Raw genomic sequence first — 53597 nt, forward strand, 5'->3', positions numbered from 1 at the left:
ATGTCGAACTGGGTGACGGGCATGTCCGAGCGCGGATCGCGGTAGAGCGGCACCAGCTGGGCGAGCGGCCGGTCGCCGATCACCACGCCCGCGGCGTGCGTCGAGCTGTGGCGCGGCAGGCCTTCCAGCCGCATCGACAGGTCGATCAGGTTCTTCACATCCTCATTGCCATTATATTCGGCAACGAATTCGCTGACGCCGTTGAGCGTGCGCTCCAGCGTCCACGGGTCGGTCGGGTGGTTGGGGATCAGCTTGGCGAGACGATCGACCTGACCATAGCTCATCTGCAGCACGCGGCCGACGTCCTTGATCACGGCGCGCGCCTTCATCGTACCGAAGGTGATGATCTGCGCTACATGATCGCGGCCGTATTTCTCCTGCACATAGCGGATCACTTCGCCGCGCCGGGTTTCGCAGAAGTCGATGTCGAAGTCGGGCATCGACACGCGTTCCGGGTTGAGGAAGCGTTCGAACAGCAGCCCCAGCTTGAGCGGATCGAGATCGGTGATGGTCAGCGCCCAGGCGACCGCCGAACCCGCCCCCGAACCACGCCCCGGGCCCACCGGAATGTCGTGCGACTTCGCCCACTGGATGAAGTCCGCAACGATCAGGAAGTAGCCCGGGAACCCCATCTGAATGATGATGTCGAGTTCGAACTGGAGGCGCTGGTTATAGACCTCCACCTCGGCCGGATCGGTGATGCCGGCGAAATCGAGCCGGTCCTTCAGCCCGGCCCAGCTCCGTTCGCGCAGCATCGCCGCCTCGCCCTCGCGGTCGCCGGCGAGGCTGGGCAGGATCGGCTTGCGCTTCGGTGCGGCATAGGCGCAGCGCTGGGCGACGACGAGTGTGTTGGCGATCGCCTCGGGCAGGTCGGCGAAGTCGCGCTGCATCGTCTCGGCCGGCTTCAGCCATGCCTCGGGCGAGGAGCGCGGACGCTCGTCACTGGCGATGTAGGACGAATTGGCGATGCACAGCATCGCGTCATGCGCCTCATGGAAACCGGAATCGGCAAAGCAGGCCGGGTTGGTGCCGACCAGCGGCAGGTTGCGCGCATAGGCAAGGTCGATCAGCTTTTCCTCGGCGCGCGCCTCGACATCGTCGCCCCGCCGCGAAAGCTCGATATAGAGCCGGTTCGGAAACAGCCCTTCAAGCGCCGTCGCATAGGCCTCTGCCGCCCGGTCCTGGCCCTCGGCATAAAGCCGCGCCAGCGCGCCCTCGCCGCCGGCGGTCAGGCAGAGCAGCCCATCGGTCCGCCCTTCCAGCGCCGCGAAGGGGACATGCGCATCCTCCTCGATCGGCCGGTCGAGATGCGCCTGCGAGACGAGATGGCAGAGATTGGCATAGCCGGTCTCGTCCTGGGCATAGAGCGCCAGCCAGTCGATCGGCACATTGGCACCTTCGGCCAGGTTCGATCGCTTGACCGCGAGCAGCGTGCCGATGATCGGCTGGACGCCTGCCTTTTTGCACGCATCCGAAAAGCTCATCGCGGCATAAAGGCCGTTGCGGTCCGCCACCGCGATCGCAGGAAAGCCGTGGCTTTTCGCGTGCTTGGCGATCGCCTTGGGGTCGATCGCGCCTTCCAGCATGGTGAAGGACGAAAAGACCCTGAGGGGGACGAAACCGGAATGCGCCATGCCGGAACCTTGGGGTCCAGCGGACGATTTGCCAACCCGCAAGCGCCTGCTGTCCACAGAATTTCCCGATCGTTACGGGGTTGCCCTTAACGCGCGGTATCGGATGGGAACCCTCCGAACTGGCGACTCACCGGTCTCGGCGCCAGTGTTTGGTTAACGGCCGGAAAGCATTCCCTCCCTTGGCTTTCCGGCCGTCCCCGTCCGGACTGGTGCATGCAGGCACTTACTTCGGCGGGTAGTACAAACGTTTGTGCCGTTCTCCGGGGCGGCGCGGGTAAAGCGAGTTCGAGCCGATGAACGCCCTCTATCATGGCAGCGCGATCTGCGAAGTCGATGCGGAAGGCAAGGTGCCGGTTCCCGACTTCGTCGCCGATGCCCTCCACGAGGAAGCGGGCGATCTCGTCGTTGCCAAGCATGAATCCGACCGTTGCCTCGTCGCCTACAGCCGCGGTCAGTTGAAGCGCTTGCGGGCACGCGCCGAACGGCGGCGGCGGTTGGAAGAAAGCCGTGGCGACGATGCGCGCAATCACTATGGCCGGATGCGCCGCACCTTCGGCCTTTCCGACCGGCTGGCCTGCGATGCCGAAACGCTGCAGATTTCCCCGGCCATGCGCCATCTCGGCCGCATCGACGGGCTGGCGCTGTTCGTCGGCACGGGCGACGGCTTCGAAATCTGGAACCCCGACATCGCGCTGCAGAGCGAGGACGAGCAGTTCCGGAGCATCGCCGAATTCCGCCTGCGCACCCGCAAGCCCACCCAATCGTCTCAAGGAGTATCGTAAGATGACGCTGCTGTGCACCATCACCGGGCATGTCGCGGCGAGCGAGCATCGTCGGAACCAGGGCCTGGAGTTCAGCCAGTGCCATCATTGCGGGTGCGACCTGATCCGCACCGAGCATGGCGACTGGACGCAGGTGCCGCGTGGCATGCGGGTGGTGTGGCGCGAAGCCTCGCGGTTCGGGGATTCGGCAGCGGTGGCTGATCGCATGAATCGCCTTTCGCGGCCTCCGCGGCGGCGCGTGCCCCGCAACGGCCCTGCGACCAGCTATCGCGATCCGCGCGGCGGCTCGTTCGACGGCGCCACGGCGATGCTGTCGATGCTCGCCCATCTCGGCCGGCTGGTCAGCGGCGACGAGCGCGACGATGCCGCGCCGCCAGCACAGCAGCGCCCGATCCAGCTACCCGGCACACTGCACTGAACGAAGGGGTTAGCGGCTGAACTTCGCCGCCAGTTCGATATGGGTCGACCAGCGGAACTGCCCCACCGGCTGCACCCAATCCAGCCGATACCCGGCCTTGCACAATGTCTCCGCATCGCGGGCGAAGGTACTGGGATTGCACGACACATAGACAATGTGCGGCACGGCGGACGCGGCCAGCGCCTCCACCTGCTCGCGCGCACCCGCCCGAGGCGGATCGAGCACTACCGCGTCGAAATTGCCCAGCTCGGCCGATGTCACCGGGCGGCGAAAAAGGTCGCGATGGTCGGCGAAGACCGTACGGCCCGCGCGTGCACCTGCAGCCGTCAGCGACAGGATCGCGTCGCGCGCCGCCTCGCCTGCATAGACGCGCGCGCCTTCCAGCGCGAAGGTGAAGGTGCCCAGTCCGGCAAACAAATCCGCCACATTGCGGGCGCCCCCGACGACCTCGCGCACGCACGCCACCAGCGCCGCCTCGCCTTCGGGCGTCGCCTGCAGGAAGCTGCCGCTCGGCATCGGTACCGGCACGCCCCCCAGCGTGATCGTAACCGGCTCCGGTTCCCAGCGGGCGGTGGGGCCGAAGCCCTCGTCGATCGCGAACCGCGCCAGCCGCTCTGCCTGGGCGAAGGCGGTGATCGCTTCCGCAGCGGCGAGGCCATCGGGATCGATGCCTTCGACCAGCACGTCACGGCCCTGATCGGTCTGGGCGAGGTGGACATTCACACGCCGCGCGTCAGGCAGTAGCGTCATGAACAGCCGCCGCAGCGGGGCGAGCAGCGCGAACAGGTCCGGCGCCAGAATATGGCATTCAGTCAGGTCGATCAGCTTGTGGCTGCCCGCCTCGGTAAAGCCGATTCGCACCTGTTTGCCGCGCCGTTCGGCATGGAGCGTGGCCCGCCGGCGCGTGCGCGAGGCGGAGAGCAAAGGCGTACGAATCTCCGCCGACAAGCCCTGCGCCGCCAGCGCCGAGCCGACCCGATCGGTGATGAAGCGGCTCCAGGCCGCATCGTCGAGATGCTGGAGCTGACAGCCACCGCATTGCGGGAAGTAGCGACAGGGCGGCTGCTGGTGGTGCGGGCCGGGCAGAACTTCGCCCGCCGCCGTCACGCGGTCGCCCGGCGCCGTCAGCGGGAAATGCCGGCCGTCCGCCGTCACGCCATCGCCACGCGCGGCGACGCGCACCACTTCCACTTCGCTCACAGACATTCGGCAATCGCTTCCGGCAGTTGAGCGACGAGCTGATCGGCGAAAAATGCCGGCCCCGCAAGCTGCGCCGCGCGGCCATGCAGCCAGGCCGCCGTCGCCGCTGCGACAACCCCGCCCGCGCCGCCCGCCACCTGCGCGCCGAGCAGGCCCGCCAGCACATCGCCGGTGCCCGCCGTGGACAGCCAGGAGGACGCGCCCGACAGCACGCGCACCGTGCCGTCCGGGCTGGCGATCACCGTGTCGGCCCCCTTGTGGACGACAGTGGCATTGGCGCGCCGGGTCGCCTCCAGCGTGCGATCGATCTTGCTGCCGTCGCCGGTGAACATCCGGTCGAACTCGCCGGCATGCGGGGTGATCCAAGTCGGTCCGGCGCGCCGCGCCAGCCAGTCGGGCGCGGTCGTGCCGAGCAGGCTCAGCGCGTCACCATCCAGCACCAGCGGCTTGTCCACCGCCATCGCCGCGCGCAGGAAGGTTTCCGCGCGCCGATCGCGGCCCAGTCCCGGCCCCAGCACCACGGCGTCGATCCGGTCCCAGGCCAGAAATTCGGTAAGATCCTCGACCGTGACGATGCCGCGCCGCACCAGCGCATCCGGCCCTGGCCCCCGCACGTCCGGCCCTGCGAGCACGACATAGCCTGCTCCGCCCGCCATCGCCGCCCGCACCGCCAGCCGCGCCGCTCCCGGCATCGCGCCTTCGACCACCGCGACAAGGCCGCGGCTATATTTGTGGCTTTGCGGCCCCGGCGCCGACAGCTTCGGCCGTGCGACGCTCTGCCACCGGCCGGTGACAGGGATACCGATGTCCGCGAGCAGCACATGGCCGCACCGTGCCAGCCCCTCGTCGAGCAGGTGCGCGGGCTTGAGCGCGCCCAGCGCCACCGTCACGTCGATGCCGGAGGGACAGCCGAGATCGGCGCCGGTGTCGGTATCGAGCCCCGAGGGAATATCGATCGCCACGCGGAACGCAGCCGCCCCGCACAGCTCGCGGAAGATGGCACCCAGGCTGCGCTCCAGCGGACGGGCAAGCCCGGTGCCGAACAGCCCGTCGACCAGTACCGGCCGCGCCTTGGCGGCATAGAGCGAGGTCGTCTCGCCGCCCCAGCGCGCGTGCATTTCCGCCGCAGCGCCGGCCTTGGGTGCGCCCGATGCAGCTACCAGCACGTCCAACCCGGCTGCCTTCAGGTGTCGCGCGGCGACATAGGCATCGCCGCCATTATTGCCGGGCCCTGCAAGCACCAGCACCGGGCGCCCGGTGGCAAAGCGCACCACTTCGCGCGCCACCGCCGCGCCGGCCCGCTCCATCAATTCGGCCTGCGGCACCCCGCGCGCGAACACCGCCTCCTCGGCGGCGCGCATTGCGGCGGCGGTCAGGATGGGGGCGCCCGCGGGGATCACCGGCTCGCCACCGTGCGGATCGTCGCGGGCAGGCGATAGCGCATGTCGCCGATCGCCACTTCGATCTCATGGGGACCTACGGGCGTGACCTGCGCCGGTTCGGCGCCGTCGGCCGCGACCACGCCGCGCCCGTCCTGCGTCACCAGCAGCCGGCGGAACCCGCCATCGGGGTGGCGCAGCGTCAGGAACAGCCCGTCCTGGGAATAGACCCGGTCGATGGCGCAGACGAAAGCGAATTGCGTGGCACCGGCGGCGGCGCAGGCGATCTTGCCCTCCGCCCGCGCCATCGCCTCGGCATTGGCCCGCTTGCGGGCCTCGGCGACCTTGTCGGTCACCTGGGCGCCGCAACCGGCCAGCAACAGGAGCAAGCCTGCGCTAGATGTCTGCGTAAACATGGGTTTCGGCGCTGGCTCCGGGGTGCGTCACCGCGCCCTTATACGCCGGGCCGACATTCTGGGAATAGCGCCACAGCGCCCCCGCCTGATAGTCGTTGGTCCGCGGCTGCCACCGCGCACGCCGTTCGGCGAGCACTGCCGCCGGCACGTCGAGGTCGATGGTACCGGCCTCGGCGTCGATGCGGATCGTGTCGCCGTTTTCGACCAGCGCGATCGGGCCGCCCTCGGCCGCCTCCGGCCCGACATGGCCGATGCAGAAGCCGCGCGTCGCGCCCGAGAAGCGCCCATCGGTGATCAGCGCCACCTTCTCGCCCATGCCCAGGCCATAGAGCGCGGCGGTGGTCGACAGCATCTCGCGCATGCCCGGGCCGCCCTTCGGCCCTTCATAGCGGATGATGATGACTTCGCCTTCATTGATCTGGCGGTGCTCGACCGCCTGGAACGCATCCTCCTCGCAATCGAACACGCGGGCCGGCCCTTCGAACTGGAGCCGCTTCATTCCCGCTACCTTCACGATCGCACCCTCGGGCGCCAGCGTGCCGCGCAAGCCCACCACGCCGCCGGTCGGCGACAGCGGCGTCTTCACGTCGTAGATCACCTTCTGGTCGGGGTTCCAGGTGACCTGGTCGATATTCTCGCCCAGCGTCTTGCCGGTCACGGTCATGCAGCTGCCGTCGAGCAGGCCGTTCGCCAGCATCGTCTTCATCAGCATATAGACGCCGCCGGCCTCGTGCATGTCCTTGGCGACATAGCGGCCGCCCGGCTTGAGGTCGGCGATGTACGGGGTCGATTTGAACGCCTCGGCCACGTCGTGCAGGTCGAATTCGATCCCCGCCTCATTGGCCATCGCCGGCAGGTGCAGCGCCGCGTTGGTCGAGCCGCCGGTCGCCGCCACCACGCGCGCGGCGTTGATGAAGGCGGCGCGCGTCGCGATGTCGCGCGGGCGAATGTTCCTTTCAAGCAGGTCCATCACCTGCACGCCCGCCGCGATCGCGATTTCCTCGCGGCTCTTGTACGGCGCGGGGACCATGTTGCTGTTGGGCAGCGACAGGCCCATCGCTTCGCCGACGCACGCCATCGTGTTGGCAGTGAACTGGCCGCCGCACGCGCCATGCCCTGGGCAGGCAACCTTTTCAAGCGCGGTAAGGTCCTTGAGCGGGCAGTTGCCGGCCGCGAACTTGCCCACCGCCTCGAACACGTCGACCACGGTGACATCGCGGTCCTCATAGCGGCCCGGCAGGATCGAACCGCCATAGACGAAGATCGACGGGATATTCAGGCGCAGCATCGCCATCATCATGCCCGGCAGCGACTTGTCACAGCCGGCAAAGGCGACCAGCGCGTCATAGCAATGGCCGCGCACGCTGAGCTCGACGGAATCGGCAATCACTTCGCGGCTGACCAGCGAGGACTTCATGCCCTGATGGCCCATGGCGATGCCGTCGGTAACGGTGATGGTGTTGAACCGGCGCGGCATGCCGCCGCCCGCGATCACGCCCTGGCGGGCGGCATCGGCCTGGAAATCGAGGGTGGTGTTGCACGGCGCGCTGTCGTTGCCGGCGCTGGCCAGCGCGACGAACGGCTTGGCGATATCCTCCTCGGAAATCCCCATGGCATAATAATAGCTGCGGTGCGGCGCGCGCTCGGGCCCCACGGAAACGTGGCGGCTGGGGAGCTTGGACTTGTCGAATCGGTTGGTCATGGCGCGCAAGCCTATGTCGCGGGAACACCCTTTCGCGCAAGACTATTGCGCAAGAAATTTGCGAGGTCGGCGAGAATCTCGCTCCACCGCGCAACGCCATCGGCATCGCGGATCAGGTCGTTGCGGATCTCGATGGCGATCGAGGGGATGCCCTGCCCCTCGGCATGGCGGTTGAGCGTCGCATTCAGCAGCCGGCCCGAATAGGGCTCGTTATCGCCGGTCACTAGGCCCCGCCCCCGCAGCCAGTCGATCGCCGGGAGTGCCGCGCGGGTATCCCGGTTATAGAGCACGCCCACCTCCCATGGCCGCGGCGTCCCGCCATGTTCGAGGCAGGGCGTGAAGCTGTGGATCGACAGGATCAGCGCTGGCCGCTGGCGCCGCACCTGATCGCGGAGCAGCCGGTGATAAGGCGCGTGGAAGCGGGCGATGCGGCCGGCGCGATCCACCGGCGCATTGCCGGGAATCAGGTGCCCGTCGCTGCGGTGGGGGATCAGGCCGCTATGGTCCGGCTCGCGGTGCAGGTCGATCACCAGCCGCGACACGGTGGCGAGAATCGCCGGCGCGTCGAGCCGTGCCGCCAGCGCCCGGGTGACATCGGCCGCGCCGATGTCGACGGCGATGTGCAGGTCGAGCAGCGCCTGATCGATACCCAGATCAATGTCTTCGGGCACCGCGTTCGACGCGTGATCGCACAGCAACAGCAGATCCTGCGCGCCGCCACCCAGTTGTTCGGCGACGCTCATGCGAAACTCGCCGGCCGCCGGGCGCGGAAGGCGGCGAGGCCCGCGACCAGTTCGTCGCCACCAAAGGCCGCTTCGAATTCGCCATCGAGCGCGGCGGTCGGCGCATGGATCGCCCGCTTGAGCTGCCGGATCGCCTGCGGGGCGTTGGCGGCGATGCTCTGCGCCTGCGCGCGTGCCGCCGCCATCCCGTCCGCGGCGCGATGTTCGACGAGACCGATCCGTTCGGCACGATCGGCGTCGATCCGCTCGCCGCTGAACAGCAAGGCTGCGGCATGGCCCGCACCGACGCGAGCGACCAGCCGGGCGACATCGCCGCGCGGATAGCCAAGCCCCAGCTTTGCAGGCGTGACCGCGAACTCGGCGCCGTCGCCCGCGATCCGCAGGTCCGCCGCCAGCACCAGCGCCACGGCCGCGCCGAAGCAGCCACCGTCGATGGCAGCGATCACCGGCATCGGCAGCGCAGCGATCGCCTCGATCCCGGCCTGCATCGCCAGGCGAAAGCGCGTCCGCATCGCCGGCTCCGCCTGCAACCGGGCGAACTCACCGATATCGGCGCCCGCAGAGAAAATGCCGGGAACGGCAGAGGCGATCAGCACCACCCGTGCCGCGGCAACCTGTCCGGCAGCCGCGGCAAGTTGGTCCCAGCCGGCAATCGATATGGCATTGCGGGCATCGGCGCGTGCGAACGCGATCGTGGCGACCGGCCCATCCCATTGGACATCAATCATGCCGAAGCTCTGCCCGATCGCGGACGCCGAGTCACGGCATGGCGCGCGGGCGAGCCGTTTCCGACGCGCCCGCGAGCCACCGGCGAACGATGCTGGCCGGGCATGATCCGCTAGGGTCGGACATAGCGGCCCGCGGTCAAGGATCGCTTAGCAGAGAGGGTAAAGCTCAGCGCAACTGCGTAGCCGCTACCCACCAGCCGGGCCGGGCGACGGCTGCCGCAGCGGCACCGCGCGCGGCGGCATTCTCGAACAGCGCAAAGCAGGTGGCACCCGAACCCGACATGCGCGCCAGCACCACCCCGGGCTGGGCCGCGAGCGCGGACAGAACATCGTCGATCGCCGGCGCAAGCGCGCGCGCCGGCGGCTCCAGGTCATTGCGGCCAGAGAGCGCCACCGCCAGCAGATCGCCCGACCCGATCGGTCCGCGATCCACCCCGTCCCATGCGCGGAAAACCTGCGCCGTGGAAACCGCAACGCCGGGGTTCACGAGCAGCACGGGCGTACCCGAAAGCCCTTCCACGGCCTGCAATGCCTCGCCCCGTCCCGATCCGAACGCCGTGCGCCCCAGCAGACATGCCGGCACATCCGACCCGAGCCCATCGGCAATGGCGAAAAGGCGCGGATCGTCGCCCGGCACGCCGTGCAACCGGGCCAGCGCCCTGAGCGTGGCCGCCGCATCTGCCGATCCGCCGCCAATGCCAGAGGCGACCGGCAGATGCTTTTCGAGTTCGATCGCGTGGGCGCCGCCGCCAAATACATCGCGGAACCGCAGCGCAGCGCGCGTGACCAGATTGTCGCCCTCCCCCGCCAACGCCGACGCGAAGGGGCCGGTCAGCGCGAAGCTGTCTTCTGCCGCCGGCGTCAGCCGCACCCGGTCGCCATGGTCGACAAAGGCGAACAGCGTCTCCAGCGCGTGATAGCCGTCGGCCCGACGATGGCGCACGTGCAGCGCCAGGTTGAGCTTGGCGGGTGCGAATTCGGCAATGATCATGCCACCGCCCCTAGCGCGTTCAGGAGGTGCCCGTCAGCCCCTCTGCCAGCTTGCGTGCAATCCGGCCGGCCGCATCGGGGTCCGCATAGATTGCCGCCGCGCGCCAGGCATAGCGCGCCTCGTACCGGCGGCCGACCTGCCAATAGGCGTCGCCCAGATGCTCGTTCGCCACCGATCCGCCGGGGTCGCCCTGCACGGCCTTTTCGAGCAGCGGCACCGCCCGCATCACCTCACCCTGCTGGAAATAGGCCCAGCCCAAAGCGTCGGCGACGGCGGCATCGTCGGGCTTCAGCAGGCGGGCGCGTTCGAGGAGGCGGATCGCCTCGGCCTTGTCGGCCGCGTGATCGAACAGCGCGACACCCAGATAGCGCAGCGGCTCCACCTGATCCGGCGCGAGCTGGATCGCGCGATCCAGTTCGGTTCGTGCCGCCTGCCACTGGCCGGCACGGTCCAGCGCCATGCCGCGCTGGAAATGGAGTTGCCAATCTTCCGCACCGCCATCCGCAATGGCGCTGGCATAGAGTTTGGCGGCGGCCTCGAACTGGCGGGTCTGGAGGAGCAGGTCGCCGTAATTCTGCAGGTCGCCGCGCGTCGCCCCCGGCCCTTCGGCCAGCGCGCGCGCTGCGGCAATCGCCGCGTCGATCCGGCCGGCATCGGTAAGCACGCCCAGCCGCGCGGCGGCCGCACGGCGGCCATAGGGACTGTCCGGCGCAATCGCATCCAGCGTGGCGAGCGACAGGCTGGTCGCGCCTTCGCGATCGAGCGCACGCGCCAGGTACAGCCGCGCCCGGTTCTCCTGCGGATCGAGCAGCAGCACCGCACGCGACAGCGAGATCGACAGGTCGGGAAGCTGGTCGTTCGCGAGGTCCGCCGCCAGCATCAGCAACAGCCGCGACACGCCATAGCGGGCATCGGCGCGGCGCGGCGCGCCCAGCGAATGCCCGATCGCCACCAGTTCCGGCGATCCGCGCCGCAACAGCGCCTGACCGCGCGCCCCGCCCAGCAGCCCGGCAATGTCGATGCGTGCGTCTTCGTTGGAGGAATCGGCCAGCGCCTCCGGAAGCAGCGCCAGAATCGCGTCGTCGCTGCGGCCGGCGGCGATGGCGAGCAGCACGCGCTGCCGGGCGATATAGTGGCGTGACAGCGCGCTGCCCTTTTCACCGTCGAGCAGCGCCAGTCCGTTCTCGCCGCGATCCTGTGCCAGCCATGCCGCGAGCACCGGCGTGATGAAGTCGAACGGCCCCTTGTGCAGCCGCGCAAGGGCCACCTGCGCGCCGGCTGCGTCGCCCGCCTGCAGCGCGGCGGTAAAGGCGATCAGCGCGGCGTCGGGCGGTGCCGTGCCCGATTTCTCCAGCACGGCGGCGGCGCGACCGGCAAGGCCGTAGTCGCCGGCAACCAGCGCCTCGCGATACGCCCTGAGCGCGACCACCTCGTCGCCCGGCGCCGCCGCCAGCGCGCGGGCATAGCCCTGAACCGCCTGGGCCGAGGCGCCCTCCGCATCGGCGGCACGAGCGCGGACATAATCGCCCAGATCGGCCTGCGCCGCTGCCGGGGCTGCCAGCAGCAGCGCGGCGGCGAGACTACATGTTCGGATAATTGGGACCACCGCCGCCTTCCGGTACCACCCAGTTGATGTTCTGGGTTGGATCCTTGATGTCGCAGGTCTTGCAATGCACGCAATTCTGCGCGTTGATCTGGAACCGCAGATCATCGCCTTCCCCTACGACCTCATACACACCGGCCGGACAGTAACGCTGCGCAGGCTCCGCGTACATCGGCAGATTATAGTCGATCGGAATATCCGGGTCCTTCAGTGTCAGATGGACCGGCTGGTCCTCCTCGTGATTGGTGTTCGAGACGAACACGGAGGAGAGGCGATCGAAGGTAAGCACGCCGTCGGGCTTGGGATAGTCGATCCTGGGTGCCTGATCGGCCCGCAGCAGCTGCTCGTTGTCGCGGTGCAGCTTCAGCGTGAAGGGCCAGCGGATGCCGAGATGCTCGCTCCACATCGCTGCGCCCGCGAGCAGCGTGCCCCAGGTGTCGCCGAACTTCTTCACCAGCGGCACCACGTTCCGCACGCCGCGCAGTTCCTTGTACACCCAGCTCGCTTCATAAGCTTCCGGATAGGCGCCGAGTTCGTCATGCGCGCGACCCGACTGGATCGCCGCGAACGCCGCCTCGGCCGCCATCATCCCGCTCTTCATCGCGGTGTGGGTGCCCTTGATGCGCGGCACGTTGAGGAAACCGGCCGAATCGCCGATCAGCGCCAGACCCGGCGCGACCAGCTTCGGCACTGCCTGCCAGCCGCCGTCGGAAATGGCGCGGGCGCCATAGGATACGCGCTTGCCGCCCTCCAGGATCGCCGCGATCTCCGGATGCGTCTTCCAGCGCTGCATTTCCTGGAACGGCGACAGCCACGGATTGCGATAGCCCAGCCAGACGACGAAGCCGAGCGCGACCTGCCCGTCTGCCTGATGATAGAGGAAGCCGCCGCCGTTCGCGCCGTCGGTCAGCGGCCAGCCCTGGGTATGGATCACCCGCCCCGGCACATGCTTGGCGGGGTCGATGTCCCACAATTCCTTGATGCCGATGCCATATACCTGCGGCTGGCTGTCGCGATCAAGCTCGAACTGGCGGATCATCTGCTTCGACAGATGGCCGCGGCAGCCTTCGGAAAGGAAGGTGTATTTGGCGTGGATTTCCAGCCCCGGCTGGTAATCGGGCTTGTGCGTGCCGTCCTTCGCCACGCCCATGTCGCCGGTGGCGACGCCCTTCACGCTGCCGTCTTCGTTGAACAGTACTTCGGCGGCGGCAAAGCCCGGGAAAATCTCGACGCCCAGCTCGCCAGCCTTTTCGGCCATCCAGCGGCACAGATTGCCGAGGCTGCCGGTATAGGTGCCCTTGTTGTGCAGATAGGGCGGCGTGAGGAACTCGGGATAGGCCGACTTGCCCTTCTCGCTCAGCACCCAGTGGTGGTTTTCCGTCACCGGCGTGCGCGCCAGCGGGCAGCCGTCGTCGCGCCAGTTCGGCAGCAACTCGTCGAGCGACTTCGGATCGATCACCGCGCCGGACAGGATATGCGCGCCGACCTCGGAACCCTTTTCCAGCACGCAAACCGACAGTTCGGCGCCCGCCTCGTTCGCCAGCTGCTTCAGCCGGATCGCCGCGGAAAGGCCGGCAGGCCCCGCGCCGACGATCACGACGTCATAGGGCATCGACTCCCGTTCGCTCATTCTCAGTCCCCTAAGTCTCTCTGCACCCTCGCAGCCGCCTGTCGTCGCGCGAAGGAAACGTTCTGTCTTTCCCGCGATGAAGCCAGATTGACCCCGCCGTCAACCGGGATTCAAAGGGTGGGTATGGGGGTCGAACCAGACAATAGCTGGCATCGGGCGCTCGCCGGTGCGTTGCAATGGTGGGACGAAGCCGGCGTGGACATGCTGGTGGAAGACAGCGTGCGCGACTGGCTGGCGCGCCCTGCGCCACTTCGCCAGCCGGCGCCGGCCCAGCCTGCCGTAGCGCCCCCGACGCCCGATGCCTTGCCGCAAACGCTGGAGGCGCTGTTCGACTGGCGCACCGGCGAGACTGCTCCCGAGGCCACCTGGATGGCACCAAGGATCACGCCTGTGATCGTGTCCGGCGCCAAATGGGTGGTGATGACTGACATGCCCGAAGCCGAGGATCGCGACACGCTGCTCGGCGGCGTGGCCGGCCGGCTGCTCGACCGGCTGCTCGCGGCGATCGGCGTAGGGCGCGAGTCGGTCCAGTTGCTGCCGCTCGCCTTTGCCCGCCCCGTCACCGGTCGCATCGCCCCGGAACAGGAAGCGCCGCTCGCCGATCTGGCACGCCACGCCCTGACGCTGGTGGCGCCCGAACGCCTGCTATTGCTCGGCCAAGCGGCCAGTCGTGCGGTTCTTGGGGCAGAAAGCTGGCCGCCGGCAAATAGTTTACACGTCGTTAACGATTTCGCGGCCAAAACAGCCGTGGTGACGACATACCATCCGCGCTGGTTGCTGGAGCGACCAGCTGCGAAGAGCGAAACCTGGAAACATCTGTTGTTGCTGAGCCGGGGAACGAACCTGTGACGTTGCGTATCCTGCTTGCCGCCTCGCTGGTGGCGCTTCCGATTGCGGCCCATGCCGATAATCACGCGCCCGCAACCGGCGCCGCGAGCGACGACGATGCCGGCGCCGCCGGCCGCCGCGAGGATGACGGCATTCCGCCGCAGCTCGATGCCGGGCAGAAGGCCGATTACCAGTTCGTCTTCGCCGCAATCCGCGCCGGCCGCTGGTCGGATGCGCAGATCAAGCTCGATTCGATGAAGCCCGGCCCGCTCCACGCAATCGCCCGCGCCGAGCTATACACCGCCAAGGGCTCGCCCCGCGTCGAGGCCGGGCAGCTCGTCGCGCTGCTCAACGAAGCCCCCGAACTGCCGCAGGCGGAACAGCTCGCCCGGCTGGCGCGGGCGCGCGGCGTTACCGATCTGCCCCAGCTTCCCGCCGCCCAGCGGCTGGTGTGGTTCGATTCGGCGCCGATCCGCCGCCGCACCCGCTCGGTCCGCAGCGACAATGCCGCGACCGAAGTCGCCATCGTCATCCAGCCCTATGTGAAAAGCGACAATGGCCCCGCCGCCGAGGCCGTGGTCGATCGCTTCGCCGCCGACCTGACGCCCGAGGCGCTCACCGAATGGCAGCAGAAGGTCGCCTGGATCTATTACACCGCCGGCGACGACCAGAACGCCCGGCGCATGGCCGCCAAGGCGCAGCAGGGCACCGGCGACTGGGTTGCCGCCGCCGACTGGACCGAAGGGCTGGCCGACTGGCGCCAGCAGGATTGCAACAACGCCGCCGCCGCCTTCGACCGCGTCGCCACCCGCGCGGGCGATACCGAGCTGCGCTCCGCCGGTCTTTACTGGAGCGCCCGCGCCGAAATGGCGTGCGGCCATCCCGACAAGGTCGCGCCGAAGCTGCGCGCCGCCAGCCAGTATGGCGAAACCTTCTACGGCCTGCTCGCCCGTACTTCGCTGGGCATCGAGGAAAAGCCGCTGAAGGGCGACCGGCTGGTCAATGACGACTGGAAGCTGCTCGAGCGCCGGCCCAATGTCCGCATCGCGGCTGCGCTTTCCGAAATCGGCGAGGATTCGCTGGCCGATCAGGTGCTCCGCCATCAGGCGAAGTTCTGCAATCCGGGCGAGCACGCCGCGCTGACCCGCCTTGCCGCACAGCTCAGCCTGCCCCAGGCCGAATTGTGGCTCGCCCATAACGGGCCGCAAGGCGCCAGCCCGATCGTCGCGGCCCGCTATCCGGCGCCGAAATGGACGCCCGCCGGCGGCTGGCGCGTCGACAAGGCGCTGGTCTTTGCCCACACGCTGCAGGAATCGAACTTCCGCACCGAAGTGCGCAGCGCCGCAGGTGCGATGGGGCTGATGCAGGTGAAGACGGGCGCCGCCATCGATGTCGGCCGGCGCCACGGCGTGGCCTATGCCGTGTCCGACCTGACCAAGCCGTCGGTCAATATGGAGATCGGCCAGTCCTATCTGGAGCAGTTGCGCGACATGCCGCTGACCCAGGGGCTGCTGCCCAAGGTGATCGCCGCCTATAATGCCGGGCCCAGCCCGGTGGACCAGTGGAACCAGGTCTCGCGCGACGGCGGCGACCCGCTGCTCTATATCGAGAGCATCCCCTATTGGGAGACGCGCGGCTATGTGATGACGGTGCTGCGCAACTACTGGATGTACGAGCTGCACGAGGGCCGCAAATCCGCCAGCCGCGCGGCGCTGGTCGGCGGCATGTGGCCTCGCTTCCCCGGCATGCCGGGCGCGGCCGCAGTCAAGATCGCCACGCGCCGCGCTCCCGCGCTCGTTTTCCCGCCGGTGCAACAGTCGCCGCTGCTCCAGCCGGCGCCGCAGGCAGGCACGGCAAGCACCGCCGTTACGTTGAGCGCTGCGACGATGCCGCTGGGGATTTCGCGTGGCAATCGATGAGAGCATTGCCTTTCGCCCGGTTCGCATTGCCGTTCTAACCGTTTCCGACACGCGGACGCTGGCCGAGGATCGCTCCGGCGACCGGCTGGTCGAGCGTCTGAGCGGCGCCGGCCATCTCCTCACCGACCGCATGGTTGTGCGCGACGATGTCGATGCGATCGTCGCGCAACTCGAAACCTGGATCGCCGCACCCGGCGTCGAAGTGATCCTCACCACCGGTGGTACCGGCGTCACCGGTCGCGACGTGACGCCCGAGGCATTGGCGCGGGTGTGGGACAAGGAAATCCCCGGTTTTGGCGAGCTGTTCCGCTGGCTCAGCTATGCGAAGATCGGTACCTCGACCATCCAGTCCCGCGCCACGGCCGGCGTGGCACGCGGCACCTATATCTTCGCGCTGCCGGGTTCGACCGGCGCGGTTACCGACGCCTGGGACGGCATTCTCGCCAGCCAGCTGGACATCCGCCACAAGCCCTGCAACTTCGTCGAACTGATGGGGCGGTTGCAGGAACGCTGAGCCGCCCCCGTCCCTGCGCAAGCAGGGCACGGCAGATCAATCGCCGCTCGTCACGCCTCCATCACCCACGCCGCCAGTTCGTGCCCCTGCGGATCGCGGAAGTGGAAGCGGCGCCCGCCGGGGAAAGAGAAGATCGGCACCGTCACCACGCCGCCCGCCGCCTCCACTGCGGCCAATGTCGCTTCCAGATTCTCCACCGCGATTACCGGCAGCAACAGGGTGCGCCCCCGCGCATCGCCGTCGAGCCCGACATCGGTGTCGCCCGAAGCCGTTGCCGCATAGCCCGGTCCGAAATCGATAAAATGCCAGCCAAAGGCTTTGGAATAGAAGGCCTTGAGCGCCGGCACATCGCCCACCGGCAGCTCCAGATAGTTCAGCCGCGCCATCACTCCCTCCAACAATGTTCTTGCTATGTTCTATCGCGCGCACTAGCTTTGCGCAATGGCAAAGAGTCGGCCCGTGCGCGGCGCCACGCACAATGCGGAGAGCAGCCGTTTCAACCTTCCCGCGCGGGAAGCGGATGGCGATTGGCTCGACGCGCAGGACGTGATCGACGGCGCCCCGCCCCCGCTGCGCACGACCGTTACGGTCGAAACCCCGCGCACGATCATCACCCGCAACCAGTCGCCCGACATTGGCTTTCAGCAATCGGTGAACCCCTATCGCGGGTGCGAGCATGGCTGCATCTATTGCTTTGCGCGGCCCAGCCACGCCTATCTCGATCTGTCGCCGGGGCTGGACTTTGAAAGCCGGCTGTTCGTCAAGCCCGATGCCCCCGCCCTGCTCCGCGCCGAACTCGGCAAACGCGGCTATGTCTGCCAGCCGCTGGCGTTCGGTACCAATACCGATCCCTATCAGCCGATCGAGGCCAAATGGCGGATCATGCGCGGCTGCCTGGAGGTGCTTGCAGAATGTCGCCATCCGGTGATGATCACCACCAAGTCGAACCGCGTGACCCGCGACCTGGACCTGCTCGCGCCGATGGCGGCGCAGGGGCTGGCGGTGGTGATGCTGTCGGTTACATCACTCGACCCCCGGATCGCGATGACGGTGGAGCCTCGTGCCCCCCATCCCGAGCGCAGGCTCGCGGCGATCCACAGCCTGACCCAGGCTGGGATACCGGTATTCGTCTCCGTCTCGCCGGTCATCCCGCACGTCACCGATCACGAGCTGGAGCATGTCCTCGAACGCGCGGCGAAAGCCGGTGCACGAGGCGCCTTCTTCCTGCCGGTGCGGCTGCCCTGGGAGGTGGCGCCGCTGTTCCGCGACTGGCTCGACACCCATTTTCCCGAACGGGCCGGCAAGGTGATGGCAACGATCCAGTCGATCCGCGGCGGGCGCGACAATGATCCCGGCTTCTTCACCCGGATGCGCGGCCAGGGCCCCTGGGCCGACCTGCTCCGCACGCGCTTCACCCGCGCGGTAAAACGCTACGGTCTTGACGGGGAACGCATTCGCCTGCGCACGGACTTGTTCCGCCCAACGGCCGGAGCGCAGGGGGAACTGTTTTGAGCGGTGGGCGGGCCTGGAAACGCGAAGGCCTGGCCGTCTCGGTTGTTCGGCGCCGCCACGAACGCGCAGGCGAGGGTCGCGCGCGCACGCGAGTCACCCTAAACTTCCTAAACTTCGCAATGCATGTCGACGCGAAAAACCCGCCGTTGCCGGCGGCGGGAGAGAGCGCGCTCGACCCGTTACCGCAGCAACGCCAGCGGCACCGCAGCCGCCATCGCCGCATAGCCCGCCGTCGAGGGATGCAGGCCGTCGCCGCTGTCATACGCCTTGCGCAGCCGGCCCGGATCGGCCGGCTCGCGCATGGCGCGGTCGAAATCGACCACGGCGTCAAAATGCCCTGGCGCGCGAATCCAGCGGTTCACAGCCTGGCGATCCGCTTCATTCTGCGCGTCGGGATGATAATAGCCCGATCCGCCATAGGGCATGATCGTCGCGCCGATCACGCAAATGCCACGGGCATGGGCACGGGCAATCATCTGGCGATAGGCGCCGATCATCTGCTCGACCAGCGCGCGGTGGACCTCCGGCGTGGCCGGTGTCTCGCGGGTCAACGTGCCGAGATCGTTCACCCCTTCCAGCACCAGCACATGGCTGACGCCCGGCTGGCTCAGCACGTCCCGGTCGAACCGCGCCAGCGCATTCGGGCCCAGCCCGTCGTTGAGCAACCGGTTCCCGCCAATGCCCGCATTCAGCACCGCCACATTGCTGAGGCCCGGCGCGCGGCGCAGCTGCTGCTGCAGCGCATCGGTCCAGCGCAGGTTGGTGTTGGGCTTCACACCATAGCCGTCGGTGATCGAATCGCCGAACGCCACGATGGCGCGCGCGCGAGGCGCCACGGCTTCGATTCCAGCGATCTGGAACCAGTGGTCGGCAGTCTTGGCCCCGGTCAGGTCCGCGTCGGCGAGATGATTGCCATGGACGAGATAGGAGGTGGCGCGCGATCCCGGATGGCCGGTCTGCTGCGCGGGCGGCTGTGCGAAGTAGAGCGACACCGCCACGTCGGCACCGGCAGGCAGCGCGAGCGACACCGGATCGCTCCAATATTCGGCGCCGGCCGGAATGGTGACGGCAGCGGCCCCGCCGAACTGCAGGCTGCGGGCACTATTGGCGTCAATCCGCGCGCCGGCCGCGTCACTCGCCCGGGCGATGCCGGCGCCATCGATCCGCAGCGGCGCATTGCCGAAGCGATTGGAGATGCGCATCCGGAGACGGGTGGTCGGCAGTTGCACGCGAACGATCTGGCGCAGGGTTGCATCGGTAAGGTCCGCCGCCGAAAGCGCGTTCGGCCCGTCGACGGCCAATTGCGCCGTCGACCATATGGCGACCCAGCGTTCGCCCGGCGCCGCCTGCGCGGTAGCGGCGAACAACAACGCCATAAGCGCCCAGCGCAACGTCCGCACCATCGATCCTCTCCCTTCGCTTATGGTATCGTTACCATAGCCGTTAGCGGCCGTGCGGCAAGCAGAACAGGTGAGGTGGATATAGTGTACTATTGCAATAGGGCAGCTGGCACCATAAGCATCGCCAGTCTTCAAGAGGAACCCTGATGCGCGCCATTCTCTTCGCTTCCAGCGCCCTGCTCATTCCCGCCGCGGCCCTGGCCCAGACGCCGCCACAGCCCACCGGCAAGCTGCCCGACGCGGCGACACCGATTGCCTATCGGCTCGACTTCACGATCGTGCCGGAACAGGATCGGTTCAGCGGCCATACCGAAATCGATGTCGATCTGAAGCAGGCGGCGAGCGCGGTTTGGATGCACGGCCGCGGGCTGCATGTCAGCAAGGCGGTGGCGCGCGTCGGCGGCCAGCAGTTTGACGTAACGTTCACGCAAAAGAGCCCGACCGGACTCGCGCAGGTCGATTTCGGCAAGACGGTCCCTGCGGGCCGCGTGACGCTGGCGTTCGATTATGATGCACCCTTCGGCCAGAGCACCCAGGGCATGTATCACCTGAACATCGCCGGTGCCTGGTATAGCTGGACGCAGTTCGAATCGATCGATGCGCGCGCCGCATTCCCGGGCTTCGACCAGCCGGGCTACAAGACGCCCTTCACGGTCTCGATCACCACCAAGCCCGGCTTCACTACCGTCAGCAACGCGCCGGAAACCGCCGTCACCAAGGTTGGCGATCTGGAAAAGCACCAGTTCGCCCCCACCAAGCCGCTGCCGACCTATCTGGTCGCGCTGGTCACCGGTCCGTTCGCGACCACCAGCACGACGGTCCCCGCCACACCGCAGCGCGCCGAACCGCTGCCGCTGCGTGTCGTCGGCACCCAGCCCAATGCCGGCCAGCTCGCCTTTGCTCGCGACGAATCGGGCAAGATCGTCTCGCTGCTCGAAAACTATTTCGGCCAGCCCTTTCCCTTCCCGAAGCTCGACCAGATCGGCTCGCCGATCATGCCGGGCGCGATGGAAAATGCCGGTGCCGACATTTACGGGGACGGCATCCTGTTCCTCGACGAAAAGGCCGCATCGGAGCGCAAGCGGACCTTCGGCATGGTCGTCGCGCACGAACTGTCACACCAGTGGTTCGGCGACCTCGTCACCCCCGCCTGGTGGGACGACATCTGGCTGAACGAAAGCTTCGCCAACTGGATGGGCTATCGCATCGGCAATGAATGGCGGCCGGGCCTGCAGATCGAAGTCGATGCGATCGAGGAAGGCTTTCAGGCGATGGGCATCGACGCACTCGTCGCCGGTCGGCCGATCCACCAGCCGATCCTGAACGATGGCGATGTCGATGCCGCCTTCGACCAGATCACCTATGGCAAGGGCGGTCAGGTTGTGGCGATGATCGCCGCCTATATGGGCGACACCAAGTTCCGCGACGGCGTGCGCCTGCACATGAAGCGGCACGCCTATAGCAATGCCAGCACCGATCAGTTCTTCGCCTCGCTGGCCGATGCGGCGCACGATCCGCGCGTGCTTGCCTCGCTCAAGAGCTTTGTCGATCAGCAGGGCGTGCCGCTGGTGACGCTGCACCATGAAGGCGACAAGCTGGTCGCCACCCAGTCGCGCTACAGCTTCTTCGGCACCAATGCTCCGGCCGAGCAATGGCTGGTGCCGCTATGCCTGCGCCGCGGCGAAACCAAGAGCTGCACGCTGGTCGACAAGCCCAGCATGACGGTGGAAGCCAAAGGCAACGGCGCGATCATGCCGAACGCCGGCGGCTGGGGCTATTATCGCTTCGAGCTCGATCCCGCCGACTGGGATGCGCTGATCGCCGCTGGCCCCAGCCTGCCGGCGGGCGAAGCGCTGGCGCTCGACGACAGCGTCTGGGCCAGCTTCTATGCCGGCCGCAGCAGCATCGCGCGCCCGCTGGCGCTGGCGCGCGCAATGGCGAAGCATCCCTCCACCAAGATCATCTTCGATAATGCCAAACGGCTGCGCGGCCTCGAGGGCCGCGGCCTGATCAGCGCAGCGGCGCTGCCCGCCTATCGCAAGCTGATCGTCGACCTGTACGGCCCGATGCTCGCCAAGCTCGGCTTCGACCCCAGCAACAACGCCTATGCGTCGGAAACCGCCGATCAGCGCGACCTGCGCGACGAGCTTGTGGAGCTGCTGGCGGTCACCGGGCACGACACCGCGCTGCGGACCAAGCTGACCGCCGCGCTCGATGCGCATCTCGCCGGCGACGCCAAGGCGATGGACTCGAACTATGCGTCGCTCGCCGCCCAGATCGCCGTAAACGAGCGCGGCGCACCTTTCGCGCAGCAACTGCTCGACAAGGCCTTGAGCAGCCACAATCCTGCGGCGATCGGTGCCACCTTGCAGGGCATCGGCGCATCGAACAATCCGGACGTGGCCCGCTGGTTCCTCAACGACTATAAGGATCCGCGGCTCGACTTCCGCACGCGCATGTTCACCGTTGCCACGCTGTTCCGGTCGCCCGCCACGCGCGATGTGGCGAGCGACTTCATGATCACGAACTTCGATCAGTTCGTGCAGGCCGGCGGCGGCGGCGGCGTATTTTCGGGCCGCGCGGCGCAGATGTTCGGCGCGCTCTGCTCGAATGCGCAGGCCGATGCCGTCGATGCAAAGCTGCGTCCGGCCACCAAGGGCAGCACGCTGAGCCTGGATCGCGCGGTGGAAACGATCCGCACCTGCGCGCGCTTCCACGACGCAAAGGCGGGCGAAGTCAGCGCGGGGCTGATCGGCACCAAGTAACCGGGGTGCGCGGCGGCCGGTCCTTCCCGGCCGCCGCGCCCTCAGCCGAAGCGGAAACCGCTGACGGCCCAACCCATCACATGGTCGCGATAGTCGCAGATGGCGGGCCCATCGCCGCCCGCGCCCAGCGCGACCATCAGCGGCAACAGATGCTCCTCACGCGGATGCGCGAACTCGGCATAGGGCAGGCTGCGCCAGTCGGCGATCCGGGCCGCTCGACGCACCGGGTCGGGGTCGGTAGCGGCATCGACCAGCGCGGCGTCCCAGACATCGGCATAGGGCGTAACCTGCGGCCCACGCGCCCGCAGATTGTGGAAGCTCATGCCCGATCCGACGATCAGCACACCTTCGTCGCGCAGCGGCGCCAGCGCCCGGCCGATCGCGATATGGGCCTCCGGATCGAGATCGCTGCGCAGCGACAATTGCGCCAGCGGGATGTCGGCACCCGGCACCGCGACCATCATGGGAATGAAGACGCCATGGTCCCAGCCGCGCTCATTCTCCCGGGCCGTGGCGAAGCCGGCAGCGTCGAGCAGCGCCTGGGCCCGCAGCGCCACCTCGGGCGCACCCGGCGCATCCCAGCACAGGTGATAGGTATGGTCGGGAAAGCCATAATAATCGAACAGCAGCGGCTGACCGGTGCCGACATGCACCGTCACCTCCTGCGCCTCCCAATGGCCGGATACCAGCAGGATCGCGCGCGGCCTCTCGGGCAGAGCGTCGATCAGCCCGGCCAGATAGGCTTGCATCGGCCGCCACATCGGATCGGGCGGACCGCCCTGCGGATCCATGAAGAAGCAGGGGCCGCCGCCATGCGGAATGAACAAAGCCGAGAGTGTCATGGCGGAGATGTCGCGCCGGCAAGCGCCGTGCGCAATGGCGGTTTCGGAAACATGCCGTTTCCCGCTAGGATCGGGGCATGACTCGTTTCACCGTCAACAACCAGCCGGTGCATTACCGCATGGACCCGCAGACGCCGCTGCTATGGGCGCTGCGCGATGCCTCCAACCTTACCGGCACCAAATATGGCTGCGGCACCGGCGATTGTGGCGCCTGCGCGGTCGATGTCGACGGCAGCGCCCGGCTTGCCTGCCAGGAACGGATCGGCGCGCTGGAAGGCACCTTCGTCACGACGATCGAGGGCCTTTCGCACGACCGCAGCCATCCCGTGCAGCAGGCGTTGCTCGCCGCGAACATCGTCCAGTGCGGCTATTGCATTCCGGGCGTGGTGATGGCCGCCGCCATATTGATCCGCGACAATCGCAATCCTTCGGAACAAGAAGTGAAGGATGCCATTCCGAATATGTGCCGATGCGGCATTTATCCGCGACTTGTTGCTGCAGTGCAGGACGCCGCCCGTATCGCCCGCGGTGATGCGCCGCTGCCCGATACGGCGCCAGAGGAAGATAAGGACAAGGACGACAACGCCACGTGATTCTTTCAATTGGCTGTCGATGGAGTTCAGCACAGACTCACGCGCGTTCGACTAGACCCGTTTTACTGGCGGGGCATTATGCCGGCGCGAACGGAGAGTTGAGACAATGAAGAGGATGCTCCTGGCGGCACTGGCTGCAGCGACAGCCCTGGTCCCCCCCGCAATGGCACAGGACCGGGATCATGGCGGCGAACGCGACCGTGGCGGCTGGTCCCGCCCGGCTCCGCCGCAGCGTCCATGGAATGGCCAGGGCGCTGGCGCGCCCGCGCCCCAGCAGCCGCAGGGCTGGAATCGCCCTTCCCCGCCCCAGATGCCCAATCGCGGCTGGGGGCAGGATCGCCCCCAATCGCCGACACCGCCGCCCCAGTTGGGGGTGCAGCCGGAGCAGTGGCGCGGCGGCCGCGACTGGAATCGGGGCCCGCGCCCCGGCTGGGGCCAAGACCGCCCGCAGCCGCCGCAGGCCCAACCGGGTGCGCGGCCCGAGCAATGGGGCGGCGGCAACTGGAATCGGGGGCCCCGTCCCGATGGTGGCCTGCGCCCCGATGGCGGCCCGCGCCCGGACTGGCGCCGCGAATGGGGCCGCGATCGCGACTGGAATCGCGACCATGGCTGGGACCGTGGCGGCGACCGCTGGGGCAATAACCGGCGCTGGGACAATGGCTGGCGCAGTGACCGCCGCTATGACTGGCGGGCCTATCGCGACTATAACCGCAGCCTGTACCGTCTGCCGCGCTATTACCCGCCCTATGGCTGGGGCTATGGCTATCGCCGCTTCTCGATCGGCGTGCGGCTGAACACGGTGCTGTTCAGTTCCAGCTACTGGATCAGCGATCCCTATTCGTACCGCCTACCCGAAGTGTGGGGGCCGTATCGCTGGGTCCGCTATTATGACGACGCGCTGCTCGTCGACATCGAGACGGGCCAGGTGGTCGACGTAATCTACGGCATTTTCTGGTAAGTTCCGGGAAAGGCCGGTGCTGCGGCACCGGCCTTATCCGTGCAACGCCGGCTTGCAATCGGCCTTCGCCTTGGCAATGGACGGCGGGTGAGCAAGAACCAGGGCAATATCTCCGGTCAACCGTCGCAGCGCCGTGCGCAGATCGGCGTCGAAGTGGCGGCGCGGCTGGACGCCAATCCGAACGTCAAGCGGGCCAAAGTCGATCTGGCGCAGATCTATACCTATCCCGACTTCCTGACCGATGCCGAATGCGACACGCTGATCGCGCTGATCGATTCTAATTCGCGCCCCTCAACCCTGCTCGCCACCACCGACGATCCCGAATATCGCACCAGCGACAGTTCGGACCTCTATCGCTGGTCCGACGAGGTGAAGACAATCGACGACCGCATCGCCCATCTGCTCGGCATCCCGCCCGAACATGCGGAAACGATGCAGGGGCAGCGCTATGCGCCCAACCAGCAGTTCCGCGCGCATTGCGACTATTTCCACGAACATAGCGGCTATTGGCAGCAGATGCTGGAAACCGGCGGCCAGCGCACCTGGACGGCCATGGCGTTCCTGAACGACGTCGAGGAAGGCGGCGCCACCTGGTTCCCGCGCGCCGGCATCCGCTTCAAACCAAAGCGGCGGACGCTGGTGATCTGGAACAATATGAGCGCCGACGGCAGCCCCAATTACGACACGCTGCACGAAGGCACGCGCGTGGTGGAAGGCACCAAATACATCATCACCAAGTGGTTCCGGGAGGAAGCCTGGATTAAGGCGCCGATCACCACCTATCGCTCCGGCGTAGTCGACGCGGACGCCGACGCCGATTGACGCGGGGCCCTGCCCCGCGCACATCCGGACCATGTCTTCAGCCCTGAATGTTCACCGCTCGATCCTGGGCCAGCCGTGGCGCTGGCGCGGGCTGGCGGCGGATGCCCGCGATCCGAATTTCGCCCCGGACGATCTCGTTACCCAGCTTCTGCTCACTCGCGGCGTCGAACGCGAGGATCTGGAACGGCACCGCACTCCCAGCATCCGCACCTTCATGCCGGACCCGTCGATCTTCCGGGACATGGACAAGGCGGCCGGACGGCTCGCAGATGCTGTGGTCGGGCGCCAGCAGATTGCGGTATTCGGCGACTATGATGTTGACGGTGCCACCTCTGCCGCACTGCTGATCCTGTTGCTGCGCGATCTGGGTATCGAAGCCCGCTCCTACATCCCCGACCGGCTGATGGAAGGCTATGGCCCTTCGGGCGAGGCGCTGGTGCGGCTGAAGACCGAGGGCGCCGATCTGATCATAACCGTCGATTGCGGCGCCCAGGCGTTCGAGGCGCTCGAAATGGCTCGGGCCGCAGATGCGGACGTGATCGTCGTCGACCATCACAAATGCGCGACAGAATTGCCGGTCGCCCATGCGCTGGTGAACCCGAACCGGCTGGATGAGGATGAAGGCGCCGCGCACGGTCACCTCGCAGCCGTCGGGGTCGCCTTCCTGCTCGGCGCGGCACTGGTCCGCACACTTCGCGCTCGCGGCTATTTCTCGGGCCGGGCGGAACCCCGCCTGCTCGATCTGCTCGACATTGTCGCACTCGGCACCGTCGCCGATGTCGCGGCGCTGAAGGGCCTCAACCGCGCCTTTGTCGCCCAGGGGCTGAAGGTGATGGCGGGGCGACGCAATATCGGCCTCAACGCGCTGATCGAAGCCTCGCGCCTCACCCGCGCGCCGACCTGTACCGACCTCGGCTTTGCGCTGGGGCCCAGGATCAATGCCGGCGGCCGCGTCGGGCGCTCCGACCTCGGCGTACGGCTGCTTACCACCCGCGACCCGGCCGAGGCGCGCGCGATCGCCGAGGAGCTCAGCCAACTCAACGAGGAACGCCGCGCGATCGAGGCGGAGGTGCAGGCCGCCGCCGAACAGATGTGTCTGATGGGCGGCGACCGTGCCGTCGCGCTGGTCGCGGGCGACGGCTGGCACCCGGGCGTTATCGGCATCGTTGCCGGACGCCTGAAGGAACGGCTGGGCCGCCCGGCCATCGTGATCGCACTGGGGGAAGACGGCATCGGCAAAGGGTCAGGCCGCTCGATCCCCGGCGTCGATCTGGGCGCGGCCGTGCTGGCGGCGAAGGATGCCGGACTGCTGATCGCCGGCGGCGGCCACGCCATGGCATGCGGCGTTACCGTGGCGGCAGAACAGGTCGAGGCGCTTGCAGCCTTTCTGGAAGAGCGTTTGACCGAGCGAATCGAGCAGGCCCGCGGCGAACGGGCGCTGCTGCTCGACGCCGTGGTGTCCGCGGCCGGGGTGAACCCGCAACTGGTGCAGGCGATGGAAGCCGGCGGCCCCTATGGCATGGGCTGGCCTGCCCCCAGGATCGCTGCGGGCCCGGTGCGAATCATCAAGGCCGATCTGGTCGGCACCGGCGGCCATGTTCGCGCCATCGTGGCGGGTGAAGATGGCCGCGCAATCAAGGCGGTAGCGTTTCGCCAGGCCGACACCGAACTCGGCCAGGCGCTGCTCTCCGCCCCTTCCCACAGGCGGCTGTGGCTGGCCGGACGCGCCAAGATCGACGACTGGGGAAGCCGCCCTGCAGCAGAATTGCACATCGAAGATGCCGCATGGGCAGATTGAGTGCTTGACCGCAGCCGAAACATCTCCTAACCGGCCGCTCCACGCAGTTGCATGGCCCCTTCGTCTAGCGGTTAGGACGCGGCCCTTTCACGGCTGAAACACGGGTTCGATTCCCGTAGGGGTCACCAACGTTTTCAATGGGTTACCCATTGCTACGTCCTCGGTGTCAAATATTCATCAAATATACTTGTGCGGACGCGAGCGTCCTTTGCTGGACCGCTACCCATGGTTGGGCTCAACCCGGCACCGTGGTTTCGCCGTGTTGCCGCGAGCCATCAATGGGCGAATCGCTCCGGCAGTTCTCGACCGAGGCTGTGTAAAAACGCTGTTTCGTGGTAGAGTTTTCCGGAATGTCGGGAGGCTTGTCGATGGGCCGTTTCGTGGAAGAACAAGGCCGTCGCCAGGATTTTCTGCTGCCGGCCTCGCTCGATGATTATGTCGCCGAAGATAATCCGGTTCGGGTTGTCGAGGCATTTATCGACGAGCTGGATCTGATAGCACTTGGCTTTACCGGGGCGACGCCGGCGCATACCGGGCGCCCAGCCTATCATCCTTCGACGATGCTCAAGATCTACCTGTACGGCTATCTGAACCGGATCCAGTCGAGCCGGCGCCTCGAGCGCGAAGCTCAGCGCAATATCGAACTGATGTGGCTGACGGGTCGATTGGCACCGGACTTCAAGACGATCGCCAATTTTCGACGGGACAATGGTGCGGCGATCCGGGCGGTCTGCAGCCAGTTCGTGGTGCTGTGCCGGCAGCTGAGCCTGTTCGGACAGGCGACCGTCGCGATCGACGGCAGCAAATTCAAAGCGGTGAACAACCGGGACCGCAACTACACAGAACACAAGGCGGCCAAGCGGATCGAGCAGGTCGAGGCCAGCATCGAGCGCTACCTTGCGGCGCTCGATCGCGCCGATCGTGAGGCCAGCGACGTTCCGCAGGCGCGGGTCGAACAGATCCGCGAGAAGATCGCGGGCTTGCGCGGGCAGATGCGGTTCCTGAAGGAAATGGCCGCACAGGTCGAAGCGGCGTCCGATCATCAGGTGTCGCTGACCGATCCGGACGCCAGGTCGATGAACAGCAGTGGTCGCGGTACCGGCATTGTCGGCTACAACCTGCAGGCAGCGGTGGATGCCGAACACCACCTCATTGTCGCGCACGACGTGGTGAACGAGGGCAATGACCGGGCGCAACTCGCGCTTATGGGTCGGCAAGCGCAAGCTGCCATTGCCGCACCCGAGATCACCGTGTTGGCGGATCGCGGCTATATGAACGGCGAACAGGTGCTGGAATGCGAAGGCACCGGCATTTTGCCCTGCGTGCCCAGAACCGACACGTCCGGCAAGGCGCAGCGCGGTTTATTCACCAAGGCCGACTTCGTGTACGACGCCGACCACGATCGATATACCTGCCCGGCTGGGGAGCATCTGACCAAGGCGCGTGCGCGGTCCGATCATCATGGGGACATCGACCATTACCGCAACCTGAGCGCCTGCCAGAGCTGCATTCTGCGACCGCGCTGTACCACTGAATATGTGAAGCTCGTCAAACGATGGAAGCATGAGGCGGTCATCGATGCCATGCAAAGGCGGCTCGACCTGTTGCCCAATGCGATGGGCATCCGTCGCCGGACCGTCGAGCATGTCTTTGGCACGCTCAAATCCTGGATGGGCAGCACCCATTTTCTGACCAAGACGCTCAACAACGTCAGAACCGAGATGAGTTTGTGCGTGCTGGCCTACAATATGAAGCGAATGATCCAGATCATGGGCATTCGGCCGCTCATTGCAGCGATCCGCACCTGAAAGCCGGCGCGAAGACCTGGCATTCGGTAATCGCGGCCTTCTGAGCCCCACCGCGCGCCGTCCACCTCGGGAGCGTTTCTACACAGCCTCGACCAGAGTACGCCATTCCCATGAGCGGGTGGGAACGACCGGTCAGGCCGAAAGCGGTCATTGGCTGCCCTGCTCGCTTCATCTGCGGTAGCGGCAAGCAATTGTTATTCCGCACTCGCGGCTCCCGCTCGATCTAAGGCAGGGCGCGTCAGTAATCGGGGTGAGATCAAGTCGACTTGGAAAATTCGGGCGATAGCCAATGCGGGGGCGATAGCCGAATTTCCATCCCCGCGCCATGCGGCCCTTCCACGATGGTTGAACAAGTCGGGAACACGCCTTATTGTTGCGGGGCTGGATTAGGTGTCATGACGGCACCGCCACAGGTTACGTTGATGCACAGCGCTAGATGCGGGGCGGCACATGCGGATTCAGATTCACGATGTCGATCATGGCGGCTGCGCGGTCGTCACCGGGCCGGCCGGCCACCGGATAATGCTCGATTGCGGCCTCAGCCTCAACCGCTCCTGGTTCCCGTCTATCGCCTACCACAGCGAGCGCATTGATACGTTGATGCTGCTGAACCTCGACGAGGATCATTGCGAGGATCTTTCCTCGCTTTGGAACAACTGCCCGCTCGGCGCCATCGTTAGCAATCCAACGGTCGATGCACAGGCGCTTCGGACGATGAAGGCATTCGGCGGGATGAGGGGCGGAGTCACCAAGGCGACTGAGATTTTTCAGCAGCACGGTGCAGGTTTTCTCGGCGATTGGTCGAACGATCTAGGCGGTGTGAGGTGGCAGGCCTATTGGAACCGCTACGGTGTCGACTTTCGAGACACCAACAATTTGAGCCTCGCGGTGTTTGTGTCCTTCGGCGGCTTCACCATCTTGTTCGGCGGCGACCTTGAGCGACCCGGCTGGCGCAAACTGCTACGCATGCCGGGCTTTGCTGCGAAACTGGCAACCACGCAGGTCTATGTCGCATCGCATCACGGCCGCGAGAATGGATGCTGCGAAGAAGTCTTCAACGTCTGCAAGCCGGAGTTGGTGATCTTCTCCGACGGGCCCAAGAAGCACGGTACGCAGGAAACTCGCGATTGGTACGCGAATCGAACGATAGGCATCCCCGATCTGTCGAAGCCGGTAGGTCTCTTCGGCCAGCCGCGCCGCAAGGTGATGACCACGCGGTGCGACGGGTCAATTACGATCGATGTCGCCGCCGACAGCAGCTATCTCGTAACTCCATCCAGGCAATCGGCACTCGCTGCACTGGCGGCGTCCAAACCCGGTATCCGGCGCAACATCTTCGCGCCGCTCGGTCAGTGACAAGATGGAAACCAGCAAGAGTTTCGACCCCTACGAGGTCATTGGCATCATAACACCCGGTACGCTGGTGGCGCTGCTGCTCGCCTCGGAGGTTCCGCTGTTCAAGAGATTCGTGAATGGTGACGGACTAACCGTCGGCGATTTGGGGCTTTTCGTGATGGTCGCCTTTGTACTTGGACATCTGATCCAGGCTTTTGGTAATCTAGTCGAGGCTCCAGTTTGGTTGTTTCGGGGCCTGCCGAGCAGCTATGTCCGCGATGCCGAGCAGCGGCTGATCTCGCCGGCGCAACGGAAGATTCTAGACGCCAGGCTGGTCGCCATGGAAGGCGAGAGCGCCAAACTGGATAGCGTTCCATATCCGGTTTTCCGCGCCATCACGGCACGTGCCTATACGCGCGTGCAGGCTGCCGGGAGATCTGCCCGCATCGATACGTTTAGCCGTACGTACGGGCTTTTTCGAGGCTTGGTGGCTGCGTCGACACTCGCGCTCGGCTGGTCAATCTTTGCCCATCGCGGACAAACCACGCTTTTGATCGTCCTTGGGGTGATGCTCTGCGCGGCGGTCTGGCGGATGCGCCGTTTCGGCGAACATTATGCTCGCACACTCTGGCTGGAATTTATCGACCTCCCCGCCGCAACTACCGGCCCAGCGCAGGCTGCCCCGCTATGAACTCGGACAACAGCAGGAATAGCGTGGCATGACTGAAACATGGCGACGCTTCTGGAGCCTTGGCTGGTGAAACATCCGCCCGAATGGCTCCGCCCGATCTGGTCGTTCCTCTCCGATATGACGAGCTGGTTCAACTGGGACGCACTTGCGGCGATCGGTACCGTCGGCGCGCTCTGGTTCGTTATCATCCAGTCCACCCGCGCTGGTCGGGCCGAACGCGCAAAGGCCATCGGCATATTGACCTTCCTCATCGGGCTAGTTGAGCCAATCGAGGCCGTGCCGATCTATGATGACAGCACGGATGACGACTTCCGCGAAACATCGGGCGGTCAGATCGAGATTGGGCTGTCGATTGTCCGTAGAGCGATAGCAGGGATCCAAACCCTGTCGCTCAATGATGCCGCTGCGGTCGGCGTCGTCGAATGGATTATGGCTCTGCCGTTGGCGTTGGGAGACATCGAGACCACGCTACGCAACCGGCGGATCGAGCCTGCCTCAAACGTGCATTCATCAATCCGGTATGTCTGGGAAGCTGCACTGCATTTTCGGTACGAACGCGACAAGCTTCTGCACGGTCCTCTTGTCCGTTGGACGCGAACGGGAGCTCGCGCGGTCGCAAGGCTGTTTCGTCGCCGTAGCGCAGTGAAGATCATCGCATTCGAGCATGACGCCGCCACACGTCCATCCACCGAAGTCTAGCGCACCCACCCGACTTCAGACCTAAACGCACGCTCCGGGGATAAGCGCTCCACGTCGGCTCTTGGCGAAAGGTGACGCTTAACCGGAAGGATGGGAACGGCGGCTTCGTCCCAGGATGCGCCGATTCTGCTTACGACCGCAGTCGGCCAGAGGCGGTCGTTCGGTAGTCGAACCATGAACGGCAGCTTCTGCTCAATTCCGGCCGTTTGCGTGATCAACGCTCTCTTCGGAAACCGCCCGTAGCGCCTTCCGCAGCAGCTTGTCACTGGCTGCGCCCCACCTACTTCATCGTGACCGCGAACAAGTTGCCCTTATGAGAGCATCACCGGGACGCCGGCCTGACAGAGCCGAAAAGTGCTTCGCGTCGCGCAAGCCTTGGCAGAAACCAATATCGACGTTAGCTCTAGCCGCTGCCAAGCAGATGCCTTACTCATCTGGTCAACTATGCGTCCCGTTGGTGAGATCGACGACGCTACTTGGGTTGCAACTAAGTTCTACAATCAACGCGACTAAGAGCCCGCTGGAGGAAGCCTTGTACCGGATAGCATCTATAGAAATTACCGGATTTCAGGGCAAGCAATCTCCCATAAAACTACCAATGGATTCAGGCGTTAATTTTTTCATCGGCCGAAACGGCACCGGGAAAACGCGCCTGATGAACCTACTTAATTCCGCTCTTACCGTGGATGTACCGGGTCTTGCTAGATCTGACTTTAAGGTGATTACATTTACGCTGTCGAAGAAAGGGGAGCGTGCTCGGCCTTATCTTCGGATTGAACGAGGATCCGACGACGAGGAAACTCCATACATTTTTTATAGGATGGCACAGAGTTCCCGTGGCGAAGCGCAGGAGTTTCGCTTTGATACCGATAGTTACCGCGCCCCCTGGAGGCGGGCTTATCTTTCCAGATATGACGAATCTGGCCGCGGGCAGTACATAGACGAGACGCATTCCCATACGCTCAGAAGTACCATACATCAGATGGTTCGGCTAAGCTGGATCTCTGTACATCGGGCAACCACGGATTCGCCGCGAGAGGGCGAACGAAAATTTGAGTCGCCAGTCGACAGGAAGCTGGACCAAGTCGCGCGTGACTTTGGCGCCTATTTCTCTACTTTGGACAAGCTAGCTGCGGAAGAGACAGATCGTTTTCAGCAGGTATATCTCCTATCCTTGATATCTCCCGCAGGTCTCGAAAAGATTTCTAATTTGAAGTCGGTCAATGCGGATGATGAGAAAGCGGCCATTCGCGGGATGTTCGCCGAATTCAACATAAAATCCAGCGTTTACAGTAAAAAGTTAGATACGTTTTCCGCTAGGATGGAGAAAGCGCTCGCAGATTATAAACCGCACCAGTCAATGGATGCTGATGACTTTCTGGTGTTGAATGACACAGTAAGGATTCATGACGCAGTCGGCGAGTGGCACAAGCTTCTTGAAAAGCGCGCAGCTATCTATGCGCCAAAGGATGATTTCGTTAAAATTGTCAACGACATGTTTTATCGCAAATCATTATCGATCAATCCGGGCAATCAGCCCGTTTTTCACAGCCCCGACGGCCTTCCAATCGATATTCAACTTCTATCATCGGGTGAAAAGCAACTCTTCATCTTGCTAGGTGAGACGCTACTGCAGCGTCAACGGGAATGCGTGTTCATGGCTGATGAGCCGGAGCTCTCACTGCACATCGACTGGCAGGAGCGGCTTGTCCCGAGTCTACGACTGATAAATCCGAACGCTCAGATCATATTTGCGACCCACTCTCCAGACGTAGTCGGAGCGTATGGCAGCAACACCATTGATCTAGAGAAAGTCATTTAAGTGAAGAGCTTCGACAGGAGCGCCTCCGGCAGAAATAACCGCGCGTTGTTTTATGGGGTAGATCGAATTCTATACGTGGAAGGAGGCAGAGACGATAAGGGGGCTGTCGAATCGTTCGACGGTCTGTTTTGGCGCCGCGTCTTCTATGTGCTGCGACCTGAATTGAAATTGAAGATACTTCCTCGCGGTAGTAAGGATAATGTACTCCAATTGGCTCAACAATCTGTAGGAAGCACGGTGGTTATTTGTGCCATAGACCGTGATTATGACGGCATTCTTGATAGAATGGTCAATAGGGACAGCGTCCTGTATACATTTGGATACAGCTACGAAAATGATATTTTCGACCGGCAACATTTGCACGAGATATTTTACAGTACCTGCCCGCTGTGTGATCACAATTTTGACATCGAGCAGACCGTATCCGAGCTTGTCGACGAATTTTGTTCCGCAGTTTGGTGGGCTCAGCTAGCCGACATTTGTGGGAATTTGGTCGCGCGTAAAGTTATCGATCGCCGAAGAGTTTCGAAGTATCTATCTGATGGAAACTACGGAGCGCGACCGAAGATATCGAAGCCGTCCCTCTCTTCTGATGTTTATAAGGCAAACAGTGGCAACCCGCGGGACCGCGTTAGTGGTGTTCCTTTAAAGCGCGATCACCTGCCCCGTTTATCTTTCGGTCATTTGTATGCTCAGTTCTGCTTTAAAATTATTTGTTATCTCCATCATAAGTATAGTTCAACACAGAAACTTACTCGAGATGCAGTCACCGCAGGCGCGATCGGTGTGTTCGTTCAACAGCTAATCTCCAGCCCGTCCTCGGAAATCGCCGTCTACTATCGTGAAAGATTGTCTCGGTGTTAAAACCTATAGAAACTATGCCCGAAATAGACGTAGAAGCCATGCGCGCGATTGAGCGCTTTACCGCGAGAATGACGGTACCCGTCCTACACGAATGCACAGACGACCAGGTCGACCAAGTGGGGACTGGCACGTTGTTCGATCATAATGGGCGCCTTTTGCTGGTAACCGCCAGACATATTTTTGAAAGTATGACTTCAGATAGCCTGGTCTTACCGAGCCGCGACACGCCTGACTTATTTGGTCTCGGACGCCACTGCGTTCACATCCCGGATCGTCCGGAAGTCGACCTTGCATTCGTCGAGATTCTCAACTTGGAATCCATAGCTCGGATCCGTCGGAGTTGGAGGATCCTTACCATAGCTGATACCGCGGTGGCGAGTGACAACGGAGCTTTCGTTCTCACAGGCTATCCATCAGAAAACACTCAAAAGATGGGTAATGACATCGGTAGCTCGCTGTTGTTTCTTCAAACTTGGAGATTGCCGGAAGTCCCCTCAGCCGCCGATAAACCGGTCGACGCCGATCTCGATATCTTTTTCCGTTATGAACCGACCGGCCACACACCGGAAGGTGAGCGAAGCATCATTCCGCACCTCCGTGGCTGCAGCGGCGGACCGATCTGGGAATACCGAGAGCCAGAAGCTGTAAGTGTCTGGACGCCGGATCAATGTGTCAAGTTCGTCGGGGTTCAGTCTTCGATGAGAGGGTCGGAACTCTACTTTCGCGCCAAGAGTGCCAAATACGTCCGTGCCATGTTTGATCAACTCGGAGAATAATCTGAGACGGCGATGAAGCGCGGGGATTGATGCCGCACATGCCTTGCAGTCATCACGTGCATGATCCTACGGGCGCTTTACAGCTCGCGCGACCAATGCGTAATGTCGGCTTCGATCGCAAACCGTCGTTTGCGGCCGCTGTCCGGAACGTCGGGAAAGTCCCAAGACAGGTCGATCGCGCTTCCGGCAGCTTGCGAGCAAAACGCCCCATTCCCTGTCGCCATCGCGATCGACAGGTCGTCCCGAAAGCTGCCGTTGCCCTCCGCCGATGCCGCGTCCAGCGGTACGGCCACTGCCCCTTCGACAACGTTAGGCCGGACCACGACTGGTGCATCGCGCGGCTCACCCTGAGCCGCGTCCGGATCGACCAGACCTAGCCATCGACGACTTTCATCTTGGCCACCTTCGCCTCGGCCGCGTTGGCCACCGGCATCTCGATGCCCCACGGGTAGCCCAGCGGGTCACCCTTTTCGTACTGATAGACCGTCAGCGGCGCGACGTTGCGCTTGTCGTAAGCACGCCCAAGCGAGAGGGCCACGCTGGCGGGAACCGCGAGGATAGCGTGGACGCGCTGGACCTTCGTGGCGCACAGCTGACGGGCGACGTCGAAGAATTGCTTGGCCCACGCGGCCTGCTTCTCGACCGACCAGTGATGATCTGTCACCGGCGCGGCAAGGCCGAGCCTGACCACTGGCAGACCCGGAAAGCGGCGGGCGATTGCTTCCCGATCCTCTGGGTAGGACACCGACACTACGACGACCGCTTCTGTCGCATCGCCGACCGAATCTAGGCCGGTCACGTCCAGCCGTTCGCCGTCGTCCGCCTCGTTCAACGCGCGCCAACCTTCGCGCAACCGATCCCAATCAAACAGCGTCACACGGTCCTCGTCGTCGAGAAGCACGCCCATCAGGAACATGAAGGACACGGGCGCCAGTCCCGCGGCTGCGATCGATAGGTCCTGCCGGTCGCGACTGGCCGAACTCTGGTGGAGCATGTGCGGAAGGCTCTCGAGCTTCTTGAGCGCGACATCCGGCATCGTGATAGTCCCATCCGTGCCCTGCCGGATGTCGACCAGCAAAGACACGCGCCTCCCCTCCAGCGACTTGGGCACTGCCGCGCCGAGCGGCTGTCCACTCGTGTCGCGCAGTCCGCGCAGCTCCACGGCGAGCACCTGCTTACGGGCCTCGCGACGCAGGTCGTATACAACCCAAACCAAGCCGCAGCCGATGAGCAGTAGTCCGAGGACGGTTAGAAGCGACAGCAGCAGAGCGGGTGTGCCTGCCCCCGTGTCGATGGTGAACTTCGCCGGGCCGTTTTTCAGAGGGACCACGGCAGTGAACGCGAACCCGCCGAACGCGATCGCGATGATTCCACCCCCTAACACAACGAGCTTGAGCCCCGGCATCTGCCGCCGGAAGAAAAAGTCGATCAGCGAAGTCAGGAAGTGATCAAAGTGCTTTCTCACGCGCGCGCGCCTTTCCCGGTTACGATCTCGGCCGGTGCCGGCGGCCGCCCTTGCTGGAACAGCGTGGCCGACATCGCCATCCCCCGCCACCATGTCGCGCGCACGATCAACAGCAAGGCGAACGGAATGTCACGTTCGCCTTCGACGAGGCTCGCCATCGACATCACGTCCGTCGTGCTAGGAATCGGCAGATGATTCGGATGCGAATGCCATTCGCCGAGATAGTTGAACCTGCTGAAATCAGATCCGGTCCTCTCGAAGAATTCGCTAAGTGCTGCATGATGGTGCTCTACCGATCGAACGAAGTGCGCGGCGCCACCGGCCTCGGCATCCAAGCTGAATTCGACGATTCGAAAGCGACCGGCTTCAATCTGCTCCGCCATCAGTACGCCGCCGATCTCGCGACGCCCAGCACGCGACAGAGCCTTGCGCATCCGTGCCCGCAGCGCCTTGGGGAACTCAACCCTCACCCTCGACCTCCGTGCGCTTCGGGAAGAACTCCTTCACGATCGCGCCAAGCGCTTCGGCCGCGCTCGCGTCTATCTGGGTTCCCCAGCTGCCCTCCATGACGAGGTCGATCGGGTAGGCGTCGAACGGCGCCGCGAAGATCCAGGCGCGGTCCAGCCCGATCGCATAGGCGGAGTTCGGGAATATTGTGTCCGCCCCCTTCAGCAGGTCGATGGCCATGCGGCTTACGTGCCCGGCGATTACAGAGACGTCGGCATCGTCAGCGATCAGCGGCGGCTTCTCAGCGTCGATCCGCAGTTCGTATTGGCCCGTATCCGTCCCTGTCCACGGAATGTCGTTGTCATCGCACCACCGGAGGATCTGACGCCGTGCCGCATGGGGCGGCGGGTCGAGGTCGGGCCGGCACCTGCCGACCAGCCCGCCGATCCCGCCGGCGAACACCTCGCCCCAGACCAGTGGTTTCTTCTCAGCCCGAGCGACCTTGCCACAGAGATTGAATATCTGCGCGTCGGCCGTCGCGTCGATGATGAGGTCGCACCGTCCAATCCGCTGCAGCGCTAGGTCCGTCAATCCAGAACTTTCCTGACCGCCCAACAGCAGCCGCCTGGCCACCGTTTTGATCGCGGGATTGATCTCACTCAGCCGAGCCGCCAGCGCCAACGGCTTGTCCATCCCAACGGACCGCCCATCAAGCTCGTTGCGGACGAGGTTCCCCGAAAACATGAGGTCGCCGTCGACGAGCACCATTGTCCCGACCCCGGCCCGGGCCAGAGTGGCGGCGACCTTCGACCCGACCGATCCGCAACCGACGATGGCGACCGACCGGGCGGGTAGGTCCGCGTGTCCGGCCGAAAGCCGGCTTTCATCAGCCGGAGTCAGCACCGTCCTGTATTCGTAGACGCGCCGACTGCCTGTTCCAGGCGAAAGGGAGTAGAGACGCGCCACGCCACGATGGACCAAAAGCAATGGCGTCTCGTCCGGGGCGGCCTCCAACCGTTCGAGTGCAGGCGCATGCTCGATGGACGTCAGCACGTCCCCGACGAATTCGTATGTCGCCTTAAACGGAACGCTCGCCTCGTCCGGTATGCGGATCGCGTATCCCTCGCGCGAACGAGGATCGGCCAGCGGCGGCACGGCCGCCCAGATCGGCGTATCCTCCGCGCCGAGCCGTCGCACGTGCGCAAGCCAGTTTTTGCCATAATAGTGCTCATCTATGAGGAGCGGGACAACGCGCGCCACCGGCATGGAGGACAGCACCTCTATCAAGGGCGGACCTACCACCAGTCGGAGGGTCGAGCCACGCACCTCCTGGGCAATGCTGCGCTGATGCGCGCTGGCGACTTCGGCGCGCTCACCGTCAGACGGCGTCTCACCGGCGAGCAGGCGGTGGGCGCTCTGGATCATCATGGCGCCGGTGAAGTGCGGCTCCCAATTGTCGGTCCGGTACTCGAGACACAGTTCGCCGCCGGCACCATACTGGTGGCCCGAGATTCTGATCTCCTCGCGCGGCACGACCTGCGGCGGGACCGCCGGGAAGAAGCTGGGATAGACGATGCTGAGCGATTCTGCTCGCCCGAGGCGGACGATCTCGAAGTCGGCCACGAACTGATAGCTTTCGTTTAACCGCCAGCGCGGCTCGGTCATCCAGTCCGCGTCATCGGCCAGTTCTGCAATCGCCTCCCGCTCGGCGCGGAACCTGGACGGATCCTCCGTCCACCAGATCACGCGAACCCCTTCGGCTTGGTCGGCGTGCGGGCGGTGTTGCCAAACGATGGAGCCGAGGCCGCCCCCGCGGCAGCGCTGGTCGCCTCGCGCAACATGCCCGAAGGCTTGGTCGACGCGCGATCCGACGCGCGCTTCGCCATCTCCTCGCCGATGTGCTCGGACAGCGTCGCTGCGATTGCGTGCCTGTCGGCGAGCCCGGCGGCCTCTGCGAAGTCACGGCGGGCCTGATTCAACCACCGATAGAATGCATCCTCGCGCTCGGGGAATTCCGCCCACTTGTCGGCGAAGTTCTCAAACGGATCGCTCGGATTAGCGATCACGGCACGCCCGTTCGCGTCGTGCTGGATGTAGTCCTCCATCCCGGTCAGGATCGACAGCAGCGCGTCGGCGATCTCCGCCTCGCCTTGGTAGGCATGAGCGGCCAGCGTCGTGATGATGATCGAGATCGGGCAGCAGTTGATCTCATCCTTCACATACATGATGTCGCGGTGCCGTTTCAGGATCATGATTGACGACTGCAGCGGCGTGCGGACCTTATAGTCTGGGATCTCCTCGACGCTGGCGTTCACCGCTTCCGCCAAAGCCCGCTTGCGCAGTTCTAGCTGAACCCGCATGCGCTCCTTGAACCAAGCGACGTAGCCCTTCGGGTTCGATCGCGGCCAGTCTTCCGTGATCTGGGAGTAGTCCAGACGTTCGTTGTCGGTGATGGCTATCACCGTTCCGGCTCGGCTGGCTTCAAGGCCCCGGCTTTCGAGCAGAAGTTGCACGTCGCGACCGTTTGGTAGAGCGGGAACGACGTCCATATGAAATTGGGCACCGTCGGAATAATACAGCGTCCAGCACCGACGGCCCTCGCGTAGCGGCTTCGACATGGCGTGCGCGCGCCGGTAGCTCTCCACCTCGTCGCCGACCATTTCCTTGAGGGTAGCCTGCGATAATCGGGCCTTCTTCAAATACTTCAGTTCGCACACGACATCGATGTCGTAATCGGCGTCGGCGTGCAGCGGCTTGATGACGGTTCCCAGTCCGAACGAACCCTGCACGTAGACCGCAGGCCCGTACTCCTTGATCGTGGATGCGTCCCGGTTCAGCCAGTCGCCGAGCGAGTTGTATCTCCTCTCCACTTGCTCGTAGCGAGCATCGCTGATTTCCAGCTCCTCGACGAGTGACTCAAGGTAGTTCTTCGCAATCGATGTGGCCTTCGTCGCCATCGTGTCCCCCAAATGTCATCGGCCGCGTCGACCGCCCCTGCGGTGACATGTGGCGATGCCGCCATCCAAACCAAGTCGCATGAGCCAGTTTGGACCAAGAAATGACTGCTGATTAGAATCGCCACTATGCCCACTATGCACCACCGATGGGCCTTCGAACAAATCATGAATGATATTCGTGATCGCCAGGATCATGTCACGCGCGCGGCATTCTAGCGCGAGATGCATGGAATATGGTGCGGTACGGACAGTTGAGAGTCGATTGCCTGACGACAGCTTTGCACGGTTTTTGGCCAAGATCTGCCTGACAGCAACCAGCCCAATCCCGTCATTGTGCGATACCTGCCGGGAAGCCACTGAATGTCGGCTCCTTACAGGACCTGTCGTTCCACCCGTCATGTGGAACCGGCAGGAATGTCCCCAAATTGGGTCTTGTCTTCCAGATCAGCTTTAGGAATGTTCCATAGCAGAGGCCGGAGCCAAAGCTATGTCAGCGAGAGGGCGTGAGGGGGGATGAACGATCCACGCCGGCCCCGTCGTTTCGATCATAGAGCGCCAAAATCATACGCTCTACAACGCCGTCTTCAGCTTTCCCTCGCCTACCCTCGTCCGCAGACGAAAGATCGCGGCGAACTGCCTCAGGGGTCGAAGCAAGGCTCGCCGTCAATATGGCCTTGGCCAGAAACGGATGCATGACCTCGGCTAAGGGAAGCCTGGCGCCATCGCCCGCGATCAGGCGGCCACGCTGAAGCAACGCATCGATGCTGGTCATCGGCACAAGGGTGATTGCCCCCACCTTGATCACCCCGATCTCACCGGCCTTGATCAGCTCGTAGAACTTCGACCGGCCGATGCCCGTGACACGGCACGCGTCGGTAATCCGCAGCGTGATGGGCGACAGATCGGTATTCGGCTTGCTCAACGTAGGACGCATGGCACGCTCCTTCATTTGTCCCTCCCCATTTCTGGGGATTGACGGTTGGCGATGCGGTTGTTCGTGTCCCCCCGGGCGATTGCACGGCCGACGAGTTCGACGAAGGCGTCGTAGCGAAGCCGCCCGAGCCGCTGCGTCTCGGTGTCGAAGGCCGGCTGGTGCGCCGTAAGCGTGAGCTGGTGGCGGACGAAGAGCCCGAGCGCTTCGGTCAGATGGTCGAGCTTCTGCTCCATCCGGTCGGCGGCGCGGTTCTGACGGTCGAGCCGCGCACCGAAGCGCTGGTCGAGTTCATGGCCGGCACGGCGATCGAACCAGGCGGTTAGCGCGTCGGTCAGAATCGCGGTCTTCGACGATCCCGGCTGCGCGGCCATCGCGTCGAGCTTCGCCGACAGTTCGTCGGGAAGATAGAATTGATGGCGGGTCTTGCGCGTCTGCATGACGCGCAGAATCCGCCTGTTCGTGCTTTCATTACAGGGCCCCGCTGGTGACTCCCGGTACCTATTCGGGGCATCTCAGAACCCGCCAATCTCCGGACCCGACCGCTGGCGCCCGAATGTCCAGCTGATCGCGCCGCCGCGATCGATGCCGGTGACGGTTCGACCGATCTGCTTCTCCAACACCGGCCGCCACGGAACGAGTGTGAATTCCCGCGATTTCTCGATTACTGCATATTTCGCGGCACCGACCTGCACCGCCTTGCGATAGATACCCTCGATCGCGCCACCGCGATGCTCCGCATAGCCAAGTCCCAGCTCCTTCGAGATCTGATCCGCCACCTGCCGCAGTTCGCGACGGCGAAGTTCGGCCAGCAAATTGGCGCGGAAGCGAACGGTATCGCCGTCGCGCCAGGCGAGGTCCTCCTCGATCAGCCACTGGCGGCGAAGCACCAATGCCTGCCGCACCTGTGCCCCGAAGCCGCCGCCCAGGGCTTCCGGTTCCTTCGCGACATGCTGCTCGTCGAGCCAGGTCACGCCGTTGTGGCGGACCAGTTCCAAGACCGGGCGCTCGGCAAGCGTTTCGATCTCGACGGGCCGTGCCGCAGCCGCCCTCCGCTCGAAGGCCAGCACCTTGTCGAGATGACCGGTGCCGATCTTCCAGCTGCCATCCGGCATGCGCTCGACCTCGCCCCCTCCCCGCCGCAGCGCTTCCAGCCGCCGGACATGCGCTTCGGCGAAACGCTGGCTGGCACGGGCGTCATGGCGCAGGTGCCGGTCGACGCTGTAGATGCCGCTATTGGCGGCAGCGACCTCGGCCACCGTCCGGTCGACATCACGGATGCCTGCGACGACCGGCGTCACCCGCACGACTTGTGGGTGGTCGCTCACTTCCGAGAGCGACCGACTGCCCAGCTCGACATAGTGGCTCCGCCCGTCGGTCGCGGCGACGATCAGATAGTGGCGGTCGCGATGCTCGTCGGCCAGTCCCGTCGCCACGACACGGCCGACCAGCGGCTTGCCCTCGGTTGGTTCGTAGATCGCATAGTCCTGCGGATGCGCGTCGGGTGCACGCGCCTTCAACTGCGCGTGCATGGTCGCGATGATGTCGCCGCGCCGGCCCATGGCACGCAGCGTCGGTTCCAGATCGTCGGCGAGCCGGTAGCGACCTTTGCCTTCGTCGCTCGCCAGTCCCATGCGCACCAGCGTGCCGAGGCGCGCCGCACGCAGTCCCTGCTCGACGCTGTCGCCATGCCAGGACGACACCAGCCCGTCGGTCTCGCGCGCGAACAGTAGCCTGCGGTCGATGCTGGTGAACCGTTCCTGACCGACCTCTCGCTGGCGGCCCTCGAAAATCTCCCGGTCGGTACGCGGTCCAAGGTCGAGATTGACCAGTTCGGCAGCCCGCGTGGCGAGCCCGCGGCTGATATATTCGCGGGCGATGATCAGATCCTGGCCACGATCGTCGATCCCACGCACCAGCACATGGGTATGCGGATGGCCGGTGTTGAAATGGTCAACGGCAACCCAGTCGAGCTTCGTGCCGAGGTCCTGCTCGACCTGCGCCATCCAGCGCCGCACCAGCGGTTTCAAGTCGTCATATTGCGCGCCGTCTTCGGGCGCGACGATGAAGCGAAACTGGTGTCGGTCACCGTTGCCGCGTTCGAGGAACGCCTTGCCGTCGGCGACATCGTGATCAGCAGCATAGAGCGTGCCGCGTTCACCCTCGCGCGTGGTGCCGTCGCGCTGGAGATACCGCAGGTGCGCGGCTGCTCCCTTTGCCCCCTTCCCCGCCAGCTTCACGAAGCGCGCCTTCACGACGACCCGGCGCGCGCGAATTCCGGCGAAACGATCGGACGCCCCGAGCACCCTGCCAACGCCCGAACCACGCCCGATCCTGCTGCCATCGAAATGCCGGGTGCGCGCCGCCGAAGACCGTGCCGCACCGCCCGCCAGATTGGTCGCCTTGCGAAGCTGGTGCGCGAACGGTCGATCCGCGCCGACCCGCCCCAACCATAGCTCGAATGAATCCTCGGCCATGACGCCATCCCATGCTGGAAAGCGCCAGATGAGGGTGCGCCAGCGCAGCCCTTCAAGGGCCTCCATTCGGGGGCGCCGGAAAGCCGCAGAAACGCTGGCGTTCCTCCAACCGCGCCTTTCAGATGGAGGCACCGCCATGGGCATGCCTCCATCAAAAACGACGTGCAGACGCCATTTTCGGGGCCGCTTGGAGGCACCGCTTTTAACTTGCCATCCTTCTATCTGCCCGCTGATCCCCGCCAGCCTTCCGCATGTTCACTTTGCGTTCTATTGTCGACACCTTTCCGAGTCGCCAGGAAGAGCCCGATATGTCGATCAAAATCGAACCACTGGAGAATGGCCGGCTAAAGCTTTCCGGCGACTTGGAGGACGAGATTTGCCTGTCTGCGCGTGCGCTCGACGAGGGCTTCGCCATTGCGATTCCGGACGGCACGCTGGTGCAGGGACGCTTCGATAATTGGGTCGACGAATGTCGATTTTCGGTGGCCATCGAGGGCGCCGGTATCGCCACAATCAGCCGCGCGGAGCGCGGCAACGTGCTCGATCTGGCGTGGAAAATCGAGTGGATCAGCGTCGCGATTGCCCGCGATATGCGCTGCGCCGAACGCAGCGAAGCGCCGCAGATGCAGCGCAAATTGTCGTTCGCGGACTCTGGAAAAATTGCCGCCTAGGTCAGGCGGCGGCGCTGCGTTCCAATACTGCGATCCGCTCTTCGCAGATCACCTGCACCGCCTGGCCAAGCGCTTCGACGCGTTCGCCCAGCCACGCCAGTTCCTCGGCACTGATCCGGTAGTGCTTCGAATAGCGCGCCTTCACATAGGCTTCTTTCAGCTTCTCGAAGCGGGCACGGTCGGTGCGCTGGTCGCGCGGCCACGCGTCGACAAGGCGTGGATCGATGCGCTCTGCCTGGGTCCGCAGAAAGCCCAGATTATGCACGTGCGGCGTGTAGAAGGTGCAGACCAGCAGCACGCAGTGGTAGAGTTGCTCCGTCGCTTGATGAAGCAAAAATGCCGCTTTCTTCCAGTCACCTTCCTGCATGTAGAAGCGGTAGCCTTTAACGAAGCTGGCTGCGCTGGGCAGCCACTCGCCGTAATACTCCTGCGCCATGGCCAACGCCTGCTTGGGCGTTTTCGGCTTGGGCTGGTGGAGTTCGGTGTCGTCGCTCTGGTACAGCGCGATGCCGTCGCGAGCGACGTCCATGAAGAAATAGCGCCCGTGCGCGAGCCCGTCATTCACCTCCTGCAGCGTGTGGACGATGAAGTTGACCGGCGTGCGCAGCGTCTTGGTGATCGCCAGTTCGCGGTTGAGCCGGTCCTCGGCGGTTGCCCAGAATTCGACGCGGTCGGTGAGCTTGTCGTGGTTGACGATGACCAGCAGGTCGAAGTCCGACTGATAGCCCTTGGCGGTGTGCGGCTCATCGACCCAGCCGCCGCGTGCATAGCTGCCATACAGGATGACCTTCAGAATGCGCGCCTGCTTCTTCCAGTCCGAGGTCGCAATCGCAGTCGCGTCGCCGAATTCCTGAAACAGGATCTGGACGACACGCTCGAGCTCGCGCTGCTTCGCAGGCGGCAGATGGTCGAGGCCGGTCTTCATCGCGCTAGTCTCATGCCAATGGCTTAGAATGCCAAGTGCAGAAGGAAAAGCGGCGGGCTCAAGGCCCGCCGTTCTCGTGCGTGGACAGGAGGAGATGCAACATCGCGGCGGCGAACTGGCGCTCCACCTCCGCGACGCTGATGCCCAGTTCGTCCGCGATCTGGGGAAAATCGAGATCGCGATAGCGGTGCAGATCGAACACGGCGCGTGGCAGCGGTTCCATCGTGTCGAGCGCGTCGCGGAGGCGGCAAAGCTGTTCCGCGAGCGAGCGTTCCTGTGTCATGGCACAGCTCCTGACGGAGGCCAGCGGCACCGCCGGGCGCCGCTGGCAGGGGCAGGCTGATCACGCGGCCTTGCGGACCGGCTCGACTTCCGGGCTGGCCGCCTCCGGTTCCGGGACGATCAGCGACGCGACTGCCGCTGAACGGCTGGCAGCCCCGACACCGCCACGCGGCGTGTAGCTGAACGCGGGAAAGCGCAGCCAGCGCGGTACCCAGCGCTCGACGCGGGGCCTGCCATTCCCGCCGCGCAGGCAGTCGCCAAGGATGCGCTTGAGCACCTTGCCGGTTTCCCTGCCGTTGGCCTCGGCAACCTGCTGGCCCGCCACTTCGCCGACCATGGCAAGCAGCACTTCCCGGTCGCGAATGAGGTCGAACAGCGCGTCACCCGGCTGCCAGACCAGCCCCATGTCCACCGCCAGATGCTGCCCGAGCAGATCGACCAGTTCGCTGCGCGCCCACAGCGTCTCGCCCATGATGACGGCGAGGACAGCCATCACTTGCGCATCGCTGAGCGACAGCAACCGGACGAACAGGCTGGTCAGCCCTTCGCTCGCGCCGCCGGTGATCGTCGGTGTGTCGCCGTCAAAATCGAGCAGCGCCAGCATGTCGCGCCGCTTGGCGTCAAAGGCCGCTTCGGCCGCCGACAACTCGACGCTCTCGGTCACGGCCTCGCTGCCCGCACGCTGCTGCTCGACCTTCACCGTCCATAGGGGCGAACCGACAATCATATGCGCCACCGCCACCCGCAGCGCCACGCTAGGCGCATCGGCGAGCTTCGCCCGCACGGCGGCATGGCGATGCAGGTCGACATAGTCGTTGCCCGCAGCGCCAATCTCGGGACGGCTTGGCTTCTCCGCAACGTCCCCCGCGCCGGCTCTCGCCAGCGCCCGCGCTTCCTTGATGCCGATATAGCCTTCGTGGAAGGTAACATCGCCGTGATACCCGATGGCGATATAGACCTTTCCGCCCTTCCGCTTGGCCCGCTTCTCATATTCCCAGCTGTGGAAGAACTGTCCCGGCGCGAGCGTGACGACATCGGCCCAGCCAGCCGCCCGGTAGACTTCCGCGCGCTCGGCGACGGCAACGTGCTGTGCGGTCCAGAATTGCTCGGCGCTGGCGAAATAGCGGTCTTCGCCGAACAGATCAGCGACAGTCTCGCCGTCGAACCCGGCCAAATCGAACAGCGCGACCTTGGTCGAAATCGACGCGCCGCCGAACAGCCATGTCTTGAGCGCCTGCCCGACCGGCACCCACGCCTCGGGATCGTCGAGCAGTGCCAGCCATTCGCGCTGCTGTGCCTTCGAGGCGAGCGTGAGGTGCCGCACGGTGACGGCATCGACCTTCCCGTCGCGGTAGAGCATACGGATACGTGGCAGCAGATTGCCGAGCGCCAGCGTGCGCTTCACCTGCACCTCGGTCAGCCCGAAGACGAGGGCGATATGTTCGGGCCTGCGTCCCTCACGCACCAGCCGGGTGAAGGTTTCCCAGCGGGTGACCTCGTCGGGGTCGAGCCGGGCAGTGTTCTCGATGAGCGAGGCTTCGAGCGCCGCCGCGTCATCGCCTGCATCCATGACAGCACAGGGCAGCGCGTCGATGTCGCCGCCCTCCTCGGCAACCGCCAGTGCGGCATGATAGCGCCGCCGCCCCGCCACGATTTCATAGCTGTCGGGCGAACCGTTCGCGCGCACGATGAGCGGCACCAGCACGCCGCGTGCCCGCACCGACGGCAGGATATTGGTGAGGTCCGGCTGCTTCCTGCCACCACGCATGTTGGCGGACGAGATGCTCAGCTTGGCGATGTCGATATGCTTGAGTTCCATGATCCTTGTCCTTTCTCGAACCACCGCACCGGCCCCGGAAAAGGGGGGTGGGCGGCAAGGAGCGGACCGGCAGTCCCGCTGGAGCGGCGGGCTGCACCCGCAGGGCCGGAACGGACGTGAAGGACCTGGGCGGAGCCCAGGTTGTCGCCTGCCGCGGCGGGACTAGAGGGCTGCGACGCCCACCCCCCTTGGCCGCGGCCGGCAGGCAACGCCAGCGCGTAAGCGCTGTCCGCTTGCCGGCGAGCGGCCGGCGCTTGCGTTAGCGATCGTCGCCGCCAGCGGCCGAGACCCGCCAGGGGCTCGGTGGAGCGCAGCGGAATAGAGCGCGGTCGAGCCAGAGGCGCGAAACGCACTTCCTATCCCAAATTCGCCTCAATCGATTTGGTTCGCCTTAAAATCATTCCTTCACAGGAATAATCAGCGCGCAATCCGATGGCGGTGTTGCCAATTCGCGCCTTGAGCGACATTACTTTAAGGAGAACTACAACACTTGCCTCTGGCTTGAGCTTTGGAAGCGAGAATTAGATGCATTGGGTAGCCGCTCCACACCAAACCCGAGAGAATAGCCTTCACCTCTCCGTGGCATCAGCACCATCATACGGGATCGTTGGGAGCGCAGTTGCATGAGCCTCCTCCCCGACTGGTCCGGCGGGGTCACCCTGCCCCCGGTCCCGCGCCGGCGGCTGACGATCGGCGGGAACGCAGTGGTTCAGGCCGTATTCCCCGGCAGCACGACGCGCGGGCTTCGCTACGCCTCTACCGTCCCCGGCCACGACCTTCTACGGACCGATCTGAGCAGCCCGTTCAACGAGTTGCTGATCCGACGAAGTGGTGCGCGCCGCCGCGAAACGGACCTACCCGTCGTCACATCGTCTATCGATCAGACCACGGGCATCATGTCGCTGGCCTGGGACGAAAGCGAACCTTTGAAGGCCCATGCCGCCACGCCCGAGGACGTCCTGAAAAACTGGGTCGGCAAGTTCGACTTCAAAACCGAAGATCCGGAATTTGATCTTGAGGGGCTAAGACCGCCTCAGACGGGTGCGCTTCATGCGATCTCGGCGCACTTCTCGGTTGGCGGCACCTTCGATCCGGCAACGGTCGTGCTTCCGACCGGGACCGGTAAGACGGAAACTATGCTGGCGACACAGGTCTTCAGGCGCCTGACCCGCACGATGGTCCTCGTCCCGAGCGATGCGCTGCGTTCCCAGATCGCCCGAAAATTCGAATCTCTCGGCGAGTTGCCCAGGCTGGGGATCGTCCCTGTCGATATAGCGCGACCGCGTGTGGCCATATTAACGACCGGGGTCGGGACGATGGAGGAAGCCGAACAGATCCTCCGGAATGCCAATGTGATCATCACCTTGCCGCAGACACTGGAGGCATCTGACCCGGCGGCAAAGGCAACCCTTATTGCAGGATGCTCGGACCTGATGGTCGATGAGGCACATCATGTGACAGCCTCGACCTGGTCCTCGATCAAGATTGGCTTCGACAAGAAGCGGGTGGTTCAGTTTACCGCCACGCCTTTCCGGCGAGACAACGCACGGATCGACGGGAAGATCATCTTCAACTTCAAGCTCGGCGATGCCCAGGCGGCCGGCTATTACAAGCCCATCAACCTCGTAACAATCGAGGAATATGGGGATCAGGACACGCGCGACCGTCGAATCGCACGCGAGGCGCTCGCGGCGCTGCGGCGAGACCGCGAGGAACTCGGGCTGGACCATCTGCTGATGGCTCGTGCGAAAACAAAGGAGCGCGCGGAGGACCTCATTAAGATCTATGAGGAACTCGCGCCAGAGTACGATGCGGTGGTCGTGTATTCCGGCGCCGGCACGGCACGGGCAAATCGCGATGCATTGGCTCGCCTCGTGGACCGCGGCGACGACGGCGCCCGCGTCGTAGTCGCGGTGAATATGTTGGGTGAAGGATATGACCTGCCCAACCTGAAAGTCGCTGCGCTGCACGACACCCATAAGTCGCTCGCGATCACGCTGCAGTTTGTCGGACGCTTTACGCGGAAGGGAAATCCTGGCCAGATCGGTGATGCAACGGTGGTTGCAAACATCGCCGATCCAGAAATGGAGCGGAAGCTCTCGGCGTTGTACGCGGAAGGGGCCGATTGGGACACAATCATCCGCCGCCTGAGCGAGGACCGAATCAATCAGGAGGTTCGTCTGCAGGATGTCGTCGACGAACTGCGCGGCGCTGGCGACCTCCATATGCGCTTTGCCCTGTGGAATCTTCGGCCCTCGCTTTCGACGCAGTTCTTCCGGACTTCCTGCGATGAGTGGAATCCGCAGCGGTACGCGGAAGTTCTCGGGAAGGATGCCGAGACCTGGCATGCCCTCGATGAGAAACAGAACGTTCTGGTTGCCGTCGTGCGGCGGCTCGCGACGATCGGCTGGGGCAACTACCAAGACGACGTGGACGTCCTCCACGACCTTGTGATCATCAGGTGGGACAAGGAAGCTGGTGTCCTCTGCCTGTATGCCAGCGACTATTCCGCAATGCGATCCGAGCGAATGGCCACAGTGATAACCGACGAACACACAGTTCCGGTTTCCGGTCGTCCCATTTTCCGGATCCTGAACAACGTCGAGCTCCCGCTCGCGAAGAGCCTCGGCTCATCACGCATCGGCGCGATCAGCTTCACCTCCTACTTCGGACCCAATGTGACCGAAGGCTTGGCGATGATCGAAAAGCGCGAGTCCGAACTGAACAACATCGCGTGCCTCGGATACGAGAATGGCGAACGGGTACTCTGGGGAGCTGCTCAGCGACGGGGCAAGGTATGGCAACAGCGCTCTGGCAATGTCGCCGAATGGATCGACTGGACCCGCGCTACCTGGGCGAAAGTGCAACAGCAGAACGGCGACGAGAGCAACATCGTCGAGGATTTCCTACGGCCCGAGAAGATCGACGCCCCGTGGTCTTCACCACCCATCGCGGCAATGTGGGGCGAACAGGCACAACTGCGCCTGAACGATAGGCAGGCTGTCTCCTTCGACGGGGCGGAAGTACCGCTATATCTGGTCGATCTGGCAATCGACGAACCTGACGCAGACGGCGCCATTCCAATCCACATTAAGAGCGGCGTATTGGACTCCGTCTATCGCCTCCGGATCGATGCCAAGCTACCCAAGGGATACGATCACGAGCATGTGTCCGGACCGGAGGTGCGTTTCCGCAAAGGGAACGATGCCGCTATTGCGCTTGAGGAGTATCTTCAAAAAGATCCATTCCTCATTCGCTACGTTGACGGCACCTATTCGTACAATTGCTACCATATCCCGGTTCGGCTGGACGCCGGACAGTTCGACAAATCCCGGCTAGAAACTTGGGATTGGAGCGGCATCCCACTCAATCGCGAGTCAGCCGGCAAGCAAATCGACCATTCTACTATCCAGTATCGGACCTTCGAACAGATAGAGGTCGAATTCGACGTCGTTTTCAATGATGATGGCCCTGGTGAAGCAGCAGATCTCGTGTGCCTAAAGGATGTCGATGAGGAGACGATCCGGCTTTGTCTCATACACTGCAAAAACGCGCACGGAGGTGCGGTCACGCAAGATATCCGCAACTTCTACACGGTCTGCGGCCAGGCTCAGAAAAGCATCGTCGCAAAACATCAGGGTCTGCCGAGGCTTTATCTTGATCTGAAACGCCGCCACGAAATTTGGGCGCAGGAAGGCTACACGCGCTTTCTCAAGGGGGGAATGAAAGACCTCTCCTATTTCAAGGAGAAGGCGAGGCGCGCCAAACTCCGTTTCGAGATGATGCTCGTCCAGCCAGGCGCGTCGGCATCACATATAAACGACGACGCCCTTATGCTGCTCGGCACAACAGAACTCTACCTCAAGAAAACAACCGAAGCGGATTTACGGATAATTGTTTCACCTTAACAAGTTAGCCCGAAATCAGCGGTATTACAGCTCGCGCGGCAAGCTCCTCGAGACCATCGGCGATCCAACGCCCGTAATGTCGCTCAATCATCACTACACTGGTATCATGTAGTGCGGCGACGAGCCGGACCGGAAGCCCCATGCGGATCGCTCGAACGATGGACGAGTGCCGCAAAGCATACGGTACTGTCCCTTTGAGACCCGCAGCCTCACACGCACGATGCCACGGACGGAGCATCTCCGCAGGAGCTTGCCAAGGCGCCCGACTAACGCGGACCCAGGCCCCCACACCCACTTGCTTGTAGCGCCAGCGCACCAAGAGACGGTCCGTGGCGCCGCGCCCCTCGATGGCGGGAGCGAGTTCAGCAAGAACGTCCTCACCAACCGGTATCGGCGTGTAACTATCGATACGCTCCCGCCCCTTCCGGCTAACTGAGTGCTCCCTTTGTCACGATATCATCCGCGACGCCCAGCGCTTGCTGTTTGTACTTTTGGTTCCCAGCATACCACCGGACCAGCCACCTGCCGCCTCGCTTGACCTTGCGGTAGCCGAGGTGAATCTCCGGGTCGACCGACCGCCAATGAAGCCCAACCGGGAGCGCTGCGCGCGCACTCCGCGTGGTCATTTTGGATTCGGTTAGAACCTTTGCCACAGCGCCAAATCCATCAAATATCCGTCAAATATACCCATTTGCACGGGCTTGGATGCCGGCGCCGATTTTACAGAATATATCGCTTAGTTTCAAGTATTTGTGGCAAACCCCTGTGGACGTATGTGGACTAAAAACACCCATCTTTCACGGCTGAAACACGGGTTCGATTCCCGTAGGGGTCACCAACAAGCCCTCCCAGAGGGTGCCAGAAGATGCCATAAATGGCTGTTTTCTGCGGGTTTTTTGTGGTATAAGCATCCCAATCGGATCGGCCGGATACCACCAGATACCAGCATTTTGATGGTATGTTCGATGGTAGCTCGCCGGTTCTTGATCGGGAGATACCATCATGGCCCTCACCGCCCTCGCGATCAAAAGCGCCAAGAGTCGCGCCAAGCCCTACAAGCTCGCCGACAGCGACGGGCTTTATCTGCTAGTGACGCCCACGGGCGGCCGCTGCTGGCGGATGAACTATCGCCATCTCGGCAAGCAGAAGACGCTGGCGTTCGGCACCTGGCCCGACACCAATCTGGCCAATGCCCGCGAGCGGCGTGACGCGGCGCGCAAAGTGCTGGCGCGGGGTGACGATCCGGCCGAGCAGATCAAGCTGGAGCGCATCGCGGCGACCGTGGCAGCGTCCAACAGCTTCAAGGCCGTCGCCGACGAGTGGCTGACCAAAGCCGAGAAGGAAGGCCGTTCGGCCGTCACGATGAAGAAGCTGCGCTGGCTGCTGGACTTCATCAACGAGTCCATCGGCAAGCGCCCCATCGCATCGATCTCCGCGCAGGAGCTGCTGATCATGCTGCGCAAGATGGAGGGCAAAGGCAAATACGAGACGGCCAAGCGGCTGCGCAGCACGTGCAGCCAGGTGTTCCGCTACGCCATCGCCACGGCCCGCGCTGAACGCGACGTTGCCGCCGACCTGCGCGGCGCGCTGATCGCCCCCAAGCCGGTCCACCGCGCCGCAATCACCGGCCCCACGGAAGCGGGCGGCTTGCTCCGGGCCATCGAGGCGTTCGAAGGGCATCCCAACACCAAGGCGGCGCTGCGGCTCTTGCCGCACGTGTTCGTGCGGCCCGGCGAGCTGCGCCATGCCGAATGGAGCGACTTCGATTTCGACAAGGCGCTTTGGATGATCCCGCCGCACAAGACCAAGATGCGGCGGGCGCATACCATCCCCCTCTCCCGCCAAGCGCTCGCCATCCTAGAAACCATCGAATATGATGCGGACTATAGCCGCTTCCTGTTCCCTTCCCTGCGCTCGGTCGATCGGCCGATGTCCGAGAACACGATCAACGCGGCGCTGCGCCGCATGGGCTTCGCACAGGACGAGATGACTGGCCATGGCTTCCGGGCAATGGCGGCGACGCTCTTGAACGAGATGGGCCTTTGGCATCCCGATGCGATTGAACGGCAGCTTGCCCACGCGGACAACAACGCAGTGCGCCGCGCCTATACGCGTGGCGAATATTGGGACGAGCGCGTCAAGATGATGCAGCACTGGTCTGACCATCTCGACTTTCTCCGCGACGGCGCGAAGGTGCTCAAGGGCAAATTTGGAAAGGCACGAAGGCGGCTGTAGTCGACAGGTCTAGGTCTTGAACTGGACCGGTAGCGGACAGGCGACTGCTGTCACGCGGCGGGCGAAAGCTCCCATCGATAGTCAACTGAGATGCTGAAAGGCATTGGTCATGGACGATGCGGAAAAACCAAACGGCCACGTAATTGATCGCGACAAGCTTCACGCCGACTTCCCGACGCAATTTCAGGAGCCCGCCTTCTGGGAGGAACTTGGTCGCACGGTTGCGGCCTTTGAAGCGCCCCGGGTTTTCCGGAGGCATTTTCATTTGAGTCATGCGGCCATATCGAGGGTCTCAATGGCTGCATAGT

The 53597-nt window shown here is 64.3% G+C and carries 46 protein-coding genes and 1 tRNA gene (1 of these 47 only partly in view); 23 read left to right on the forward strand and 24 right to left on the reverse strand.

What is annotated here, in order from left to right:
- Positions 1-1634 carry the beginning of a DNA polymerase III subunit alpha gene (gene dnaE / locus ACT53M_RS03555; protein ID WP_476231499.1) on the reverse strand. Its footprint begins 1846 nt before the window's first position, so only the first 1634 of its 3480 coding nucleotides appear in the window; it begins with the start codon at positions 1632-1634; the stop codon falls past the left edge of the window.
- Positions 1635-1927: 293 nt separating this feature from the next.
- Here dnaE and ACT53M_RS03560 point away from each other — a divergent pair, with 293 nt between their 5' ends.
- Both ACT53M_RS03560 and ACT53M_RS03565 read left to right on the forward strand, forming a co-directional pair.
- Entirely contained in the window at positions 1928-2416 is a 489-nt protein-coding gene (locus ACT53M_RS03560; RefSeq protein ID WP_476231500.1) for a hypothetical protein, read from the forward strand.
- A 1-nt stretch (position 2417) separates the two neighbouring features.
- Complete coding sequence (locus ACT53M_RS03565; protein ID WP_476231502.1) at positions 2418-2834, forward strand: hypothetical protein; 417 nt, start codon at positions 2418-2420, stop codon at positions 2832-2834.
- Positions 2835-2843: 9 nt separating this feature from the next.
- Here ACT53M_RS03565 and ACT53M_RS03570 read toward each other — a convergent pair whose 3' ends face one another.
- The 9 genes from ACT53M_RS03570 to ACT53M_RS03610 form a co-directional block, all read right to left on the reverse strand.
- Entirely contained in the window at positions 2844-4034 is a 1191-nt protein-coding gene (locus ACT53M_RS03570) for a class I SAM-dependent RNA methyltransferase (RefSeq protein ID WP_476231503.1), read from the reverse strand.
- Positions 4031-5434, reverse strand: a complete 1404-nt coding sequence (locus ACT53M_RS03575) for an NAD(P)H-hydrate dehydratase (protein WP_476231504.1) — start codon at positions 5432-5434, stop codon at positions 4031-4033. Before ACT53M_RS03575 ends, ACT53M_RS03570 begins: the two co-directional genes overlap by 4 nt.
- Positions 5431-5769, reverse strand: a complete 339-nt coding sequence (locus ACT53M_RS03580; protein ID WP_476231506.1) for a hypothetical protein — start codon at positions 5767-5769, stop codon at positions 5431-5433. Before ACT53M_RS03580 ends, ACT53M_RS03575 begins: the two co-directional genes overlap by 4 nt.
- A 40-nt stretch (positions 5770-5809) precedes the next feature.
- The gene (gene ilvD / locus ACT53M_RS03585) at positions 5810-7531 is read right to left on the reverse strand and encodes a dihydroxy-acid dehydratase (RefSeq protein WP_476231508.1); all 1722 of its coding nucleotides are present in this window, start codon (positions 7529-7531) and stop codon (positions 5810-5812) included.
- A gap of 11 nt (positions 7532-7542) precedes the next feature.
- Positions 7543-8274 (reverse strand): N-formylglutamate amidohydrolase, encoded by a 732-nt coding sequence (locus ACT53M_RS03590; RefSeq protein WP_476231510.1) that lies wholly within the window; start codon positions 8272-8274, stop codon positions 7543-7545.
- A complete protein-coding gene (locus tag ACT53M_RS03595; protein ID WP_476231511.1) occupies positions 8271-9002 on the reverse strand; it encodes an enoyl-CoA hydratase/isomerase family protein in 732 nt (243 codons plus the stop codon). The genes ACT53M_RS03590 and ACT53M_RS03595 overlap by 4 nt, the downstream gene beginning before the upstream one ends.
- 166 nt (positions 9003-9168) lie before the next feature.
- Positions 9169-9993, reverse strand: coding sequence for a 4-(cytidine 5'-diphospho)-2-C-methyl-D-erythritol kinase (locus tag ACT53M_RS03600; RefSeq protein WP_476231512.1), 825 nt, complete (start codon positions 9991-9993; stop codon positions 9169-9171).
- Between the two features lie 19 nt (positions 9994-10012).
- Positions 10013-11599 carry a tetratricopeptide repeat protein gene (locus ACT53M_RS03605; RefSeq protein WP_476231514.1) on the reverse strand — a complete coding sequence of 529 codons (1587 nt, stop codon included), beginning with the start codon at positions 11597-11599 and terminating at the stop codon, positions 10013-10015.
- Positions 11574-13226, reverse strand: coding sequence for an electron transfer flavoprotein-ubiquinone oxidoreductase (locus ACT53M_RS03610; protein WP_476231515.1), 1653 nt, complete (start codon positions 13224-13226; stop codon positions 11574-11576). The genes ACT53M_RS03605 and ACT53M_RS03610 overlap by 26 nt, the downstream gene beginning before the upstream one ends.
- A gap of 123 nt (positions 13227-13349) precedes the next feature.
- Here ACT53M_RS03610 and ACT53M_RS03615 point away from each other — a divergent pair, with 123 nt between their 5' ends.
- From ACT53M_RS03615 to moaB, 3 genes are read left to right on the forward strand one after another with little or no spacing between them, the layout of a single operon-like run.
- Positions 13350-14075: a uracil-DNA glycosylase family protein gene (locus ACT53M_RS03615; RefSeq protein WP_476231516.1), complete on the forward strand. Its 726-nt coding sequence runs from the start codon at positions 13350-13352 to the stop codon at positions 14073-14075.
- Entirely contained in the window at positions 14072-15973 is a 1902-nt protein-coding gene (locus ACT53M_RS03620; RefSeq protein ID WP_476231517.1) for a lytic transglycosylase domain-containing protein, read from the forward strand. The genes ACT53M_RS03615 and ACT53M_RS03620 overlap by 4 nt, the downstream gene beginning before the upstream one ends.
- A complete protein-coding gene (gene moaB / locus ACT53M_RS03625; RefSeq protein ID WP_476231518.1) occupies positions 15960-16487 on the forward strand; it encodes a molybdenum cofactor biosynthesis protein B in 528 nt (175 codons plus the stop codon). The genes ACT53M_RS03620 and moaB overlap by 14 nt, the downstream gene beginning before the upstream one ends.
- A 50-nt stretch (positions 16488-16537) precedes the next feature.
- On the opposite strand, the gene ACT53M_RS03630 is transcribed toward moaB, so the two are convergent.
- Entirely contained in the window at positions 16538-16873 is a 336-nt protein-coding gene (locus ACT53M_RS03630) for a VOC family protein (RefSeq protein ID WP_476231519.1), read from the reverse strand.
- A 55-nt stretch (positions 16874-16928) separates the two neighbouring features.
- On the opposite strand from ACT53M_RS03630, the gene ACT53M_RS03635 reads away from it, so the two are divergent.
- Positions 16929-17999, forward strand: coding sequence for a PA0069 family radical SAM protein (locus ACT53M_RS03635; protein WP_476231520.1), 1071 nt, complete (start codon positions 16929-16931; stop codon positions 17997-17999).
- 179 nt (positions 18000-18178) lie between these two features.
- Here the strand turns inward: ACT53M_RS03635 and ACT53M_RS03640 are convergent, their stop codons facing one another.
- A complete protein-coding gene (locus ACT53M_RS03640; protein ID WP_476231521.1) occupies positions 18179-19402 on the reverse strand; it encodes an SGNH/GDSL hydrolase family protein in 1224 nt (407 codons plus the stop codon).
- A gap of 143 nt (positions 19403-19545) precedes the next feature.
- On the opposite strand from ACT53M_RS03640, the gene ACT53M_RS03645 reads away from it, so the two are divergent.
- Positions 19546-22164, forward strand: coding sequence for a M1 family metallopeptidase (locus ACT53M_RS03645; protein WP_476231522.1), 2619 nt, complete (start codon positions 19546-19548; stop codon positions 22162-22164).
- 41 nt (positions 22165-22205) lie between these two features.
- Here the strand turns inward: ACT53M_RS03645 and ACT53M_RS03650 are convergent, their stop codons facing one another.
- On the reverse strand, positions 22206-23006 hold the full coding sequence (locus tag ACT53M_RS03650; RefSeq protein ID WP_476231524.1) for a DODA-type extradiol aromatic ring-opening family dioxygenase: 801 nt from the start codon (positions 23004-23006) through the stop codon (positions 22206-22208).
- A 77-nt stretch (positions 23007-23083) separates the two neighbouring features.
- Between ACT53M_RS03650 and ACT53M_RS03655 the strand changes: the two genes are divergently transcribed.
- The 12 genes from ACT53M_RS03655 (at position 23084) to ACT53M_RS03710 (ending at position 35172) form a co-directional block, all read left to right on the forward strand.
- Positions 23084-23599 carry a (2Fe-2S)-binding protein gene (locus ACT53M_RS03655; RefSeq protein ID WP_476231525.1) on the forward strand — a complete coding sequence of 172 codons (516 nt, stop codon included), beginning with the start codon at positions 23084-23086 and terminating at the stop codon, positions 23597-23599.
- Positions 23600-23705: 106 nt separating this feature from the next.
- Entirely contained in the window at positions 23706-24557 is an 852-nt protein-coding gene (locus tag ACT53M_RS03660; protein WP_476231526.1) for an RcnB family protein, read from the forward strand.
- Positions 24558-24644: 87 nt separating this feature from the next.
- Positions 24645-25379, forward strand: a complete 735-nt coding sequence (locus ACT53M_RS03665; protein WP_476231527.1) for a 2OG-Fe(II) oxygenase — start codon at positions 24645-24647, stop codon at positions 25377-25379.
- Between the two features lie 31 nt (positions 25380-25410).
- Positions 25411-27177 (forward strand): single-stranded-DNA-specific exonuclease RecJ, encoded by a 1767-nt coding sequence (gene recJ / locus ACT53M_RS03670; protein ID WP_476231528.1) that lies wholly within the window; start codon positions 25411-25413, stop codon positions 27175-27177.
- A gap of 53 nt (positions 27178-27230) precedes the next feature.
- A tRNA-Glu gene (locus tag ACT53M_RS03675) sits at positions 27231-27305 on the forward strand.
- Positions 27306-27545: 240 nt separating this feature from the next.
- Positions 27546-28985: an IS1182 family transposase gene (locus ACT53M_RS03680; RefSeq protein WP_476231529.1), complete on the forward strand. Its 1440-nt coding sequence runs from the start codon at positions 27546-27548 to the stop codon at positions 28983-28985.
- Between the two features lie 450 nt (positions 28986-29435).
- Positions 29436-30341: a ComEC/Rec2 family competence protein gene (locus ACT53M_RS03685; protein ID WP_476231530.1), complete on the forward strand. Its 906-nt coding sequence runs from the start codon at positions 29436-29438 to the stop codon at positions 30339-30341.
- Positions 30342-30345: 4 nt separating this feature from the next.
- Positions 30346-31011, forward strand: a complete 666-nt coding sequence (locus tag ACT53M_RS03690; RefSeq protein ID WP_476231531.1) for a hypothetical protein — start codon at positions 30346-30348, stop codon at positions 31009-31011.
- Positions 31012-31050: 39 nt separating this feature from the next.
- The gene (locus ACT53M_RS03695) at positions 31051-31710 is read left to right on the forward strand and encodes a hypothetical protein (RefSeq protein WP_476231532.1); all 660 of its coding nucleotides are present in this window, start codon (positions 31051-31053) and stop codon (positions 31708-31710) included.
- A gap of 532 nt (positions 31711-32242) precedes the next feature.
- Entirely contained in the window at positions 32243-33532 is a 1290-nt protein-coding gene (locus ACT53M_RS03700; RefSeq protein WP_476231533.1) for an AAA family ATPase, read from the forward strand.
- Positions 33533-34396, forward strand: coding sequence for a DUF4435 domain-containing protein (locus tag ACT53M_RS03705; RefSeq protein WP_476231534.1), 864 nt, complete (start codon positions 33533-33535; stop codon positions 34394-34396).
- A 68-nt stretch (positions 34397-34464) separates the two neighbouring features.
- Positions 34465-35172 carry a serine protease family protein gene (locus ACT53M_RS03710; protein ID WP_476231535.1) on the forward strand — a complete coding sequence of 236 codons (708 nt, stop codon included), beginning with the start codon at positions 34465-34467 and terminating at the stop codon, positions 35170-35172.
- A 77-nt stretch (positions 35173-35249) separates the two neighbouring features.
- Here ACT53M_RS03710 and ACT53M_RS03715 read toward each other — a convergent pair whose 3' ends face one another.
- The 8 genes from ACT53M_RS03715 to rlxS form a co-directional block, all read right to left on the reverse strand.
- Positions 35250-35465: a hypothetical protein gene (locus ACT53M_RS03715; protein WP_476231536.1), complete on the reverse strand. Its 216-nt coding sequence runs from the start codon at positions 35463-35465 to the stop codon at positions 35250-35252.
- Between the two features lie 80 nt (positions 35466-35545).
- Positions 35546-36637, reverse strand: a complete 1092-nt coding sequence (locus ACT53M_RS03720) for an SAVED domain-containing protein (RefSeq protein ID WP_476231537.1) — start codon at positions 36635-36637, stop codon at positions 35546-35548.
- Positions 36634-37107, reverse strand: coding sequence for a Mov34/MPN/PAD-1 family protein (locus tag ACT53M_RS03725; protein WP_476231538.1), 474 nt, complete (start codon positions 37105-37107; stop codon positions 36634-36636). The genes ACT53M_RS03720 and ACT53M_RS03725 overlap by 4 nt, the downstream gene beginning before the upstream one ends.
- Positions 37097-38830 (reverse strand): ThiF family adenylyltransferase, encoded by a 1734-nt coding sequence (locus tag ACT53M_RS03730; RefSeq protein ID WP_476231539.1) that lies wholly within the window; start codon positions 38828-38830, stop codon positions 37097-37099. Before ACT53M_RS03730 ends, ACT53M_RS03725 begins: the two co-directional genes overlap by 11 nt.
- On the reverse strand, positions 38827-40041 hold the full coding sequence (locus ACT53M_RS03735) for an SMODS domain-containing nucleotidyltransferase (RefSeq protein ID WP_476231540.1): 1215 nt from the start codon (positions 40039-40041) through the stop codon (positions 38827-38829). The genes ACT53M_RS03730 and ACT53M_RS03735 overlap by 4 nt, the downstream gene beginning before the upstream one ends.
- 490 nt (positions 40042-40531) lie before the next feature.
- Positions 40532-40990 carry a helix-turn-helix domain-containing protein gene (locus ACT53M_RS03740; RefSeq protein WP_476231541.1) on the reverse strand — a complete coding sequence of 153 codons (459 nt, stop codon included), beginning with the start codon at positions 40988-40990 and terminating at the stop codon, positions 40532-40534.
- Positions 40987-41412: a CopG family transcriptional regulator gene (locus ACT53M_RS03745; RefSeq protein ID WP_476231542.1), complete on the reverse strand. Its 426-nt coding sequence runs from the start codon at positions 41410-41412 to the stop codon at positions 40987-40989. The genes ACT53M_RS03740 and ACT53M_RS03745 overlap by 4 nt, the downstream gene beginning before the upstream one ends.
- Before the next feature lie 75 nt (positions 41413-41487).
- The gene (gene rlxS, locus ACT53M_RS03750; protein WP_476231543.1) at positions 41488-43515 is read right to left on the reverse strand and encodes a relaxase/mobilization nuclease RlxS; all 2028 of its coding nucleotides are present in this window, start codon (positions 43513-43515) and stop codon (positions 41488-41490) included.
- A gap of 185 nt (positions 43516-43700) precedes the next feature.
- Between rlxS and ACT53M_RS03755 the strand changes: the two genes are divergently transcribed.
- A complete protein-coding gene (locus tag ACT53M_RS03755; RefSeq protein ID WP_476231544.1) occupies positions 43701-44120 on the forward strand; it encodes a hypothetical protein in 420 nt (139 codons plus the stop codon).
- A gap of 1 nt (position 44121) precedes the next feature.
- On the opposite strand, the gene ACT53M_RS03760 is transcribed toward ACT53M_RS03755, so the two are convergent.
- Genes ACT53M_RS03760 through ACT53M_RS03770 form a run of 3 tightly spaced genes read right to left on the reverse strand, consistent with a single transcriptional unit; the run spans position 44122 to position 47146 of the window.
- On the reverse strand, positions 44122-45045 hold the full coding sequence (locus ACT53M_RS03760) for a HEPN domain-containing protein (RefSeq protein ID WP_476231545.1): 924 nt from the start codon (positions 45043-45045) through the stop codon (positions 44122-44124).
- A 58-nt stretch (positions 45046-45103) separates the two neighbouring features.
- Positions 45104-45328 (reverse strand): sigma factor-like helix-turn-helix DNA-binding protein, encoded by a 225-nt coding sequence (locus ACT53M_RS03765; protein ID WP_476231546.1) that lies wholly within the window; start codon positions 45326-45328, stop codon positions 45104-45106.
- A 60-nt stretch (positions 45329-45388) separates the two neighbouring features.
- The gene (locus ACT53M_RS03770; RefSeq protein WP_476231548.1) at positions 45389-47146 is read right to left on the reverse strand and encodes a ParB/RepB/Spo0J family partition protein; all 1758 of its coding nucleotides are present in this window, start codon (positions 47144-47146) and stop codon (positions 45389-45391) included.
- Between the two features lie 623 nt (positions 47147-47769).
- On the opposite strand from ACT53M_RS03770, the gene ACT53M_RS03775 reads away from it, so the two are divergent.
- The 3 genes from ACT53M_RS03775 to ACT53M_RS03785 all read left to right on the forward strand — a co-directional run bounded on the left by ACT53M_RS03775 (position 47770) and on the right by ACT53M_RS03785 (position 53596).
- Positions 47770-51054, forward strand: a complete 3285-nt coding sequence (locus ACT53M_RS03775; RefSeq protein ID WP_476231549.1) for a DEAD/DEAH box helicase — start codon at positions 47770-47772, stop codon at positions 51052-51054.
- Between the two features lie 1002 nt (positions 51055-52056).
- Positions 52057-53289, forward strand: a complete 1233-nt coding sequence (locus ACT53M_RS03780) for a tyrosine-type recombinase/integrase (protein WP_476231550.1) — start codon at positions 52057-52059, stop codon at positions 53287-53289.
- 109 nt (positions 53290-53398) lie between these two features.
- Positions 53399-53596 (forward strand): hypothetical protein, encoded by a 198-nt coding sequence (locus ACT53M_RS03785; protein ID WP_476231551.1) that lies wholly within the window; start codon positions 53399-53401, stop codon positions 53594-53596.
- Position 53597: the final 1 nt, after the last annotated feature.

Source organism: Sphingomonas sp. DMC6 (assembly GCF_056314225.1).

Excerpts from the sequence above, each read along its gene's own strand:
- ACT53M_RS03640 (WP_476231521.1), bottom strand. The coding sequence starts at position 19,402 with ATGGTGCGGACGTTGCGCTGGGCGCTTATGGCGTTGTTGTTCGCCGCT.
- ACT53M_RS03560 (WP_476231500.1), top strand. The coding sequence starts at position 1,928 with ATGAACGCCCTCTATCATGGCAGCGCGATCTGCGAAGTCGATGCGGAA.
- ACT53M_RS03680 (WP_476231529.1), top strand. The coding sequence starts at position 27,546 with ATGGGCCGTTTCGTGGAAGAACAAGGCCGTCGCCAGGATTTTCTGCTG.
- ACT53M_RS03650 (WP_476231524.1), bottom strand. The coding sequence starts at position 23,006 with ATGACACTCTCGGCTTTGTTCATTCCGCATGGCGGCGGCCCCTGCTTC.
- ACT53M_RS03710 (WP_476231535.1), top strand. The coding sequence starts at position 34,465 with ATGACGGTACCCGTCCTACACGAATGCACAGACGACCAGGTCGACCAA.
- ACT53M_RS03740 (WP_476231541.1), bottom strand. The coding sequence starts at position 40,990 with ATGAAGGAGCGTGCCATGCGTCCTACGTTGAGCAAGCCGAATACCGAT.
- rlxS (WP_476231543.1), bottom strand. The coding sequence starts at position 43,515 with ATGGAGGCCCTTGAAGGGCTGCGCTGGCGCACCCTCATCTGGCGCTTT.
- ACT53M_RS03615 (WP_476231516.1), top strand. The coding sequence starts at position 13,350 with ATGGGGGTCGAACCAGACAATAGCTGGCATCGGGCGCTCGCCGGTGCG.
- ACT53M_RS03610 (WP_476231515.1), bottom strand. The coding sequence starts at position 13,226 with ATGAGCGAACGGGAGTCGATGCCCTATGACGTCGTGATCGTCGGCGCG.
- ACT53M_RS03760 (WP_476231545.1), bottom strand. The coding sequence starts at position 45,045 with ATGAAGACCGGCCTCGACCATCTGCCGCCTGCGAAGCAGCGCGAGCTC.
- ACT53M_RS03755 (WP_476231544.1), top strand. The coding sequence starts at position 43,701 with ATGTTCACTTTGCGTTCTATTGTCGACACCTTTCCGAGTCGCCAGGAA.
- ACT53M_RS03695 (WP_476231532.1), top strand. The coding sequence starts at position 31,051 with ATGGCGACGCTTCTGGAGCCTTGGCTGGTGAAACATCCGCCCGAATGG.
- ACT53M_RS03745 (WP_476231542.1), bottom strand. The coding sequence starts at position 41,412 with ATGCAGACGCGCAAGACCCGCCATCAATTCTATCTTCCCGACGAACTG.
- ACT53M_RS03690 (WP_476231531.1), top strand. The coding sequence starts at position 30,346 with ATGGAAACCAGCAAGAGTTTCGACCCCTACGAGGTCATTGGCATCATA.
- ACT53M_RS03685 (WP_476231530.1), top strand. The coding sequence starts at position 29,436 with ATGCGGATTCAGATTCACGATGTCGATCATGGCGGCTGCGCGGTCGTC.
- ACT53M_RS03655 (WP_476231525.1), top strand. The coding sequence starts at position 23,084 with ATGACTCGTTTCACCGTCAACAACCAGCCGGTGCATTACCGCATGGAC.
- ACT53M_RS03735 (WP_476231540.1), bottom strand. The coding sequence starts at position 40,041 with ATGGCGACGAAGGCCACATCGATTGCGAAGAACTACCTTGAGTCACTC.
- ACT53M_RS03660 (WP_476231526.1), top strand. The coding sequence starts at position 23,706 with ATGAAGAGGATGCTCCTGGCGGCACTGGCTGCAGCGACAGCCCTGGTC.
- ilvD (WP_476231508.1), bottom strand. The coding sequence starts at position 7,531 with ATGACCAACCGATTCGACAAGTCCAAGCTCCCCAGCCGCCACGTTTCC.
- ACT53M_RS03590 (WP_476231510.1), bottom strand. The coding sequence starts at position 8,274 with ATGAGCGTCGCCGAACAACTGGGTGGCGGCGCGCAGGATCTGCTGTTG.
- ACT53M_RS03775 (WP_476231549.1), top strand. The coding sequence starts at position 47,770 with ATGAGCCTCCTCCCCGACTGGTCCGGCGGGGTCACCCTGCCCCCGGTC.
- recJ (WP_476231528.1), top strand. The coding sequence starts at position 25,411 with ATGTCTTCAGCCCTGAATGTTCACCGCTCGATCCTGGGCCAGCCGTGG.
- ACT53M_RS03635 (WP_476231520.1), top strand. The coding sequence starts at position 16,929 with ATGGCAAAGAGTCGGCCCGTGCGCGGCGCCACGCACAATGCGGAGAGC.
- ACT53M_RS03595 (WP_476231511.1), bottom strand. The coding sequence starts at position 9,002 with ATGATTGATGTCCAATGGGATGGGCCGGTCGCCACGATCGCGTTCGCA.
- ACT53M_RS03630 (WP_476231519.1), bottom strand. The coding sequence starts at position 16,873 with ATGGCGCGGCTGAACTATCTGGAGCTGCCGGTGGGCGATGTGCCGGCG.
- ACT53M_RS03780 (WP_476231550.1), top strand. The coding sequence starts at position 52,057 with ATGGCCCTCACCGCCCTCGCGATCAAAAGCGCCAAGAGTCGCGCCAAG.
- ACT53M_RS03785 (WP_476231551.1), top strand. The coding sequence starts at position 53,399 with ATGGACGATGCGGAAAAACCAAACGGCCACGTAATTGATCGCGACAAG.
- ACT53M_RS03770 (WP_476231548.1), bottom strand. The coding sequence starts at position 47,146 with ATGGAACTCAAGCATATCGACATCGCCAAGCTGAGCATCTCGTCCGCC.
- ACT53M_RS03765 (WP_476231546.1), bottom strand. The coding sequence starts at position 45,328 with ATGACACAGGAACGCTCGCTCGCGGAACAGCTTTGCCGCCTCCGCGAC.
- ACT53M_RS03600 (WP_476231512.1), bottom strand. The coding sequence starts at position 9,993 with ATGATCATTGCCGAATTCGCACCCGCCAAGCTCAACCTGGCGCTGCAC.
- ACT53M_RS03645 (WP_476231522.1), top strand. The coding sequence starts at position 19,546 with ATGCGCGCCATTCTCTTCGCTTCCAGCGCCCTGCTCATTCCCGCCGCG.
- ACT53M_RS03565 (WP_476231502.1), top strand. The coding sequence starts at position 2,418 with ATGACGCTGCTGTGCACCATCACCGGGCATGTCGCGGCGAGCGAGCAT.